The sequence below is a fragment of the Amycolatopsis sp. NPDC104775 genome (assembly GCF_055583325.1).
This window is the reverse complement of the sequence record NZ_JBVJOE010000005.1, coordinates 386550-441173: the sequence shown is the minus strand read 5'-3', so window position 1 is coordinate 441173 and position 54624 is coordinate 386550. Positions and strand designations below refer to the sequence as shown.

Below are 54624 nucleotides of genomic sequence, written 5' to 3'. Positions count from 1 at the left end.
TTCTCCGGCCAGCTCAAGCAGACGCAGCGCGTCTTGGCGATGGTTGCCGTCCGGCTCGGCGGCCAGGTACTCCCGCAGGCTGGCCGCTCCCTCCGGCCCTCGCCGGAGCCCCGTGATGAGGATGGCGCCGCGGAAGTACTTCGCCTCGGCGTACCCCGGCGCCGAGCGCAGCGCCTCGTCCACCGCCCACAGTCCGTCCTCGGGTCGCCCAGCGAGATACAGCAGGTAGCCCATCGACGCCAGCGCTTCGACGTTCCCGCCGTCGACCCGCAGCACCGCGACGTATTCGTCGATCGCCTTGTCCGCCCGGCCTTGCTGGGCGTAGCCGCGGGCACGAGCCAAGCTCGCCGCCACCTCGGCGCGCGGGGACACCGCCGCCGCGGGCGCGGTGGGGCCGGGCGGATTCACCGCGGTGACAAGCAAGGGAACCGTGCAGAGAACGCCGCCGATCGCGAAGGCCAGCCGTCGACGGCGGCCCGCTCCGAGACCTGTCCGCCGCGTCGCCGGTCTCGCGGCGAGCAGCGGCCGGACGACGCCGAACAACACTCCCCAGGCCAGTACCGTGACCCCGGCCGCGATCCACCAGTTCACTCCGGCCTCCCTCCCGTGCCATCGTCGTGCCGGATCCACCGGCGGGCCGTCAGCGCCCACCGGAACCCTCCCGCGACGAGCACCACCGCCGGGATCGCCCACGGCAGCAGGCCGAGCCCGCGCGGAGGCGGCTCCAGGAGAATCCAGTCCCCGTACCCGGCGACGAACTCGCGCCGGATCTCGTCCGGCGTCCGGCCCGCCCGCAGCTCCGCCACGATCCGGTCGCGCATGTCCCTGGCCACCGGCGAAGGCGAGTCCGCGACCGAAATGCCCTGGCAGGTGGGACATCTCAACGCGGTGCCGAGCTGCCGCGCGGTCTCGTCGACCGACGGGGAACGCTCGGTCAACAGCACGACCGCGCCCAGCGCGAGGATCGCCGCGGCCACGACCACGAAGTACCAGCGCCTCTTCATCCGGGCTCCAGCGCGGACAGCCGGGCCGACAGGCTCACCGGAGTGAGCGGACCGCGCTCGACATGGTCGATCCGGCCGTCGCGGTCGAGGAAATAAGTCTGGGGAATGCCGCGCACGCCGAAGCTCAGCGCGGCCCGGGACTTCTCGTCGACCACCGCGGGCCAATCCGCGCCCGCGGTCCGCAGGAATTCCGCGGCCGAGTCCGGAGTGTCGTCGAAGACGATCGCGACGAACACGAACCCCCGTTGCCGGTAGCGTGCCCACGCCTCGCGCAGCACCGCGAACTCGTCCTTGCACGGACCGCACCAGGACGCCCAGAAGTTGAGAACCGCCGGATGTCCGCGCAGGTCGGCGAGCCGGAGAGACCCGCTGCCATCGAGCTTCGGCAGGACGAAATCCGGGGCCGACCGCTTCTGCGGCTCAGCGTCACCCGTCGGCCGCAGGGCCGCGATCGTCAGCACCGTGAGCACGACGGCCAGCAGCGCGAAAACCGGAGCCGCGACCCACCAGTACCGCCGGTTCACGACGCTGTCCTGACGGCCGTGGCACGCCTGGGCCGGGACGGCGAACGGCGCCGGACCGGCCACCCGCTCAGGAACCCGCCTACGACGACCAGCGCTCCCCCGGCCCAGAACCAGGACACGCCCGGGTTGACGTAAAGCCGGACGGTCGCCTGGTTTCCGGGCTGCTGCACCGCGAGCAGGGTCGCGTAAAGGTCGGTCCAGACGCCGCGCTGGAGCGCCGGTTCCCCAATCGGGTCCGTGGTGCCCCGGTAGGACGTGATCGACGGCGACAATTCGACCGTCGAGCCGCCATCGCGGGCGAGCGTGAGCCGGGCGGACAAAGTCGTGCGTTCGGGATCGGAATGCTGCTCGGCTCCCACGTAGGTGAGTCCATGATCGGCGAGCACGGCGGACTGCCCGGGCACTACCGTCGCTTCGGCTTCCCGGGAAAGCCCCGCGCTCGCGGCGATGCCAGCCGCGGCCAGCGCCAAGCCGAGGTGCGCTAACAACGCACCATGCGAGCGGCGCACCGCATGGCCGAAAACCGCCGTCCACAGAGACCGGAGAACGGCGTTTCCACCGGAGTACCGGCGGCGCGCGGAACGCACGAGTTCGGCAATGGCGGCTGACGCGGCGAACGCCGCGAGGCCAAATCCGAGGGGCACGGCCACACCCGGCGCTCCAGCTAGCCGCATGCCCGCTGCGGCGACGGCAGCCGCGGCGGCAGGAATCGCGAGGCGGCGGAGAAGCTGACCCGGCTGTCCTTTCCGCCACGGCAGGAGCGGGGCGAGCCCGGCCAGCGCCAGGACGAGCAGCAACAGCGGCGTGGTCGTCCGCTCGTAGAACGGCTTGCCGACGGTGACCTCCGTGCCCGAACTGGCCTCGACGAGCAGCGGGTACAGCAGGCCCGCGCCGATGGTGGCGGCCAGCGCGGAGAGCACCAGATTGTTGCCCAGGAAGGACGTCTCCCGGGAAAGCGTCGCGTCCAGCTTTCCGTGAGACCGCCACCGGCCTGCGCGCCGCAGGACGAGAGCGAACGAGGCGGCGACCACGATCCCCAGGAAGATCAGGAAAAACGGCCCGATCGCGGAGTCGGCGAAGGCGTGCACGGAAACCAGCAGGCTGCCCCTGGTGAGAAACGTGCCGAGAATCGTGAGGACGAAGGTGACGAGGATCAGCCCGGCATTCCAGATCTTGAGAACCCCGCGCCGTTGCTGAAGCCGGGCGGAGTGCAGGTAAGCCGTCGCGGTGAGCCAGGGCAGCAGGGCGGCGTTCTCCACCGGATCCCACGCCCAGAATCCGCCCCAGCCGAGCACGGTGTACGCCCACAGCGCGCCCAGGCACAGGCCGGCAGCGAGGAAGCACCAGGCCGCCAGCACCCAGCGGCGCGCGGCCTGGACCCACCAGCCGTCCGCGTCGCGTTCGGCCAGCGCGGCGACGGCGAACCCGAACGGCACCGTGAACCCGATCAGCCCGAGATAGAGCACCGGCGGGTGCACTGCCATCAGCACGTTGCTCCGGAGCAGTGGCTGCAAACCTCCGCCGTCGGCCGGGACCGGGTTCGAGCGAGCGAACGGGTCGGTCGCGACAACGACCAGCGACAGAAAGAAAAGCTGCACTCCGGCGGTCGTGGCGAGCACCCACCGCAGCGCGGGATGCGGATGGCGGCGGGCATAGAGAGCCAGCGCCGCGGCGTACCCGGCGAGGACGAGATTCCACAGCAGGAGCGAACCTCCGGCCCCGCCCCACAGGGCCAGCACTTTGTACAGCACCGAGGCGGCGCGGCTGGAGCTCGCCGCGACGTACCGGACGGAGAAATCGTCGGTCAGCAAGGCGGTCAGCATCGCCGCGCTCGCGGCCACGATCGCCAGCAGGACAGCGAAACAACTGGTGCGGGCGCTTTCGGCCAGGGCCGGACGCCGTCTGCCGAAGAGCGCGGCGAACAGACTCCAGGCCGCCGCGGCCACCGCGAGCAGCAGCGAAGTGCGGCCGAAGACGTCCATCGGCTAACCCCGCGTATCCGGCGGCGGGGTGTAGCGGTTGCCGTGCTTGACCAGCAGGGTGTCCGCGTGGACCACGCCGTCGGGCCCGTAGCTGCCTTCGACGATCGCGCCCTGCCCGTCCTTGAACGTCGCCGGCGTCGTACCCGTAAATTCGACCGCGACCTGCACCCCGGAATCGCGCAGCCAGAACCGGATCGCCCGGCCGTCCTGGACGATCGAACGCGGGATCACCTGCCCGCCGACCCGGACCCGCGCCGTGCTCGGACCGGCGCGCAACTCGCCCGGCGTCTGGTAGTACACGAGGTTGTCGGACGCTCCCGCGGCCACTACCCAAGCCAGCGCGCCGGCGATCAGGCCCGCGGGCACCAGTGCGACGGCTTTTTTCATTTTCCCGGCCCCGGCCGCGAAGCCCGGCGCAGCCGATGCCGCAGCGACATCGCGTAACCGGCCACGACGACGAAGGTGAGCAGATACCCGGCCACTGCGTAGCTCAATTCGACACCTCGTTCCCCACCCGAGCGACCGGCTCGCGCAGCCGCTCCGACAGGGCCCGCTCCTCGACCCGGCGGAGGTGCATGCGCGTCAGCAGCAGCCAGAGGTACGCGAGGGTGAACGCGGCGACCGCGAACCCGAGAGTGAGCAGCATGGACGGCGCGACGACCGGCCCCTGCACCCTCAGCACCGACGGCGGCTGGTGCAATCCCCGCCACCACAACACGGACAGGTGCACGACGGGCACGTCCAGAAAACCCAGCACCCCGATCACCGCCGCCCAGCGGTAAGCGCGCGCGGGGTTCTCGGGCAGCCGCCGCACCGCGAGGTAGCCGAGGTAGATCAGGAACAGGATCGCGGTCGTGGTGAGCCTCGGGTCCCAGGTCCACCACACGCCCCAGGTCGGGCGGCCCCAGATCGCGCCGAGGACGATGGTCAGCGCCGTGAACACGACGCCGATCTCGGCCGACGCCCCGGCGAGCCGGTCCCAGCGCGTCCGCCCGGTCCGCAGATACGCCACGCTCGCGGCGAACACGACCGCGAATGCCAGATAAGCGATCCACGCGGTCGGCACGTGCACGTACATCAGGCGCTGGACCACGCCCTGCTCGGCATCGGCTGGCACGACGACCAGCGAGAGCACCGCGCTGAGCGCCAGGCCGACGGCGGCCGTCAAGCCGAGCACCCGGCGCCCGCGTTCGCTGGTGAACCACCCGACGGTCCGGCGCGCCCTTCGCATCTCAGTCCTCCACCATGTAGTCGAACAGCAAGGTGCCTGCCGCCCAGAACACCACCGCCGCGGCGAGCAGCAGTTCGAGCCAGCGGCCGAGTTCGCCGGGCGGGCCGTACAACGCGAGCCCGGTCGCCTTCGCACCGGCGATCAGCAGCGGAACCGACAGCGGGAACAACAGCAGCGGCAGCACGGACTCGCGGGTCCGAGCCGCGCCCGAGACCGCTCCGAGCAGCGCGCCCAGCCCGCCCATGCCGAACGCGCCGAGCAGCAACGCCACGGCCAATCCGCCCGGCGACGCCGCCGCGGGCAGCCCGTAGAGCACCGCGACCAATCCGAAGACCCCGGCCTCCAGCACCGCGAGCTGGATCGCGATGGCGAGGGCCTTTCCGAGGTACAGCACCGAATTCGGCTTGGGGGAAAGCAGCAGCCCCAGTATCGCGTCGTCGTCGAATTCGGTCTCGTAGGCGCGGCGGCACAGCAGCACCGCGCCGAACAGCGCGGTCAGCCACAGCAGACCGGGAGCCAGCCGCTCCACCGCCGCACCGCCGGGACCGAGCGACAGTCCGAAGGAGACCACCAGCGTCGCCACAAACGGTCCAATGAGGACAGTCGCGTGCCGCGCTCGCATCTCGATGCGCAAGTCCTTGGCGGCGATCACCGCGACAGCTGACGGCGTGCCCATCCTCACCGTCCCTCTCCCGACACGGGAACCGGCGTGCGCACGGATTCCCGCACACTGCCCGCGGCCAGCCAAAAGACTCGGTCTGGACCCAACGGGCGCTCGCTGTCGTGCGTGGCCAGCACGACAGTCCGTCCGGCCAGCCGAGCCTCGCCCACGATGTCCTCGACCAGCTGTTTCGCCTCCTGGTCGCAGGCAGCGAAGGGCTCGTCGAGCAGCAGCAGCTCCGGATCCCGCACCAGCAGCCGGGCCAGCGCGAGCCGCTGCCGCATGCCGGGAGAGAAACCGTGCACCCGTTCGTCCGCCGTCCTCGCCATCCCGACCCGGTCGAGCGCGGCGGGAACACCCGCGGTGCTGATGCCGTGCAGACGGCAGACGAACCGCAGGTTCTCCGCCGCGGTCAGCTCGTCGTACAGCCGTGCGCGATGCCCGAGCAACTCGGTGCGCGCGCGGATCGCGGCCCGCTGCTTCACTAGGTCGAACCCGAGCACCGCACCGGTGCCGAAGGTGGGCGAGATCGCCGTGCCCAGCAGCCGCAGCAAGGTGGTCTTCCCGGCCCCGTTCGGGCCGCGCAGCACGACGAACTCGCCGCGCTCGACGCGCAGCCCGACCCGGAGCAGGGCCGCGACCGGGCCGAACAACCGCGTCACCCCGGCGAGCGAAACGGCAGGATCGCTAGGCATCGGAAGAACCGGAGCGCGCGATACCCCTCTCGACGAACTGGAACGCTTCGGTGCCGGAAACCTGCATGGGCACGTCGATCGGGTGAGACAACGCGATCAGCCGCGCGAACGGCTCGATGGACTCGTGCGCGGTGCGTGGCACGCCTGCCCGGCGGACGTCCTCGACGTTCTCCAGCGGAATGCAGTCCCGGATGCTGACCGGCGTGCCGACCGGCGGGAAGTCGGTGACCCGGCCGTAGGCCAGCGTCCCGTGGATCGCCCGGAACGCGCCGAACTGCGTTTCGATGAGCGCGTATGGGTTGAAGAACAACGAGGCGGGAAAGCCGCCGCGGCGGCCGAGCGCCTGGGCGACCCCGAGCGAGGGCTGGAAGACGTCGGGATACTCGCGTTTGAGCGTCTCGCCGAGGATGATCCGGACCGGGCCCAGCAGGTCGTGGTCCACCCGCGCGTCCAGGTTGAGGATCTGCATCCAGACGACCTGGCGGCCGGCGTCGAAGTAGCCCTCTGGCCGGGTGAGGAAGTCTTCCTCCCGGATCACCGAAGGCAGCGTGCAACCGTCCGGCAACGGGATCTCGGCGCGGTTGTCCCCGCCGTGGCGGTAGACGAACGGTTCGGAGCGCGCGACCGTCTGGGTCGCCGGCGGCATCGTGAAGTTGACCGCCTGCCCGGCCAGGTCGCCCTGCCGGATCTCCAGCGAAATGATGAAGTGGCTGAGGAAACCGTCTATTCCCGCTCCGGGGAAAGGCTTGATCTGGTCTCCCATCTGCCGCACGAGTTCGTCGTGTTCCTCGCTCAGCGCCTGGTACCGCGAAGCGAGCTCCGCGTACGATCCGCCCGCGGCTGCTTCGGAATCCGCCATTGTTCCCCCTTCTCCGTTCTGTTCGCTGGGCTTTTTTCGCGCGTTTTACCGTCCGGCGCGTTTCCGCGCCGGTTTTTCGCTGAGTTTCGATCGCCTAGTTGGGCAGGTGCTTGCCGAAGATCTCCGCGTCGTGCGGCGACGGATCGGTGCCGTACACCTGTTTGAACGCCGCGCGCCAGTCCTCGCCGAAACGGATCGGGCCTTGCGGGACGTCGTGCGGGACGTAATGCAATCGCTTGACCAGCGATGCGATGGAGTAGGCGTCGGAGGCGGTCATCTGGGAGTAGAACTGCCAGAGCATGATGTGCTCCAGCGGGCGCGGCCTGCCGTACTGGTCCGGCTCGACGGCGATCCCGCGGCGCATCGCGCGCATCAATTCGAACACCGAGGTGTCGCGGCTCGGACCGTCCACTCCGAACTTCGTGAGGTTCCCGCCGTACAGCACGGCGTTGCCCGGGTACGGGAAGGCGGCGAACCCCTTCTCGTCGGTCCGCAGCGGCAGGTCTGGTCCGAGGCGGAACACGCCGACGAAGGCGTCCTTCGGATCGCCGCCGGTGAACTCCTGCAGAACGCCGTTTTCGTGGTGCGAATGGCATTCCTTGCAGCCGACGACCGCGGCGAGCAGATACTCGGCACGGGCGGGCGACGGTCCCGTCGGCGGGTCCGCCGGATGCGGCACCGGGGCCGCGGGCTGGGGCGGGAACGGCAGCTGCCGGTCCGGGATCCGGTTGCGCACCGGCGGCAGGCTCTTGAGGTACACCGCCAGCGCTTTGGCGTCGGAATCGGCGAGGTGGGCGAAGAAAGTGTGCGGCGCGAACAGGAACAGCACTCGGCCGTCCGGGGTCTCGCCGGTGCGCAACGCCTTCACGATGTCCTCGACCGACCACCGGCCGATCCCGGTCTCGACGTCCGGGGTGATGTTGCGGCTGTACACGACTCCGCTGCTGGTCGGGGAAAACCGGAGGATGAACGGAACGCCGCCCGCGTCGACCCGGGACTCGTCGAGGTACTGCTTCCAGTCGGGGTTCGTCCGGAAATCGCGTTCCCGGGCGATCTCCTTCTCGTCGCCGGGCGGCGGAGGCTGCGCCGGCACCTTCGGCGGCGTGTGGCAGGCTTCGCACACGCCGATTGTCGCCAGGTAGCGGCCGCGGGCCAGCAGATCAGCCGCCTCGGCGGCGGGCCGCCCCGCGCCAGTCCCCGACGCGGGGGCCTGCGCCCGCAGCGAACCCGCGCTGCCGGCCAGCAGCCCCGCTCCGAGGGCCGCCAGACCGGTGAGCGCGACCATGAACGCGGCGCGGCGAGATGCCATTTCCCCTCCCCCGGGAGATCGGACGTGACGGCCTGGCTCAGCTCCGGGGCCCGTGCAGCGCGAACGGCGCGCCGGTGGGGTCCGCGAGCACCGCGTACCAGCTGTGGTCGGGCAGTTCGGTAGGCCCTTGCAGCACCGCGGCGCCCAGGTTCTTGGCCTGGGCGGCGAACGTCTCGACCCCGGACACCTGGACGTAGGGAACCCACATCGGCGGCGCCTGCGGCGCGGACGGCATGATGCCGCCGATCGGAGGGCCCTCTCCGCTCTGGATCTCGACGTAGGGATGATCGGCGTCGCCGGTCGGCGTGAGCTGCCAGTCGAACAGCTCGCCGTAGAATTGGCGGGATTTCTCGATGTCCGTCGTCGCGAGCTGCATGTACCCGAACGGGTGTGGCATCGCCGCTCAGCCCTCCTGTGTGACGCCTTCGACCACGATGAGTGTGCCAGTTCGGCCCCGGCGAAACCTGTCAGGGATTGCGGTGTTCCCGGTCTTCAGCCTCCCACGTACTCGAGGGCGTCCAATGCCAATTCCGGCCATTTTTTCGCGTGTCTCACCGGAACCTGCACCCATTCCTTCATCGGACGCCCTTTTCCGGAAGGATCGAACAGCTCCGCACCGGCGAGCCGCAGCGCGGCGGCGTGCGGGCCGGGCGGAAGCTTGAACGCGACGCCGTCCCGGAATTGGCACGCGTAGGCCTTGGAGCCGGTCTTGAGGCACGGCTTGCCGAACATGGAGCTGCGCACGCTCCCGTGCTGCGCCATCTTCTCCTCGAGATGCTCGAATTCGGCCTGTGCCGCGGTGACCTGATCTTCGTCGGTAGCCATGGGGAAACTGTCGCACTTCGCACCGGCGAATGCCACTGGCCGCGCCGGTCGAGTTATCCTTGCCGGACACCCGAAATTAGGTGAACCGCTAACCCGAAACGAAATCTCCGGTTTTGCCACGATTTTGTTCAACCGCGCGGGATCGATGAGCAGCGCGGAGGATAAGCGAGGTCCGCCGAGCACGTTCAGGCCTGCGGCCAAGTCACTCGACAGCTCGCTCCGGACGTGGCTCATGTGAAGACACGGCAACGGCGCCGCTTCGGTCGGGGCGAGCACGCAGCCGAACGCGACCGCCCCCGGGCGCGAACCGGACGACGTACCGGGTGTCACCGCGCGCTGCGCCCGTTCCTCCGCCGCGGCCTGCCAACTGGTTCCACCCGAGCAGTTTGCGAGTGATCTCCGCCGGGAATTCGCGCCGCGAGGTGATGGAACGTGGTGCGAACCGATGTGCCGGCGAGGATGGACCGGCTGCCCTGGTCGTCGTGGCATTGGCTGATGCTCGTCGGGCTGGGCACCGTGTGGATTCTCGACGGGCTCGAGGTGACGATCGTCAGCGCGCTGTCGGACCGGCTGACCGAGCCGGGCAGCGGGCTGGTGCTGTCCGCGACCCAGGTCGGGCTCGCGACCTCGTGTTACGTCACCGGCGCGGTCTGCGGTTCGCTGGTGTTCGGCTATCTGACCGACCGCTGGGGCCGCAAAAGACTGTTCCTGCTGACACTCGGCCTCTACCTGCTGGCCACCGTCCTGACCGCGTTTTCCTTTGCCCCATGGTGGTTCTTCGTCATGCGGTTCCTCACCGGAGCGGGCATCGGCGGCGAGTACGCGGCGATCAACTCCGCGATCGACGAACTGGTGCCCGCCCGCTGGCGCGCGACGGTCAGCCTCGCGGTCAACGGCTCGTACTGGTTCGGCGCGGCCGGCGGCGCGGCGCTCAGCCTCGTTCTGCTCGACGTCGGGCTGATCCCGGCCTGGCTGGGCTGGCGGCTGGCGTTCGGGCTGGGCGCGGTGCTCGGCCTGTTCATCCTGATCGTCCGCCGGACAGTCCCGGAAAGCCCGCGCTGGTTGTTCACCCACGGACGCGCCGACGAGGCCGACCAGGTCGTCACCGGGATCGAAGACCGCGTCCAGAAGGCGACCGGCGAGCGGCTCGAACCGGTCGACGACACCATCGAGGTCGAGGAGCGCACGCGCACCAGCCTGGCCGAAGTCGCGGTCACCCTCGTGCGCAGCTATCCGAGACGGACGCTGCTCGGGCTCGCCCTCTTCGTCGGGCAGGCGTTCCTCTACAACGCCGTCTACTTCACCCAGGGTCTGGTGCTGAGCCGGTTCTTCGGGATTTCCAGCGGCTCCGTCGGGCTTTACCTCGTCCCGCTCGCGGCGGGCAGCTTCGTCGGCCCGCTGGTCCTCGCGCGGTTCTTCGACTCGATCGGCCGCCGTCCGATGATCGTCACCAGCTACCTGGGTTCGGGCGTGCTGCTCGTCGGGACCGGGCTGCTGTTCCAGGCCGGGGTGCTCTCCGCGCTCACTCTGACGATCGCCTGGTGCGCGGTGTTTTTCCTCGCTTCCGCCGGAGCCAGTTCCGCGTATCTCACGGTGTCGGAGATCTTCCCGCTGGAGGTGCGCGCGCTCGCCATCGCCATCTTCTACTCCGTCGGCACCGGCCTCGGCGGGATCATCGGGCCGGTGCTGTTCGGCAGCCTGGTCGAAACCGGTGTCGTCGGCAACGTCGCGTTCGGCTACTACCTGGGTGCGGGCATGATGATCGCTGGCGGCGTGGCGGAGGCGGTGCTGGGAGTAGCGGCCGAACGGCGCTCGCTCGAGTCGGTCGCGAAGCCGCTGTCGGCGAAAGCAGCGGCGTGATGGACGCCCCGCCGCGCCGGATCGCCGGCGCCAGCCGCTATCGCCGTCGGGAAGCCGCTGACGCGGTGCCGTGGTCTCTGCGGGTCGCGGCGGCGGCGAGCTGGCGGTTCCTGGTCGTCTTGGTCATGCTCGGGGTCATCGCGTGGACCCTCGGCTATCTGTCCGCGGTGACCGTCCCGGTCGGGATCGCGCTGCTTCTGTCGGCGTTGTTCGCGCCGCTGGTGGAGCGTCTGGTTCGCTGGCATGTGCCCCGCGCGCTGGCGACGCTGGTCGCGGTCGTCGTCGGGCTGGCCGTCCTCGGCGGGGTTCTCGCGCTGGTGATCACCACGGTCACCGCGAGCCTCCCGCAGCTGGGCAACCAGGTCGGGGCCAGTATCGCGAGCATCAACAACTGGCTGCAGCACGGCCCCCTGCACCTGCCTCAGCTGCAGCAACTGCTCGACAAGGCGGTCAGCGCGATCCAGGGCAACACCGCCGAACTCACCACGCGCGTGCTCTCCACGGCCGCGACCGTCGGCGGCGTGCTGACCGAGATGCTGCTGACGCTGTTCGTGCTGATTTTCTTCCTCTACAGCGGCAATCAGGTCTGGCACTTCCTGCTGCGGATCGTGCCCGCCGCCACCCGCGACGAGATCGACGTCGCCGGACGCCGCGGGTTCGCCTCCCTGGTCAGCTACGTGCGCGCGACCGTGGCCGTGGCCTGTGTGGACGCCGTCTGCATCGGCCTGGGCATCTGGCTGGTCGGCGTGCCGCTCGCGGTGCCGCTGGCCGCGCTGATCTTCATCGGCGCGTTCGTGCCGATCCTCGGCGCGGTGGTGACCGGCGCGGTCGCCGTGCTGATCGCACTGGTCGCCAACGGATTCGTCGCCGGGGGCATCGTGCTCGCGATCGTGATCGGGGTGATGCAGCTGGAAAGCCATGTGCTGCAGCCGCTCCTGCTCGGGCGCGCGGTCCGGCTGCACCCGCTGGCCGTCGTGCTGGGCATCGCGCTCGGCCTGGAGGTCGCCGGGATCGTCGGGGCCCTGCTCGTGGTGCCGGTCCTGGCCGTCGCGAAGGCCGCGCTCGGGTCCCTGCAGCGCGACCCGCACCTGGATCCGGTCGACATCGACCCGCTGCGCCCCGCCAACGCCCGGGCCGCCGGACGATCAAGGGTTTCGGCCGTCCGGAGCCGGGTAACCGGGCGGCGGAGGAACTCTGATGACGAGCTTGATGACTGACGACGCAGACAGCCGTGGCCTGCCCGCTTCGGCGGAGGTCACCCTTGACGACACTGTGGACGGAGCGGCACCCCGCATAGGGCCGCTCCAACGCGGTTTTCCGCTGCCGCGCTCCGCGCCGCAGACCGTGTCCTCGACGCTGCACCGGCTTTCCTCGATGGCGTCCTTGCGAGCCTGGGAACAACGCTCTACTCCAGCGCTGATCCACCAAGCGATTCTGGACGGGGTCAACGCGCGCCATGCGGCCGAAGCAGCCCACCTAAGCGTCGCCGAGGCACACGTGCGGTGGGGCGCTTGGGCGGCGAGGAGGCTGGCCCCGCAGTACCCCGGCATCGCGGCGGAACTACCGGTTCAGCAATTCCTCAGGGTGCACGCGGCCTTCGCGGCGGCTCTGGCGGACGAAGCGGCCTTGACCGCGTAGATCCGTCTTCGACGCAGTCGCAGTCACCAGCTGGTCTTCATCGACACCGATATTTGGCCACGACCACGTCTGGTGGTGCGCTGCCATCGCGGGCGGCGCACCACCAGATCAGCTTGACGGCGGGCGAACACCGGCGAAACTGTTTCGAGCCTTTCCTCCAGGGGTCCGGTCGATCTCCACAGTGCACAGCCCGGCTTCGTCGGCTGCTGCCAGTTCGTCTCGGTCGTCGCTGAGGAACAGAACCTCCGACGGCTGTCCGGCACCGGCGGCTTCCAGAATGTGCGCGTAGGAGCCGCGGTGTTTCTTGGGCCCGGCGTTCGCGGTGTCGAAGTAGCCGCTGAGCAGCGAGGTCAAATCCCCGTGCTGGGTGTGGCCGAACCAGGCTCGCTGGGCGGTGACCGACCCGGAAGAGTAAACCCAGATCTCGCTGCCGCTTCGAATCCAGCGCCGGAACGCTGGCGGGACGTCGTCGTACACGTGCGCGGTCAGCTCGCCGCGCCGGAATCCTTCCTGCCAGATCCTCCCTTGCAGCGATTTGAGCGCAGTCACCTTCTGGTCGGCGTCGTGCCAGGCCAGCAGCGCCTCCGCGACGTTTTCGATCGACGCGTCCGGTGCGCGCAGCGACGTGCGGACGGTCGCGGCGAGTTCAGCGGATTCGGGCCTGCCGATCCACTCGGGAATGCGTTGGCGTGCATAGGGAAAGAGATGCTCGCGGACGTAGGCGGCGCTGCTGGTGGTGCCCTCGATGTCGACGAGAATCACGGGAGCTCCGCCAGTTCGTCGAGAGTGGGCATCCGGGCCGAGATCCGGTCGCCGGTGAAATCGCCGACCCAGCCCTCCGCGGTGCGGAAGAACCGGATCGCGGTGAAATCCGGGATGCTGCCCATGTCGAACCAGTGCTTCGTCCCCGAGGGGACGGCGAGCAGATCGCCTGGCTCGCAGACGACCGCGTGGACGTGCTCGCCGACGTGCAGGTAGAAACAGCCGCGGCCGTGCGCGAAGAACCTCACCTCGTCTTCGTCGTGGCTGTGCTCGTTCAGGAATTTCTCGCGCGCGGCTGCGGCCTTCTCGCGCGCGGCCGCTGTCCGGCCCGGTCGCAGCGAAACGGCGTCAACCACCTGGTAGCCGGCCTCTTCGGCCAATGAACGCGACGGCTCGCGGTAAGCGCTCAGCACCTCGTCCGGGGAAGGTTCGGCCGAGAGCGGCACGGTATCCCAGCCGGTCAGCGAGAACCCGTGCGCGGCGAGATGGCCGACGATCGCGTCGCGGTCGCGGGTGCTGAGCGACACCTGATTCCGGTCTTTGTCCGACATGACGTGCAGCAAGGTCATCGTGGTTCAACTCCGTGCCCTGGTCAGGAGGTGAAGCTGGCAGAGGGCTTCCAGCGCTTCAAGGCGGTTGCGGGCGACCTCCAGCGTCGGTCCCCAGACGGTCGCACCGTGGTGGGCGATCAGCAAAGCCGGCGGGAACGACGTGACGCGGCGAGCGACGTCCTCGGCGATCTCCGAGACACGCGCGAAATTCGGGAAAAGCGGAACGTCCACCGACACCGCGTCGGGACGCCCGCCCAGGCCCTTGATGATTTCGAACTCGGAGAAACGGACGTGGCTGTCTCCGTTTTCCGCCGCCTGTGCCGACACAATGGTGGCGAAGGGCGGATGCGCGTGCACTACCGCGCCGACCTCGGGGAACGACGCGTAGACCGCCGCGTGGATGGCAGTCTCCGCGGACGGTTTCGGTCCGCGGCGGCGTTCTCCGGTGGTTGCGTCGACGAGGACCAGATCGTGCGGCCGCAGCGTTCCCTTGCTGCGGCCGCTGGCGGTGATCAGAGCCTCGTCGCCGACCCGCACGGAGAGGTTGCCCGCGGTGCCGTCGAGCCAGCCGCGGCGGTACAGGCCAGTGGCGACCGAGCACAGCTCGCTCGCCACCCAAGGCCGCCACACCCGGGACTCGGTGATCACCGCGCCCACCAGCTCCGCGGGCGTGACGTCGAACGCGGGGTTGTGCACGGGCGTTCCCTCCGGGGCGACTGGCTGCCCGTGCACGAAGACGACCTCGTCGGCACACCGCTGTTCCACGACGACCGCTTCGGGGCCCGGTGCGGCCGGATCGATCGTCTCGTCCGGCGCTGCGACCAGGAACGGGACTCCGTGCCGTTCGGCGGCGACCGCGAGGGCGTAGCTGCCGATCTTGTTGACGACATCGCCCGCGGCGGTGATCCGGTCCGCACCCACCAGCACGAGATCGATCTCGCCGTCCGCGATCGTCGCCGGACCAGCGCTGTCGACGCACAGCCGATGCGGGATGCCCGCTTGACGCAGTTCCCACGTGGTCAGCCTCGCCCCCTGCAAAAGCGGGCGCGTCTCCCCCACGAGCACCGTGTCCACCGCGCCGAGATCGGCGAGACGGTTGATCACCGCCAAAGCGGTGCCCGTTCCGGCGGTGGCGAGTGCGCCGGTGTTGCAGTGGGTGAGAATTCTCAGCGGACGTCGTCCGACGGTGGCCAGGACGTGCCGGGCACCCCGCTCAGCGATGTCTTCGCACACCTTCACGTCCGCCGACTGGATCGCCCGCGCCGCGGCGACCACCGCCTCGTCGCCGTCGGCCACGTGCGCGAGGACGCTGTGCACGGCGCGGCGGGGCGCGATCGCGGTCGGCCGCGCGCGGACGAGCACTTCGGCGTCGGCTCGGACCCGCTCGTAGTCGGTGCCGTGCCGGCGCGCGGACAGCGCCACGCCGAAGGCGGCGGCGACTCCGATGGCGGGAGCACCCCGGATGGCGAGTGTGGAGATCGCTTCGGCGACGTCCTCGACGCTGGTGAGCCGCAACGTGCGACGAACGTGCGGAAGCAGGCGCTGATCGAGAGCGAGCAGAGCGGTGCCGTCCCAGCGCAGTGACGGTTCCGCGCTCCGGCCGCCGGTCACTGCCGCCGCCCTAGGTACGCCCAGATTTCCGGGTAGTCCGGGTCGGAACTGGAGATCTTGCGGAGTTCGGTCAGCTCGACGCCCGCGCTGGCGAAGGCGTCCCGATAAAGCCGCTCGTGAAGGCGCAGGCGTCCAGGATGCACGGCGGACATCCAGTTCGCCCCCGCGAGCGAGCCTCCGGGGCTGGCCAGCTTCGCCATCCAGCCGACGCGCTCGGTGAAATGCTCCTCGTCGCGGCACAAACCGAGAAGGCCGAATTGCGTGACCAGGTCTGCCGAGGGCAGGTCGTCGCTGTCGCCGTCGAGGCAGTCCTCGCAGCGAACCTCGGTGACGAGACCGCGCACCTCGTCCCAGCCGGCGGAGGTCCGGCCGCCGAGCCGCAACGCGGTTTCGTAAGCGCCGCGCGGCTCGGTCCTGCTCGCGTTCTGCCGCAAGAGCCGCAGCCTCGCCGGATCGAGGTCGACGGCGACGAGCCGGGTGGCGCGCAGCGCGCACGCCCACAGCAGCGATTCGGAGCCGCTGCCGAGATCGAGCCACCGCTCGGCCGGCGGGAGCGTCCGCAGCATCCCGAGGATCTCTTCGGTGCCCATGCCGTAGACGAACCGGCTCGCGTAGTACGTGTCCCAGTATTCGTGCGCGTCCATCGTCGTCATGCGGATTCCTTTCGAAGCGCGATTTCCGTCATCCCGCCGGGCCGCCGTTCGGCCGAGAGCAATCGGCAGCGCTTGCTTTTCACCTCGCCGAGAGTGAGCAGGGCCAGCCGGACGGCGGAGATCCCGAGATCGACGCCGTCGTGCACCCGGCGGAACTCGGCCCGCACCTCGCGGCCGTCGCGACGTTGCCTGCGGAAGCGGGTGAGCGTTCCTCCTCGGCCGTCGGGCCTCGTCCACTCGCGCAGCCAGACGCCGGGCATTGCGGCCGGGTCGTAGCAGGGTGAGGTGTCGACAGTCCCGTCCTCGTGGGAAAGCAAGGCCGACACGAGCAGCACCCCGCCTGGTTCGAGCAGTCCGGCCAGCCCGCTCAATGCGGTTTCGACGCCCAGTGCCGCGGCGAGCTGGTTGAGCGCCGCGTTCGGGCAGACGACCGCGGGGAACCGTCCTGGCGGCGGGTCGGTGCCGATCCGGTGACACAGGGCTTCTCCGTGAATGCCGGCGGCGGCGAGGTTGCGCTGGGCCGCGACCACCATCGCCGGTTCGGCGTCGAGCAGCACCGGCGTCGTGGAGAGCCGGGCGTAGTCGGCAAGGTAATGCCCAGTGCCCGACGGTGCTTCGGCGACCGTCTGTCCCGCACGCACGTACCGGTGCAGCAGGACCGGAGCCGTCAGGCCACGGGTCTCGACCGCGTAGAACTCGGCGCGTTCGGCGTACTCGAGCGCCATCAGCGCACCGCCGTGTCGTAGTAGGCGGCGTGCTCGGCCAGCACCGGATGCCGGATCTCTCCGCCTTCCACGATGAGTGCTGTGTCGACCACGTCGTCCCGCGCGCCGCGCAGCACCCGTTCGGCCAGCCGGACCAGATACGGTGTCGCGGCGGTCGCATAGGCGCGCGACGCCGTCACCGGCACTACGGAGGGGAGGACGTCGATCTTGATGTGCAGCACGCCGTGCACCTCTCGCGGCGGTTCTCCCGGCTGCTGGACCTCGCCCGCGCTCGGGAGGTAGCCCGGCCCGTACCCCGCGGTCGCGTCGACGACGACCGAGCCCGGCCGCATGGTGCGCACCAGCTCCGGTGTCACCATGGCCGGGGTCGAGTAGGTGGAGACGAGGATCGCCCCGATGAGGACGTCGGCGTCCGGCAGCTCCGCGGCGAGGGCGTGCGGCGAGTTCACCTCCGCCCGGCACCGGTTTCCCGGACGCCGCAGCACCCGGTCGCGGGCGTCCGCGGTGCGGCAGAGGACGACCGTCTCCGCGCCAAGCCCGGCCGCGGTGTCCGCGGCGGCGAGACCGACGTTGCCGGACCCGATGACGACGACCTTCGGCGGCGGGCATCCCGGGACGGCCGCCAGGAGCACCCCGCGTCCGCCGCGATAGGTCTGCAACGCGTGGGCCGCGTGGAAAACGGCTTGGATCCCGGCGATCGCGCCGCCCGCGCGCATCAGCGGAAACCGGCCGTCTTCGGCGAGGAATTCGTAGCTGTAGGCCCGGACTCCGCTGTGCAGCAGCGGTCCGATCAGGTCGGGCCTGCCCTCCGCGTGGAAGACAGCGGCGAGAGTCTGCTCCGGCGTACAGGCGGAGATCTCTTCGGAGGTGAAGGGCTTGTACTTCAGCAGCAGCGGCGCTGCCCGCACTTCGTCGCGTGATCCGAACCGGACGCCCGCCGCGGCCAGTTCGCCGTCGGAGATGCCGACCCGCGTGCCGATCCCTCGTTCGGCGCGCGGCGCGAATCCCGCGGCCCGCAGCGCCTCGGCCAGTCCCGGAGTCAGGAGCACCGGCCGGTCCGAATGGGCGGGCTCGGCGGGAAAACCCACTTCTTCTGTTGCGTTTTTCGAAAACAAGACTAGACCCACCTACGATTATCGGCAATTACTGACAGCAGATGCCACGTTTCTGTTCAACGATCTGGACCCTCCCCGGAGTGAACGCTTCCTGCAACGCGGGAATGGCGTCGTAGGGATCGCACGACCCGCAGGTGAACACGTCGAGCGCGGCATACCGGATCTCGGGCCACGCGTGGATGGAAATGTGCGACTCGCCGAGCACCGCGACCGCGGTGATGCCCTGCGGGCGGAACTTGTGCAGGAAGAAGTCCAGCAGGGTGGCACCGCAGTCCCGGGCCGCCCGGCGCAGGGCCGCCTCGACGACTTCCTCCTCGTCGAGCCCGTCGGCCTCCCAGATGTCCACGGTGATGTGCTTTCCGGCATAACTGATGCCGTTGTTCTCGAGCGTGAATGCGACAGGCGCACTGCGAATATCAGTCACGGAAACCTCGCCTTAATGAGGTGAAGCGCGAGTTATCGAAGATTTTCACTGCCGAAGCCGATCGCGAGAATCGATCATCGCGAACGTAGCACCGTATTTATTTCAGTCGCAACGGAACACGGAGAGATACCGCCGGGACCGGCACCGGCATGAAGGCGCCCGCCGAACGGGTTGCGGCCGGATACGGAAAGACGATCGTTTATCCGCGCGAATCCCGGGTAGCGCGGTCGCCGGTCCGTCCGGCGCAACGGCCAGTCGAGTGTCCGCCGCTAGTGCACCGGCTAATCGACTTTGACTGGTGCAATGAGCTCGTCCGCGCTCAGCAGTCCAGGTCAGCGACGTCCACTCTTCGACTGCATAAGCGCCTCTCCGCTTCCACCTCGAGCCGCTAGTCCGTTCCGGTGAAATCTCGATAGCCGGTGGTTGTCGAGCACGAGCCCGGGTAGATCCAAACCATGCACACGAGAACGACGGCTGCCTCGATCGCGGAGCAGGGCAGCGGCCTGGCCGGGCCGTGGCGGCTCGGCCTGCCGGGGCTGGCGACGCTCGCGGTGGCCTACGGCTTCGCCCGGTACGGGTACGGGCTGTTCCTCCCCCGCTTCCAAGCCGAGTTCGGCGGTTCCGCCGGCGCGCTCGGCGCGGTGACCAGCATCGGGTACGCCGGGGAACTGCTCGCGCTCGGGCTGGTCGGCTGGTGGGCCGGACGGAAGTCGCCGCGGCTTCCGATCGCGATCGGGCTCTGCTGTGCGGGCCTGGGAATGGCGGTGATCTCGTTCGCTCCCAACGCCGCGGTCCTGGCCGCGGGGGTGGCGGTCTCCGGGATGTCGCCGGGCTGGGTGTGGACGCCGTACTCCGACGTCGTGCAGGACACCGTGCGCGCGAACCGGCGCGCGCAGGCGCTTTCGATGATCAGCACGGGCACGACTTTCGGGGTGATCCTGGCCGGGCCCGCCGCTTTGCTGGCCGCCGACTCCCGATGGCGGCTGGTGTGGGCAGTCGCGGCGGTGTGCGCGTTCGCCGTGCTGGGCTGGAATCTCCGGGCGGTGCCGTCCGCGCCCGTGCGCCCGGCGGGGCCTCGGTCGGCCACGCGCTGGCGCGAACTGGTCCGGCGGCGGACGGCCTGGCCACTGTTCGCCGCCGCCGCGTCGTCCGGGCTGGTGGGTGCGGTGTACTGGTCGTTCGCGGGCGTCGCGGTCGCGACGGCGAATCACGGCGACCAGCGCGTCGCACCTGTCTTGTGGACGGTCATCGGGGTCGTGGGCGTGGTCGGTGTCCTCACCGGCCGCTTCGTCGCCCGGCACGGCCTCCGTGCGGTGTTCCTGGCCGCTCAGCTCGTGCTGTCCGCGGCGACGGCGGTGCTGTGGTGGTGGCCCTCGGGCTGGGGCTTCGCGCTGGCTTCCGCCGTGCTCTACGGCAGCGGCTTCATGGTCGGCGGAACCCTGTTGTCGGTCTGGAGTTCCACGGTCTTTCCCGACCACCCCACCCGCGGCTTCAGCGTCGTCGTCGTGTGCATCACCTTCGGCGCGATCACCGGACCCGCCGTGCTCGGCCTCGTGGTCGACCAGTTCGGTATCCCCGCGGCCTTCGCGGTGACCACGCTGCTCGCGCTCGGCACCCTGGCGGCCTTCCCCCGCCGCGTTTCGCCCGCCGCACGAGAGGACTGCCATGCCTGAACCGCTCGACCACGTCGGCGGCCTGGTCTGCCTCGACTTCGCCAACACCGTCGGGCCCCGCCGCGCCCGCAGCGACAAGGAACCGCACGACTACCTCGCCGATTTCGCCAGCCTCGTCGACTGGTCGGCCGACGCGGGCACGATCGGCACGAACCGCGCCCGGCTGCTGCACCGGCGCGCCCGTCGCGACCCCGGCGCGGCACAGGAGACGCTGGACCGCGCGAAGCTGCTGCGAGAGTCAGTCTACGCGGTCTTCTTCGCGATCGCCCGCGGCGACGAGCCGCCAGCGGCCGCGCTGACCCACGTGCAGCAGGCCTACGCCGAAGCGATGCGGCACGCCGATCTGGTCTCGACCCCGGCCGGGCTGGATTGGAGCTGGGCGCCGCGCGGGGAATTCGACTGCGTGCTCTGGCCGATCGCCCGCTCGGCCGCGGAAACGGCCGTCACCGCCGATTTCGGCCGGATCAAGGAATGCCTCGGGCACGACGGCAGCTGCGGCTGGCTGTTCTACGACACCAGCAAGAACGGGCTCCGCCGCTGGTGCAGCATGAGCGCCTGCGGGACGTGGGAGAAAACCAGCAGGCGCGCCGCCGCCGCGGAACGGAACTGACGTGTGCGGCATCGTGGCCGTCTTCGGCGAACCAGCTCCCGGACTGGGCCGGCGCATGCTCGACCGCCTCGCCCACCGCGGCCCGGACGACGCGGGCAGCGCCGCCTTGCCCGGCGCGTGGCTCGGCCACCGCCGTCTCTCCATTGTGGACGTTCGCGGCGGCGGCCAGCCGCTGGCCGACGACCGCGGAAACCGTCTCGTGGGCAACGGCGAGATCTACAACCACGCCGAACTCCGCGCCCAGCACCCGGAATTCCGCTGGTCGACGGAATCGGACAACGAAGCGGCCCTGCATCTGGCCGCCGACGGCGGCGGACCCGCGCTTTCCCGGCTGCGGGGAATGTTCGCTTTCGCCGCAGCCGGTCCGGGCTTCCGGTTCCTCGCCGCCCGCGACCCGGTCGGGGTGAAACCGCTGTACTGGGCGCACGTTCGCGGCGCGGTGCTATTCGCCTCGGAGATGAAGGCGTTCGACCGCGAACACCGCCAGGCGGTGCGGCCCTTTCCCCCAGGCTGTTACTGGACGCCGCACGAAGGTCTCCAGCGATTCGCGCACGCCCTTCCTCGACCTGGCCGCGAGGTTTCCGGCGCGGAGCACGAAAGAGCGGTCCGCGAGAGCCTGATCTCCAGTGTCCGCCAGCAGATGATGGGCGACGAGCCGCCTGGCGTGCTGCTCTCCGGCGGACTGGATTCCAGCGTCGTCGCGGCCATCGCGGCCAGGTGGTGCCGAGAGCGCGGGACCCGGCTCCGCACGTTCTCCGTCGGCACCGCGGACTCGCCTGACCTCGCCGCAGCGCGGAGCGTCGCCGACTACCTGGACACCGAGCACTACGAACGCACTTACACCGCCGAGGACGCGCTGTCCCGGGTCCCGGACGTCGTCCGCGCCGTCGAGCATTACGACCCCGCGCTGCTGCACAGTTCGGTCGCCAACCATTTTCTCGCCGAACTCGCCGCTCAGCACACCAAAGCGGTGCTGACCGGCGAAGGCGCGGACGAACTTTTCGCCGGATACCGGTATCTGCGCGACTTCGCCGACGACGACGCCCTCGACACCGAACTGCGCCGCACTGTCACCACGCTGCACACGCTGAATCTGCAGCGGTGCGACCGCACGACCATGGCCTTCGGACTCGAAGCCCGGGTGCCGTTCCTTGACTCCGACGCCATCGCGACCGCGATGTCCGTCCCGATCGCCCTCCGCCGCCCCAGTCACGGCCGGATGGAGAAGCACCTCCTGCGCTCCGCGTTCGCCGGCTGGCTCCCCGACCGGCTGCTATGGCGGGCGAAGGAGCAGTTCGGCGACGGCTCCGGCATGTCCGGAGTCCTGCGCGAAGCCATGAGCCGCCGCGTCAGCGAGGACGAGTTCCGTCGCGCGGCGGATGCCGTCGTCCCCGGTCTGCGCACCCGAGAGGAGCTTGCCTACCACCTGATCTGGAGCCGCGAACTCGCCGGGATCAGTCCCGGCACCCTCGACCGCTCCTCGACCGTCTGACCCGCCCACCCACGGGAGCCGCCGCCGTGCACCGACCGAATCTGACCGACGCCACCGCCGCCGCCCGGGACGACCTCCGCCGCGCGATCGGCCGCACCTGGTCGCAGCCCTCCGACATCGGAGCCTCGCTCGCGAACCTCTCGGCCGCGATGTCGGCGATGAACCACATGCTCGCCGACCTCGGGCTCAAGCTCCTTTCCCCGGAACAGTCCGCCGCGTTCACCGCGGTCGACGGCCCGTTCAGCGGCGACACCGCCGAAGCCGTGCGGACCGCCGGGCTCTGGCTCGTCCGGGCGGTCGACACGTGCTCCCGGCTGGAGGACTGCCTCGACAACGCCAATATCGCGGTCGCCGGACTCGCCGAGCCCGTTCCGGGAAGCCGCGGACCAGACCAGAGCGAGAGAAAGGGCGGCGGCGCCTGACCGCGGGCACCGGCCGGATCGTCCGGAAAGCGTCAGACGCGAACCCGCTCTTATCCCTCGGAAATCCCGCTGACCGCCGGGACCCCGCTCCGGATTTCGCAGCCGCCCCGCCCTTGCCGCGATAGGGAACAATTTCTAAGGCATGTTCCGCGGCGGAGGGGCGACCCCGATGACGGTGCGAGTCTTGCTGGTCGAGGACGACGCCCTGATCAGCGAAGCGCTTTCCCTCGCTCTCGCTGACCAGGGCTGCATGGTGACGCAGGCGGCCTCCGGCGAGGACGCGCTGGCAATGCTGGAATCGGTGAGCGTGGACGTCGTCCTGCTCGACCTGATGCTGCCCGGCATGGACGGGCTCGCGGTGTGCAAGGAACTGCGCGTGCGCGGCGATCTTCCGGTCATCGTGATCACCGCCAGGGCCGACAGCCAGGACGTCATCGCGGGCCTGGAAGCCGGAGCCGACGACTACGTGACCAAGCCGCTGGTCGCGGCTGAACTGGCGGCGCGCATCCGAGCGCTGCTGCGCCGTGCCGCGCCGGTCCGGCGGTGCTGTCTCGAGGTCGGCGACCTGCTGGTGAGCACACACGACGAGACGGTTTCCCGCGACGGCGTCCCGATTCGCCTCACCCGCACCGAATTCCGGCTGCTGGCCGAACTGGCCGCCGCGGACGGCGAGGTCGTCACGCGCGAGCAGTTGCTGCACCGGATCTGGGGGCGCGACTGCTTCGGCGGCACGCGGCTGCTCGACGTGCACATCCGGCGATTGCGGCGCAAAGTCGAGCCGGATCCCGACTGCCCGCGTCTCGTGCTGACCGTCCGGGGCATCGGCTACCGTGCCGAGCCCCGTCCGTGAGGCCCGCCTCGATGTCCCGGCTTTCCTTGCGCTGCCGGGTTTCCGCGGCGTTCGGGCTCGGCCTGCTGGTGGTGGTCAGCGCCCTGTCCGCGGCGACCTGGCACCTCGCCACCGGTTATCTGCTCAACCAGCGCCAGCAGAGCGCCGACCGCCATTCGCGGGTCAACGCGCGGCTGGTCGACAACGAAGTCCGCCAAGGGAACGGCGGGCTCGCCGAGCTGCTCTCCGGCCTCACCGCCGGGACCCATTCGACGATCCTCGTGTCCCTGCCCAGCGGCTGGCGCACGGCCGGCCGCCCGATCCCGCCGGAAGCCCTCCCGCGCGGGCTGCTCTCCCGGGCCCACCCCCACGCACCCGCGCACGAGCGCTTCACCGCCGACGGGATCCCGGTCCTCGCGGTCGTCCAGCCGCTCGCGCACGGCTACTACGTCGAACTCCATCCGCTGCTCGGGCTCGAACGGACCTTCCGCGAACTGCGCATGATCCTCGTCGCGGGCACCGTGGCGTGCGGGCTGTTCGGCGTCGCCCTCGGTGCGTGGGCGGCCCAGCGCGCGCTCCGCCCGCTCGCCGCGTTCACCGAGACCGCCGCCCGGATCGCCCGCGGCGACCTGAGCGCCCGGCTGCCCGAACAGGCCGGACCGGACCTCGCTCCCCTAGCAGCGACGTTCAACTCCACCGCCGACGCCTTGGAACAGCGAGTCCGCCGCGACGCCCGGTTCGCCGCGGATGTCAGCCACGAACTCCGTTCGCCGCTCACCACCATGACGACCGTCGCGGAAGTCCTCGACCGCCGCCGCGACGCCATGCCCGCGCCCGCACAGAAAGCGCTCCAGCTCCTGCTGGCCGAACTGCACCGGTTCCGCGGCATGGTGCTCGACCTGCTGGAAATCTCCGCCGTCGACCAAGCCGACCCCGGCGAGGAACGCGAACTGGTCGACCTCGGCCCGCTCGTCCGCAGCGGGGTCGCGAACAGCCCCGCCCCGCGCCCGGCGCTGGACCTCTCCCCGGAACCCCTGCTGGTCACCGCCGACCGGCGCCGCCTCGACCGGGTACTGGCGAACCTGCTCGACAACGCGGCCCGCTACGGCGGCGGCGCGATCCGCGTGGCCGCGCGCTCGCGCGAGGGCGTGGTCCGGCTGGAAGTGGACGACGCCGGAGCGGGAGTGCCCGCCGAACTCCGGGAACGCATTTTCGAGCGGTTCTCCCGCGGCCTGCACGCCGGACGGCGGGACCCCGATTCGGGAACCGGCCTGGGACTGGCGATCGTCGCCGACCACGTGCACCGCCATGGCGGCCAGGTATGGGCGGAGGAACGACCGGGCGGCGGGGCGCGGTTCGTGGTCGAGCTTCCGGAGGCGCATGGGTGAGGTGGTTGGTGCTGCGGACGGGGTCCGCTTGGGGAAGGGGCGGGCTCGCCGACCTGGTGCCCGGCTCCGGATGACAGCTCGCTCTGTCTGCCAGCCGTCGACCCCGGCTGCCGGGTGTGGGCGCGTCCCGGAGTGCTTGGGTGCCGTCCCTCCGCGTCGCGAACGCGGAACCCGCCTCGGCGGGATAGGGGCCGCGCTCACCGTCGCATTCGCCATGCCGCGCCGCCCGCCGACTGCGACGGCGAAGCGTGGTCACGTCTTGGGACGCTTTGGTGAAACCCTCCGCGCCGCGAAGGCGGAACCTGCCCCACGGTGGGACAGCAACTCGCTCCGCCCGCCGACCGCGACGGCGAACGTTGGTCGGCAGGTGGAGCGCTTTGGTGAAACCCCTCCGCGACGGCGAACGCGGACCGGCCCGCGCTCGCCGTCGCATCCGCCAAGCCGCCACCCGCGACGGCGAAGCGCGAGCGCGTCCCGAATCGCCCTGGCGACACCTTCTCCGCTGCGAACGCGGAACCCGCCCCACCAAGGCAGGAACCGCACCCGCCCGCGAATTCACTCCAGCAGTTCGCCGCCGAACTGCATCAGCGACACCGTCCGGCGCGGCGAATTCTGCTTACCAGGGCATCCAAGCCCCGTTGTACCACTGCTCATTCGCGCTGTCGTTGTGGTGGTTGCCGTCGAAATCGACGTCGTAGTGGTTGATGTGGTCGGCCGGGTAGCCCAGCGGGTTGGCGGAGGTGTCGCAGACGTAGTCGAAGGTGCAGATCGACTTCACCGGCACGTTGCCGAAGAACCGGTCGACCCCGGCGAGCGGCGCACCGACGGCCGGGCCGAACACGTTGGTTCCGCCGTCGGCTCCCGGGGGTCCCTGGCGTTTGGGGTCGGCGACGAGGATGGCGTTGACGTTGTCGAACGTCATCCAGTTGTTGGTCACCCACACGTGCACCACCGCGGCGCCCATGGAGTACCCCATCATTTTCACGTGCTGGTCCGGGCACGCGGCGCGCTGCTCGCGGACCAAGCGGTTCAGCTCGTTGACGCCCGCCTGCGTGCTGGCGCCGTTGGGGATGTCCGTCGGGTACCCGACGTGCTGCGTGACGTTGTAGAAGCGGTCGGTGTCCCAATGGCTCCGCCATCCGCCGACCGCGATCGAGTACGTGCCGTCGCACGGTGCCGTGTCGGCTCGCGCGGCCGGGCCGGCGGCGAGCGAAAGCCCGGTTGTCGCGAGCAGGCCGGTCAACAGCGTCGCGATGCTTTTCTTCCTCATGCGAACCTTTCCGGTGGCTGATCGAATCCCCTAGTCAAGCGCTCCGACGATGACGGCGCACCCGGGGAAAGACCAGGCCGGAGGCCGGTCATTGCTGACCGGTCCGGTTTACCGGCCGGTCGCGGCGGGTTCCAGCGCGCTCAGCACCGACTGGTGGGTGAGCCAGCCGGTCAGCTCGTCGGTTCCGGTCAGCACGGGGAGGCCGGTGCCGGGCGCCTGGGTGAGCGCGTCGAGCGCATCGGCCAGGGTCGAGTCGGCGGTGACCAGCGGAGGAAGCTCGGCCAGGTCGCCCACCGTGCCCTCGTGATCCTCGCCCACCGCCTCGGCGACCGCGCGGGCGGTGACGCAGCCCTGGTACCGGCCAGCGTCGTCCACGACCGGCAGGATTCCGTGCCCGGACAGTGCGAGCGCGTGCGCGGCCAGCTCCAGCGGAAGGTTCTCGCGCAGCGGCTCCGGCAAGGGTTCGGTGACCGCGGAGACCTTCGTGTCGGCCAGCCGTCGCGCGGAGGGGTGCTTGTCCAGGTCGATGCCGCGGCGGCGGAGTTTGAGCGTGTAGATCGTGTCCCGCGACAGCACCCGGCTGGTCGCGGTGGCGATCACGATGGCGGTCAGCATCGGCAGGATCACCGTGTACTGCCCGGTCAGTTCGAACAGCACGATCACCGCGGTGATCGGAGCCCGCGCCGCACCCGCGAACGCCGCGCCCATCCCGATCAGCCCGTACACGCCCGGCGACGCGGTCACCGACGGAAACCACGCGTGCACCACGATCCCGAACGCCGTGCCCGCCATCGCCCCGATGAACAACGACGGCGCGAACACCCCGCCCGACCCGCCGATCCCGATCGTCAGGCTGGTCGCCACGATCTTCCCCAGCATCAGCACCAGCAGAAACCCGAGCACGTACTTGCCCTCGACCGCGTTCTGCAGCACGGGATACCCGACGCCGTACATCTGCGGCAGCGCCAGCAACAGCCCGCCGAGGAAGACCCCGCCGACGGCCGGGCGCAGCCACTCCGGACCGCGCCACAGCCGGTCGCACAGATCCTCGATCCAGTACAGCACCCGGGTGAACAGCACGCCGCACGCGCCGACCACCAGCCCCAGCGCCACGAACAGCAGATACTCCACCGGATTCCGCAGCGTGAACGGCGGCAGGTCCAAAAACGGCGCGTTCCCCAGCACCGCACGCCCGACGACGCTCGCCGTCACGCTCGCCAGCACCACCGCGCCGAACGACTCCGCCGCGAAATCCCGCAGGATCAGCTCCATCGCGAAGAACGGACCGGCCAGCGGCGCGTTGAACGTCGCCGCGATCCCGCCCGCCGCGCCGCACGCCACCAGCACCCGCAACCGCGATTCCGGCAACCGCGCCGCCCGGCCCAGCGCCGAGCCCAAAGCTGATCCGATCTGCACGATCGGACCCTCGCGGCCCACCGAACCGCCGGAGCCGATCGTCAACGCCGACGCCAGCGCCTTCACCACGCTGACCTGCACCGGAATCCGCCCGCCGCGCTCCGCGACGGCATACATCACTTCCGGCACCCCGTGCCCGCGCGCCTCCGGAGCGAACCGGTACACCAGCGGCCCGTACAGCAACCCCGCCAGCACCGGAGCCAGCAGCAGAAACCACGGCCCCAGCGCCGGAAACCACGAATGCGCCGCCCGCCCCGCGTCCGAATAGTCCGCGTGCCCGGAGAACACGTGCGTGAACGTGGTGATCAGCCAGCGGAACACCACCGCGCCCAGTCCCGCGCCCGCCCCGATCAGCACCGCCAGCCCGACCATCCCGGTCCGGCTCTCCCGCACCCACCGGCCCACCGGCTGACGCACCGGCACGACCAGCCCGCGCTTCCCCGCACTCTCTCCCGACGACATTGATGCAGTATGCAACAGTTGGGCGCGGACATGGTTGCGGGATCGCTCACATCCGGCGATCTCCTCGGCACACCAAGGGTTTCTGTCCGCTTTGCCGGGAAGCTGCCGGTCAGAACACGAAGTAGCGCAGCCACAGGTACGGCGCGGCGACGAGCACGGTGATGAGCGTGACGACCGCACCCTTCTTCGTGAATTCCCAGAACGAGATCGGCGCGCCCGCACGGGCGGCGAGACCCAGCACCACGACGTTCGCGCTGGCCCCGACCGCCGTCATGTTGCCGCCGAAGTCCGCGCCGAGCGCCAGTGACCACCACAGCGCCTCGGAATGCGAGGGGTCCGGGATGTCGTGGGTGAGCGCGAGCACGAGCGGGCTCATCGTGGCCACGTAAGGGATGTTGTCGATGACGCCGGACAGCAGCGCGGACACCCCGAGGATCAGGAACACCGCCAGCAGCGCGTTCCCGCCGGTGGCGTCGGCGGCGAGCTTCGCGAGCCAGTCGATCACGCCGGTCTTGACCAGCGCCCCGATCATGATGAACAGCCCGGCGAAGAACAGCAGCGTTTCCCATTCGACCCCGGCCAGATACTGCTTGGGCGGCGTGCCCGAGAGCAGCACGAGCAGACCAGCGCCGAGCAGCGCGACCACCGACGGGTCCAGGTGCACCACCGAATGCAGCACGAACCCGGCGAACACCACCAGCAGCACCGCGCCGGCCTTGATCAGCAGCTTCGGGTCCCGGATCGCCTCGCGTTCGTTGAGTCCCATGACGTCTTCGACGCGCTGCGGGTCGACGGCGAACGAGCCGCGGAACAGCCACGGCAGCACCAGGGCGAGCACGACGAGTTCGAGCGCGACGATCGGCGCGAGGTTGAGCAGGAAGTCGTTGAACGCCAAGCCCGCGCGGCTGCCGATGATGATGTTCGGCGGGTCGCCGATCAGGGTCGCGGTGCCGCCGATGTTGGACGCGAAGACTTCGGCGATCAGGAACGGGACCGGGCTGATGTCGAGCCGGTCGCACACCAGCAACGTCACCGGCGCGATGAGGAGCACCGTGGTCACGTTGTCCAGGAACGCCGAGGCGACCGCGGTGATCAGCACCAGCAGCAGCATGATCCGCAGCGGCGACCCTTTGGCGCGCTTGGCCGCCCAGATCGCGACGAACTCGAACACCCCGGTGCGGCGCAGGATCCCGACGATGATCATCATGCCGAGCAGCAGGAACAGCACGTTCCAGTCGACGCCGGTGTCCTCGGAGAAGAACGCGTCGGCCGAGCCGCTCACCCCGGTCGCGAGCACCACGCCCGCCCCGGCCAGCGCGGCGGTCATCTTCGGGACCTTCTCGGTCGCGATGAACACGTAGGCCACCACGAACACGACGACCGCGATGACCGTGCTCACCGGCGGGCCGCCCGGGTCTGGATCAGCGAGGCGTCAGCGCTTGCTCCAGCAGCCGCGACGCGGACACCACCCCGAGCAGCGTCCGGTCCCGCAGCACCGCGACGAGCGGGCAGCGCAGCCGGGCCATGATCGCGGCGACCTCCACGATCGTGTCGTCGGCGTCCACCTTCGGCAGTTCGCGCGGTTCGTCGGGCAGCAGTTCGCGCACCGTCCGCCCGCCCAGTTTGTCCGCGACCCGGTCCGCCATCGACTCGCTGAGCACCCCGGCCAGCGACGGATCGTCGCGCACATAGGGCGGAACCAAGAACTGCACGACGTCCGAGGCGGGCAGCACCGAGTGCGGGCACCCGGACGCCTCCGTCACCACCAGGCCGGGCAACCGGTGCTCGGCCAGCAGGCGCGCGGCCGCCAGCGCGTCCGAATCGAGGTCGACGACCGGGAACTCCTCGGCCAGGTCCGCTGCGCGCATGCCCCCAGGCTACGGCGGGCCGGGCGGCGGTGCCGGATTTCATGCGTTCTTTCCTTCCTCTTTGCGGCCGGTGGGCAGGTTGTCCGGCAGCTCGACCCGCGGCAGCGACAACGCCAGCACTGCGAGCACCCACGCCCCGATGCTCATCTGCGACAGCCGGTCCGATGTGATCTGCGCGGCGAACTTCGTGATCTCCGAAAGCAGATTCCCCAGCAGCTCGAAATGCTCCGCCGCCGCCCTGTCCACAGTGGCCAGTGTGGAACCCGTCGCGAACGCCAGCCATCAGACTCTCCAGGGTCGGTTCGACCGCCCGTCGCCCGGCTGGGCACGGGCAGGCCGACCAGACTTCCCGGCACTCCACGCGTAAAGATGCCGCAAAGAATCGCCCCGGGCAAACCGGGGCGGCGAAGGAAACGCGGGCGTGCTGGCCGCGCAGGCAGTCCTCGTAGACCGAAACCCGGAAGTCCTCATCGGGCAAAACGGCCGCGCCCTCCACCGGACTAATCGTCCGCCGTGGCGCGGGAGGCTAGGCGCCGACCGGCTCCACAGGTCGGTCCTTGACGGATTTCTGACGCGCGTTAACGGAATCTCTACGCGCGGGCCTGGATCCTGACGAGATCCATACGCTGCGCGGCAGGCCGCCGGGGGACGCTGCGGTACGTGCCAGCACCTATGTCATGGCTCAAACGGCTGGTGCTCGGGCGGCCGTTCCGGAGCGACACCCTCGGCGAGACGCTGCTGCCCAAGTGGCTCGCGCTGCCCATCTTCGCCAGCGACCCGCTGTCCTCAGTCGCCTACGCCACGCAGGAGATCCTGCTGATCCTCTCGATCGGCGGGCTGACCTACCTGGCGCTGGCCCCGTGGGTGGGGCTGGCGGTCGCGGTGCTGCTCAGCGTCGTCGTCATTTCCTACCGGCAGGTGGTGAAGGCCTATCCCAGCGGCGGCGGTTCCTACGAGGTCGCCTCCCGCAACCTCGGAAGCCACGCCGGGCTCGTCGTCGCCGGCGCGCTGATGGTCGACTACATCATGACGGTGGCGGTGTCGGTCGCCTCCGGAGTCGACAACATCATCTCCGCCGTGCCCGACCTCAACGAGCACCGGATCGCTCTCGACATCGGCTTCATCCTCGTCCTGACCGCGATGAACCTGCGCGGTCTCCGCGAATCCGGGCGAGCCTTCGCCGCGCCGACCTATCTGTTCGTGGCCGCGGTGCTGCTGATGATCGTCGTCGGTTTCTCCCGCACGATCGCCGGGCACGCGCCGGTCGCCGAGAGCGCCGGCTACACGATCCGGCCCGAACAGGTCGGCCTGACCGGATTCGCCCTGATTTTCCTGCTGCTGCGGTCGTTCTCCTCCGGCTGCACCGCGCTCACCGGCGTCGAGGCCATCTCCAACGGCGTGCCCGCGTTCCGCAAGCCGAAGGCCGTCAACGCGGCCCGCACGATGACCGCGATGGGCGTGATCGCGGTCGTCATGTTCGGCGGCATCACCGCGCTCGCCCTGATCGCGAAGGTGCACATCGCGGAGAACGCCTGCGATCTCGCCGGGTTCGCCGGCCAGTGCGCGACCGACCCGCAGCGCACGGTGATCAGCCAGATCGGCGCCGCCGTCTTCGGCGGCGACCACGCTGTCTTGTTCTATTTCCTCCAGGCCACGACGGCGCTGATCCTGATCCTCGCCGCGAACACCGCGTTCAACGGTTTCCCGCTGCTGGCCTCGATTCTCGCCAAGGACCGCTACCTCCCCCGCCAGCTGCACACGCGCGGCGACCGGCTGGCGTTCTCCAACGGCATCATCGCCCTCGCCCTCATCGCCGCCGTCCTGATCTACGCCTTCGACGGCTCGACCACCCGGCTCATCCAGCTCTACATCCTCGGCGTGTTCACTTCGTTCACCCTGTGCCAGGCGGGCATGGTGCGGCATTGGAACCGCGAACTGGCCGCGGGTTCGGGGCCCCGGCACGCGATCCTGCGTTCCCGGGCCAGCAACGCCCTCGGCGCGACTCTCACCGCGATCGTCCTCGTGGTCGTGCTGATCACCAAGTTCACCCACGGCGCGTATCTCGTCGTCATCGCCATTCCCGCGCTGTACCTGATGATGCGGGCGATCCACCGGCACTACACCCACGTCCGCGACGAGCTGCTGCCCGACGAGGAAAGCGAACTCCTGCCCAGCCGCGTCCACGCCATCGTGCTCGTGTCCACTTTGCACAAACCGAGCCAGCGCGCGATCGCCTTCGCCCGCGCCACCCGGCCCGACACGCTCACCGCGATCACGGTCAACGTCGACGACACCGAAACCCGCGAGCTGCAACGGCAATGGGAACGCCGCGGCATCAAACTCCCGCTGAAGGTCGTGGAATCGCCCTACCGCGAAATCACCCGCCCGGTCGTCGCCTACGTCAAGAATTTCGCCCGCTCCAGCCCCCGCGACGTGGTGTGCGTCTACATTCCCGAGTACGTCGTCGGCCACTGGTGGGAAAACATCCTGCACAACCAGAGCTCGCTGCGGCTCAAGGGACGGCTGCTGTTCGAACCCGGCGTCATGGTCACCAGCGTCCCCTGGCAGCTGCGGTCGAGCAAACGCCGCGACCTCCAGCGCGTCCGTCCCCTTCCCGGCGACCTCCGCCGGGGCGTGACCGCGCGGCGCAGCTGAATGACTCAGCCCGGCACAGGTAAAGCCTTCATTACACCGGCGCGGCAGCGAGCTTAATGTTGCCGCCTGACCCGCCATCGGCCGGTTCCGTCGGGCGCAACCGGCAATTGGCAGCCGGATAATCCCCCGGTTTCGTCAATTCCAGGTATTCCGGGGCCGCCGTAACGCGATTCCTCTTCGCGTCGACTGTGTGGGGGTAATCCATCTGGACACCGGATGAAAGCACCGCACAGAAGCAGGGGTAACTGCCCATGATTCAGCGATACCTCAAATTCGCGCCGGTCCTCCTGGTCGCCGCCGTCGTGGGAATCGTCGTCGGGCTGGTGATGCACGCGAAGAACGCCAGCCAGGTACAGGCGTGCGGCACCGCCTTCCACACCATCGAAAAAGCGTTCAGTTCGAACTACCGGGCCACCTGCGCCACCGCGAGTTCGCTGTCGGGCATCGGGATGGCGATCGTGTGGATTTCCGCCGCGGTGGCGGGCGTGGTCGTGCTCGCCGGAATCGTCTACTACATGCAGCGTGACACTCAACCGTCCACCTGAACGGGACAGAAACCACGTCGGCAAGCCCGGTCCCGCCCACGGGCCCGGGCTATTCCCGTACCGCCCGGCGCAATTCATGCCGCCGCCCGAAAAAGACGATCAGCGGCACCGTGAACAGCAGCGGGCCCGCAATCGCCAGCGGGCGTTCGGCCCACCAGATCCAATCCGGTGCGCGGTCGTCGGCCAGTTGCCGGTCGAAACCGAAATACACGACCGCACGGGCCAGAGCCATTCCGGTGGTGTGGAAAAGGAACAACGGCAGCGCGTATCTGGTGAGCACCGCGGTCGCCCGCTGCCAGCGCGGTTTGGCCAGTACGCGCTCAACGGCCGGACGCAGCACCTCGCACAGCCCGACCTGGAAGGCCAGCAGCGCGACGATGACGAACGTCGGCGGAGACATGTTCGACATCCGCTCCCCCGGCACTCCGACCATCGAACCGGGATACAAGCCCGACAGCACGAGCCCGGCGAGAGCGAACGAGCCCGCCCACAACAGCGCCCCGGCCACGTGCCGCGACGCGGCGACGATGCGGTGGTGGAAGAAACCCGCCTGGTAGGCCAGGCCCCACACCGCGGCCACATTGGCCCAGCTCACCGCTTCCCAGCCGAAGCGCAGCCGCAGGACGTCGATCAGCAGGGCGGCCCCGCCGAGCCAGACCAGCACGAGGACGTCGAACCGTTCGTGCAGCCACGCCATGACCGGCAGCAGCACAAGCAGGACGACATAGACCGCGAGGAACCACAGCGGGCTGAGGACCAGCATCACCGCGCCGCCGATCCACCGCACGCCGAAGGCCTCGGCCAGCACTATCCCGAGCGCGGCCCAGAGCGCGATCAGCACCCCGGCCGGTGCCACCAGTTCCTTGACGTGGTGCCAGACATAGGACCGCCGGGACTGCCCGCTGGCCTGGGCGCGCCGCCAGGACGCCAGGTGCACCGACCCGCCGACGTAGAAGAACACTGGCAGCACCTGCAGGAACCAGGTGAGCACCCACAGGCCCCGGAAGTACGCGAGCGGGTTCGTGGGCTGCGGCCCGGTCGGCGTCCAGTGCAGGATCGTGAAGGCCCAGTGCCACAGCACGACGACGACCAGGCTGACCGCCCGCAGAAAGTCCAGGTACGGTTCGCGTTCCTTGGTCGTCATCGCCATTGTCCCTTTCGACAGGCACACTGGAAGCACGATGTCTGTTACCGCTGTTGTCCCGAAACTGCCGGAAGTCACCGCTTTCCGGCGTCGTGCCCTTGCCGTGCTTCCCGCGGTCCTGCTGCTGGCGACGGCTACCGTGCTGGCCAACCGGGTGCTGCCCGGCTGGGCCTATCCCGTCTGCGGCGCGGTCGCCGCTGCCCTGCTCCTGCTTCTCGCCCGGTTCGCCGGCGTCGGATGGGCCGAAATCGGATTCAGCCGGCAGCACGCACGCCGGATGCTGTGGTTCGGCCTCGGCGGCTTCGCGGTCGTGGCGTTCGCGTTCGGTCTCGCCGCCGCGATCCCGGCTCTGCGCGTGGTGTTCCACGACGGCCGGATCGGTTCGCCGGGATTCGGGCAGCTGATGTGGCTCGCGCTGGTGCGGATCCCGCTCGGCACCGTGCTGATCGAGGAAATCGCGTTCCGCGGCGTGCTCCCGGCCCTGCTGGGAGCGGGCGAGCGCTGGCGCTGGTGGCCCGTGCTCGGCGCGTCCGCGCTGTTCGGGCTCTGGCATCTGCTGCCCTCGCTCGCCCTCACCCAGAACGCGGCGGTGCACCAGACCTTCGGCGGTCTTCCGCTCGCGATGATCTCCGTGCTGGCGATGGTCGCCGCGGCAGGGGCCGGGGTGTTCCTCTGCTGGTGGCGCTACACCGGCCGCGGGCTGCTCGCCCCGATGCTGGTGCACCTGGCCACCAACTCCGGCGGGCTGGTGCTCGCGGTGGCGCTCGTCAGCTGAATCGCCGCTCTCCCGCGCGGACGATCGTCCCGGCCGTTCCCGCCACCAGCTCGCGCGCCGCGGTCAGCCTGCCGATCGCGGCGAACTTCCCGCCGTTCTCGACGAACCGGCAGGCGGCGTCGACCTTGGGCCCCATCGAACCGGCCGGAAATCGCCGGGACCGCAGCTCACGGCTGCCGACATCCCGGATCGGCCGGGCCCGCGGCGTGCCGTAATCGTCCTGCACCGCCTCGACGTCGGTCAGCAGCACCAGCGCGTCGGCCCCGATCTCGCGCGCGACCAGCGCCGCGGTCAGGTCCTTGTCCACGACCGCTTCGACACCCCGCAAGCCCGGCCCGGCGGCGGCCACCGGAATCCCGCCGCCGCCCGCGCACACCACGATCGCACCGATCTCCAACAGGGTCTTCACGAAGGGCAGTTCGATCAGCTCGACAGGTTCCGGGGACGGCACCACCCGCCGCCACGCGGCCCCGTCCTTGCGGACTTCCCAGCCTCGCTCGGCGGCGAGCCGCTCCGCGGTCGCGCGGTCGTACACCGGGCCGACGAACTTGGCCGGGTCCGCGAATGCCGGGTCGTCGGCGCGCACCAGGGTGCGGCTCACCAGCCCGGCCACCGGCCGTCCGGAAGCGTTCTGCAGGGCCTGCGCGAGCCAGTAGCCGATCATTCCCTGGGTCTGCGCGCCGAGGACGTCGAACGGATACGGCCTGCGCAGCGCCGGATTGCTTTCGCTCTCGACCGCGAGCAGCCCGACCTGCGGGCCGTTGCCATGGGTCAGCACGAGTTCGTGTTCCCGCGCCACCGGGGCGAGCGCTTCGGCGGCGGCGAGAACGTGTTCTTCCTGGATGTCGGACTCGGCCGGTTCCCCGCGTTCGAGCAGGGCGTTCCCGCCGAGGGCGACGACGATCCTCATGCTCCCACCGTAGCGGCCATGACCGCTTTGATCGTGTGCATCCGGTTCTCCGCCTGGTCGAACACGACCGAGGCCGCCGATTCGAAGACCTCGTCGGTGACTTCGAGAGCGTCGAGCCCGTACCGTTCGCCGAGCCGCTGCCCGACCGCGGTGTCCCTGCCGTGCAGCGCGGGCAGGCAGTGCAGGAATTTCACCGCCTGGTTCCCGGTCGCGGCGACAACCTTGGCGTTGACCTGATACGGCAGCAGCTGTTCGATCCGCGGACCCCAGGCTTCCTCCGGTTCGCCCATCGACAGCCAGACGTCGGTGTAAAGGAAATCGACGCCGTGCACGGCCTTCGCGACGTCGTCGGAGACGAGGATCTTCGCGCCTGATTCGCGCGCCAGGCCAGCGGCGATCCGCTGGATCTCTTCCTTCGGCCACAACGGTTCCGGAGCGCAGACGCGGACGTCGAGGCCCAGCAGCGCGCCGGTGACGAGCAGCGAGTTGGCGACGTTGTTTCGTCCGTCGCCGAGGTAGCAGTACGCCACGTCGCCGAGGGAGCCCGGCGCGTGGTCGCGCATGGTGAGCACGTCGGCCAGCATCTGCGTCGGATGCCAGGTGTCGGTCAGCCCGTTCCACACCGGGACCCCGGCGTAGGCGCCGAGCGCTTCGACCGCTTCCTGGGACGAGCCGCGGAATTCGATGCCGTCGAACATCCGGCCGAGCACGCGGGCGGTGTCCTTGACCGATTCCTTGTGGCCGAGGTGGGATTCCTCGGGGCCGAGGTAGGTGATGTGCGCGCCCTCGTCGTGGGCGGCGACCTCGAATCCGGACCGGGTGCGCGTCGAGCTTCTCTCGAAGACCAGCGCGATGTTGCGCCCGGCGAGCCGCCGCCTGCGCGTGCCCGCTCGCTTCTCCTGGCGCAACTGGGCGGCGAACTCCACCAGGGAAAGGAATTCGGCGGCGCTGAGGTCGGTTTCCTTCAGCAGGTTGCGGCCCTGCAGATTCATCGGGTGCTCCTGTTCGGTCGGGCGGTTCGGGTAAGGACGGTCAGCGGACCGGGTCGCGTTCGATCGGGCAGCTCATGCAGCGCGGCCCGCCCCGGCCGCGGCCGAGTTCGCCGCCCGGCACGGTGATCACCTCGATGCCGTGCTTGCGCAGCATGGTGTTGGTGGCGACGTTGCGGTCGTAGCCGACGACGACGCCCGGCGCGACGGCGAGGTAGTTGTTGCCGTCGTCCCACTGTTCCCGTTCCGCGGCGCGGGCGTCCTCGTCGGTGGAGAGCACGGTGACCCGCTCGACGCCGAGCGCCCGGCCGATGCTGTCCCACAGGCTGTCGTTCTGCCGGATCTCGAGCGCGCCCGGCTCGGGGCCGGAAGTCACCGTCCACGAACGCAGTTTCGGGTCGAAGTACGGGCAGAGCACGAACGTGGCGGCGTCGACCATGGTCATCAGCGTGTCCAGGTGCATCATCGCGTGCGACCGGGGCAGTTCGACTGCGAGCACGGTGTGCGCCTGGCCGCTCTCGAACAACGCCCGGGACAGAAGTTCGACAGCCATCGGCGTGGTCCGCTCCCCCATGCCGACGAGCACCGCACCGTCGCCGAGGACGTGCACGTCGCCGCCTTCGACGGTCGCCGGGAAGTACTCGGCGTCGTCGCCGCCGAAATACGTGCGGAAGCCGGCTCCGGCGAACAGCGGGTGATAGCGGTAGATCGCCCGGGCGTGCAGGGTTTCCCGCTGCCGCGCGGGTTTCGCCATCGGGTTGATCGAGACGCCGCCGTAGATCCAGCAGGAGTTGTCGCGCGGGAACAGGTGATTCGGCAACGGCGGCAGCACGAAGTCGTCGGCCCGCAGGGTGTGCCATTTGAGACTGCTGGTGCGCAGCGGATGCAGGTCGGCTTTCAGGACTCCGCCGATCAACGATCCGGCGAGGCTCACGCTGTCGAGGTCGTCGAACACTTTCCGCAGCGGCAGCTCCAGCGCCGGGCCGACCGACCGCGGCGTGCAGACCCGGTCGAGCACGAACGCCCGGCCTTCGGGATCGTCCAGGGTTTCGGCGAGCAGCCGGTCGAAGTAGTGCACGCGCACGCCTTGCTCGCGCAGCGCCTCGGCGAAGACGTCGTGTTCCTCCTTGGCCTTCTTCGCCCACATGACGTCGTCGAAGAGCAGTTCGTGGATGTTGCGCGGGGTCAGCCGGGAGAGTTCGGCGCCCGGGCGGTGCAGGATCACCTGCCGGAGGCGGCCGGTTTCGGACGCGACTGCGAAGCTCATGGATGCGGTGCCTTTCGTGCTATCGGTCGGAATCAAGCCGCGCGCGGCCATTGCTCGCCGGTTTCCTCGGCGAGCGTCTCGCGCTTGCCGTGCGCCGCGGCCCGGCCCTTGAGCACTGCGTGCAAGACGAGACCCACCAGCAGCACAAGCATCGCCTCGTACACCGCGGCGTATCCGGCGGCGAAGGTCACCCACAGCGAGAAAAGCACCGCGGCGGCGGTGATGCCGAGGTCTCGGACCAGCAGCCAGCCGTGCACCCGCCGCCGCCGGGACACCAGGTAGGCCAGCTGCGCGCAGGCGGAGAAGAAGTACGGGATGGCGACCGTGACGACGGCCAGGTTCACCAAGAACGAAAACACCGTCAGCCCGGTGCCCGAGGTGTAGCGCCACACCATCAGCAGCGACGGCAGCAGCGCGGCCAGGATGATTCCGAACCACGCAGTGTCCTTGCGGTCGGCCCAGGCGAACGCCCTCGGGAACAGCCCGTCCGACGCCGCGGCGCGCGACACCTCGGTCGTCACCAGGGTCCAGCCGTTCAGTGCGCCGATCCCCGAGATCACGGCGAGCGCGGCGACGAGTTTCCCGGCCCAGCCGCCGCCCGGCAGGACCGCTTCGAACGCGGGCACGAACGGGGTCCCGCTCGAAACCAGCACGTCGTGCGGCACGAGACCCATCACCGCCGCGGACACCGCGAGGTAGACCACCGCGCTCGCGGCGGTGCCCAGCAGCGAGGCCCGGCCGACGTTCCGTCCCGGCTCGCGCACCCGTTTCGCCGTCACCGCCGCGACTTCGACCCCGATGAAGGCGAACAGCGCGACGCCCGCGGCGATGCCGATCGCGGTGTAGAGGCTTCCGCCGGAAGCGTTGAACGCGCCGAAATTGCCCTTCGACACGAAGAACCAGCCCACCACGCCGACGAACAGCAACGGCAGGAATTTCAGCACCACAGTGGTGTTCTGGAACCACGCCATCTGGCGCACCCCGGCGAGATTGATCGCGGCCGGGATCCACAACCCGGCCAGCGCGATGCCGAGGTCCACCCACGTCGTGGGATGGTCGATGCCGAAGAGGGCTTCGACGTAGAGCACCCACGACGCGACGATCGCGGCGTTGCCCGCCCACGCGGAAACCCAGTAGCACCAGCCGACGAGATAGCCCGCGAAGTCGCCGAACTCGCGGCGGGCGTAGGCGTACAGGCCCCCGTCGGAATTCGGGGTGCGCTTCGTCAGCTGTCCGAAAAGGACAGCCAGGATCGCCGCGCCTGCCGCGACCACGCCGAGGACCAGCAGCGAACTGGTTCCCGCGCCGGCCAGCACGGCGGGCATGGTGAACACCCCGGTGCCGATCACGCTGCCCGCCACCAATCCGGTCGCCGAGGTCAGGCCGAGCGCCCGGCTCCGGGACTCGGCCGGGTCTGTTTCCTGTGCTCTGGACATTTCACTCCTGTCGCCGCGACACCCCCATCGGGTTGTCATGCAACATCGCCGACGACCGGCGGCGGCAGAGGTCTTTCGGCCCGTGGGCGCCCGCGAAGGTCACCGCGCCGCCGCGGCGAGCGACGACCGGCGAAAGTCCCTGCTCCCGGGGAATTCCGGCCCTGCCCCGGCTCCCGTCGCGACTGCCACTGTCGACGCATCACCGGACGAGACGACAAGGCAGGTCGCCATGGAACGCGGACTCCCCGACGACTACACCGTCACCACAGCGGTCGGGATGGCCGTCCGTGCGCCGTCGGTGCACAACTCCCAGCCGTGGCGGTTCGCGGTCGGGCACCGGTCCCTGCACCTCTACGCCGATCCGTCGCGGCAGCTCACCCAGACCGATCCGGACGGGCGCGACCTGATGATCAGCTGCGGCGCCGCGCTGCACCACGCGCGCATCGCCTTCGCCGCGCTCGGCTGGCGAGCCGAGGTGCGCCGGCTGCCCAACCCCGCGGAGCCGGACCACCTGGCGTCCATCGAACTTCAGCGCCACGAGCCGACTCTCGACGAGGTCGCGCTCGCGGCCGCGATTCCCCGCCGCCGCACCGACCGCCGCCGGCACAGTTCCTGGCGCGTGCCGCGCGGACATCTCGAAGCCATCGCCGAAACCGTCGCGGACGAAGGCGTCGTGCTGCGCGTCGCCGAAGACGCCGAGCGCTACTACCTGGCCACGGCGGTCGAGGAAGCGTCGCTGCGGCACCGCCACGATCCCGCCTACCGGATCGAACTCGCCGCTTGGAGCGGACGGCACGTTTCCCCGGACGGCGTCCCCTCCCGCAACACTCCCCTGCCCGATCTGACGCCCGGCGCGCTGCCCGGCCGTCAGTTCGCGGATCCGGACCTGACCGAAGCCGCTGGAGCGGCCGGGGAGGACGACGAAACGGTGCTGCTCGTGCTGAGCACCGCCTCCGACGACCGGATGTCCCGGCTGCGCGCCGGGGAAGCGACAAGCGCCGCGCTGCTGACCGCGACCCGCTTCGGGCTCGCCAGCTGCCCGCTGACCGAGCCGCTCGAACTGCCCGACGTGCGCCGCACCGTCGAGCAGAAAGTCACTTCGGGCGCTTTCCCGCAGATGGTCCTGCGCGTCGGGTGGGCTCCGGCGAACGCGGACCCGCTGCCCGCGACCCCGCGCCGCGAGATCGACGACGTCCTGCAGCCGCTCGAAGCCGCCGACATCCGGCAGCGTCGCTGAGCCGAGGAGAACAGACGATGATGTACTGGCACTACGGAACCGCCGCCGAATGGGTTGGCCCAGTCGTGCTGAGCATCGTGGCTGTCGCGCTGCTCGCCGCGATCGGCGTGGTCACCGCGCTTCTTCTGCGCCGCTCGGGCGGAATCACTCCGGAGGGCGACCCGGCCACCGCCATCCTGCGGCAGCGCTTCGCCCGCGGCGAGATCGACCAGGACGAGTACGACCGCCGCCGCGAAGCGCTCCGGCATTGACCGGGAGGACCGCGATGCGCCGAACTGCCAGCGCGATCGTCGCCGCGGCCGGGTTTCTGGTCCTGTCCGCGTGCAGCCAGCCCGGCGACAGCGGCGCGCCCGCGCCGAGTGCTTCTCCCGTGCCCTCGACGACCACCAGCGCGCTTCCGACGTCCACGACGCCGGTGAGCCCGCCCGCCACCACCGTGGCACCGCCCAGCTCGACCGCTCCGCCGCGCACCGGCGCTCCCCCGGTCTCGCCGAGCTGTCCGTCGGCTGCCTGGGGCACCGGGGCCAAGGAAGCCGCCGGTTCGAGCACCGACGCGCTCTACCTCGTCCGCGTCGGCAAGCACGACTGCTTCGACCGAGTCGTGTTCACCATCAACGGAACGACCAAGGCCGGGTACTCCGTGCGGTACGTCCCGCTCGTCACCGCCGATCCCTCCGGCCGACCGCTGCCCGTGCCGGGCGGCGCGGTGCTGCAGGTCGTCATCCGGGCCCCGGAACAAGGCGCGGACGCCAGCGGGCACCAGCCGGGCCGCGTCCTCGCCGCCACCGGCGACTACCTCTTCCCGTCCGCGCAGCTCGCGAGCTGGCCGTCGTTGCGGGCAGTACGGTTCGCCGGGTTCTTCGAGGGCCAGTGCACCTTCGCCGTCGGCACCCGGGCGAAGCTGCCGTTCCGCGTCCTCTCGCTGCCCGACCCGGTGAACCACGTCGAGCGCATCGCCCTCGATCTCGCCCACTGACCCGAAGGAGGCCGCCGTGGAGCGGCTGAGCCCACTCGACGCGGCGTTCCTCGCGATCGAGGACGAAGATCCGCACGCCTCGCTGGCGATCGCTTCGGTCGCGATCGCCAGCGGACCGGCGCCGAGCCAGGAGGAATTCGCCGCCGCGGTGACCGCCGGGCTGGCGCGGGTTCCCCGATACCGGCAGAAAGTCCGGCGGGTTCCGTTCGATCTCGGCGCACCGGTCTGGGTCGACGACGATTCCTTCGACCTGACAGCACACCTCCGGCGGCTTTCCGTTCCGGCGCCGCACGACGAAGCCGCCCTGAGCGAGCTCGTCGCGCTCCTCATGGCGGAACGGCTGGAACGCGACCGTCCGCTGTGGCAGTTCTGGATTCTCGAAGGGCTGCCGGAAGGACGCTGGGCCCTGCTGTCCAAAGTGCACCATTGCCTCGCCGACGGGATTTCCGCGGCCGGGATGCAGTACCTGCTGTTCGCCGGGACCGCGCCGCCCGCACCCGCCGCCGCGCAACCCGATCCGGGCACCCTGCGGCTGCTGAAGTCGTCGCTCGGCGATCTCGTGACTGGGCCGTTCACCCAGCTCGGTGCGATCGCCAGCAGTCTGTGGCATCCGCGTGCTCTCGCGCAGCGCGTCACCGACGTCGCACACGGTCTCGCCACCCTGGCCGAGGCGTTGATGCCGGTCGCGCCGTCGTCGCTCGGCGGTCCGATCAGCGGCCCGCGCGGGTACGCGGTCGCCTCAGTGCCGCTCGCGGACGTGGCCACAGTGGCCGCCGCATACGAGGTCACCGTCAACGACGTCCTGCTCGCCGCAGTCACCGGCGGTTTCCGGGAAATCCTCGTGCGCCGCGGCGAAGAACCCGCGCCCGACAGCGTGCGGACCTTGGTCCCGGTCACGGTTCGGCTGGACGGCGCCGGGACCGGCAACGAGGTTTCCCTGTTGCTGCCGCTGCTGCCGGTGGATCTTCCCGATCCCGCGCAGCGGCTGGTCCGGGTGCACCGCCGCCTCCGCGCCTGCAAAAACGGCAAGGAGGCCAGTGCGGGCAAATTCGTCATCGCCGCGGCCGCGCGCGGACCGTTCGCCCCTGCCGCGTGGGCGCTTCGGGCCGCGCTGCGGCTTCCCCAGCACAACATCGTCACTGTGACCACCAACGTTCCCGGCCCGCCGAACCGCTCACCGTGGCGGGCCGGGAAGTGCTGGCGCTCTATCCGTATGTCCCGATCGCCCTCCGCCTGCGGACGGGCGTCGCGATGCTGACCTACCGCGACCGGGTCTTCGTCGGGGTGACTGCCGACGCCGGGCTCGTGGCGGACGCTCAACCGCTGGCCGACTCCGTGGTCTCGGGCGTCGCCGCGCTCAAAGCCTCGGCGACTTCTTCCTCCAGCGCCGAAACAAGAGCATTCGGCTCCGGCAGCAACCGCCGATCGGTGCCGAACCCGAACCGCACCTGACCGGCGTAGCTGAACACGCAGACCGTGATCGCCTGCCTGCCCGAGCAGGGCGCCCAGCCCACGATTCCCTCCACTCGCGCCCCCGCCAGCGTCCGCGGTTCGCGGGGGCCGGGCACGTTCGTCAGCACGCCGACCGCTTTCGCCGACACGAGATCGCCCAGCCGTCCGGCGAGCGGGCCGGGTGCGCGGGCGACGAGGTGCTGCAGCCCGTAATTCACCACCGGCTCGTAGGAATCCCGGATCCGCGCGACGCGGCGGTGGGTCTCGGCGAGCCGCTCGGCGAACGTGCGCAGTCCTCGCGGCAGCCGCGCGAACACGAGCGAGAAGTGGTTGCCCAGCCGGTCGGGCAGTTCCGCGTCGAACGCGGTGAGGCTGACCGGGACGAGCCACGGCAGGTCGGTGCGCACGCTGGCCTCCCCGTGCCGGTCCAGGTACCGGTCGAACGCTCCGGCGACCAGGGCGGTGCACACGTCGTTCACGGTCGTTCCGGTGGCGTGGCCGAGGCTCACCAGCGCGGCCAGCGGAACCGGGTCTCCCCAGGCCGCGGTCTTCTCCGTGCCCGGCTGCCCGGTCCACTCCGGCCGCGCGTCCCGGGCGAGCATCAGCCCGGCCAGTCCGGTCGCGCTGTGCCGGATCGAGGTCACCGCCGTCGCGGCCCGGTCGAGTGCCTCCCGGGGACCGCCGCTCGTCGCCGCGGCGGCGAAACCCGTTGTCGCGGCTGCGATTCCGGCTGCCGCCGTCGCTGCGTACACCGGCACTGCGAAGAGGCTCTCCGCCACCGGACCCGCCTTCGCCACCCCGCGCTGAACCGCCGCGCCCAAGTCGTCGAGCGAGCGCACGACCGACGCTCCGGCACGCGCGACCGGGCGCGTGCCCGGCGGACGGTGCGGAGCCGCGCCTCCGACCCGGGCGGGCGGCAAGCCGTCTCCGGACTCCGGGTCGAGCAGACTGAACAGCACCTGGGTCAAGCGGATCCCGTCGGCCATCGCATGGTGCGTGCAGACCACCACCGCGCTGCCCGGGCCGTATCCGTGCAGCAGGTCGATCGTCCACAAGGGATGACGCGGATCGAGCGCGCCGCTCCGCCGGGCCGCCACGAACTCCTGCAGCCGCGCCCGCGTTCCCGGGCTCGGCAGCGCGGAGACCCGCAGGTGCCGGTCCAGGTCGAAGTCCGGGTCGGTTTCCCAGCGCCCGCCCGCCGGACGCCGCAGGTAGACCGGATAGCGGGCGAGCAGCCGGTCGGCGACGACCGACCGGAGCCGGTCCGGGTCGACCGGCGTGACCGTCCACAGCACCGAGATGACGGTCATCCGGTTCTCCGGCCGGTCCAGCCGCAGCCACAGCGCGTCCTGCGCCGCGATCCGCGGCGCGGGCAGGCCGGTCACGACTCCCGCCCGCCCTGGTCGAGGCGGAACGGCGGGTACTCGTCGGTGAGCAGCGAGACGTAGGCCGCGACCCGCAGCGCCCAGCGGTCCAGGCCGAGCACGAAATCGAACACCGGACGCGGGTACGCACCGGTGCACAGCAGCACGACCGCGGCGATGAGCACCAGCACGGCGATCAGCCCGCCGCCCCAGCCGCCCGACGACTGCGACGGCGACCAGCCGCCGCCCGCGAACACCGCGACGACGATCAGGTGCGGCAGCGCCAGCAGCCACCACTTGACGAGCACGAGCCCGCGGGAAAGCTTTTCCGGATAAGCGATTTCGAGCCGAGCCGGATAGTCCGGGACGTCGGCGAGGGTGAACGGCGGATAGCGGTCGGTGCCCAGCGCGGCGTACCCGTAGTAGTGCACCCGCCAGCTCCAGCGCAGCACTCCGACGGTGAACGCGAACAGCGGGCGCGGATAGCGGCCAGTCATCAGGATCGCGAAAAACGCGCCGAGCCACACCAGCGGGAACACGAGCCACAGCAGCGCCAGCACGAGCAAATGCGGGATCAGCAGCAGCCATTTGACCAGCCACAGCCAACGCGAGAGCGATTCGTCCAGATCTGCCTCGACCCGGACCGGTGCGGTCGCCGCTTCGATGCTCATCAGCCAAGATTCGCCGGGCTCCCGGTCCCCGGCCAGAGCAGGAAGTCCCCCGGCCCGGTGACGAAATCGGTTCCGGGACGCCCCTTGCCGCTCTGGCGGCGCACCGGCTCGCGGGCCGACGCTGAACTTCCCACCGTTGCCAGGGAGGTCCCATGAGTGCCCAGGAAACCCGCGAGCTGCTCGGCGACCGGTACCTTCCGAAGCCGCATTTCTCGCTCGTCCGGCACACGATCGTCGACGCGCCGGTCGAACACGCCTACGCCGCGGCTCGCGCGCTCGACCTCACCGAAGTCCACAGTGGACTCGCCACGCTCGCGGCCCGGCTTCGCCAGCTTCCCGCCTGGTGGCGTGGGCGACGGCACGGCCCGCCCCGCCGCCCGACCCGGCTGACGGTCGACGACCTCTCCGCGAGCACTGAATGGACGCTGCTCGGCGAGCATCCCGGCAGCGAGTTCGCGCTCGGCGTGGCCGGGAAGTTCTGGCGGCCGGTGATCGCCTGGCGACGGGTCGAGCCGGACGAGTTCGCCGAATTTTCCGAGCCAGGCTGGGGAAAACTCGTCCTCACCGTCAGCGTGCGGCCCTACGGCGCGCACCGGAGCCTGCTGACGCTCGACACCCGCGTGCTGCTGACCGACCCGCCGAGCTGGCTCAAGTTCCGCCGGTACTGGCGGGTGGCGTCGCCGTTCGCGCAGGTGGTCCACGCCGGCCTGCTGCGCACGATCGCCCAGGACGCCCGCCAGCGCGCCCTCGACGCCTACCGGCGCGAGGACGGCTGACTTCGGTCACCGCCGGGCGGCGTAGAGCGCGGCCACGTCGTCCGCGTACTTCTCCAGCACCCGCGAGCGGCGGACTTTCAGCGTCGGAGTCAGTTCGTCGCCGACCGAGAACTCGGCGGGGAGCACGCGGAAACGCTTGATCGCCTCCGCGTGCGACACCGCCGAGTTCACCTCGTCGACCGCTTCCTGGAGCACAGCGCGCAGATCCGCGTCGTCCCGCAGTTCGGCGACAGTCGCTCCGGCCGGTTTCGCCCGGTCGGACTTCCACGCGGCGAACGCCGCGGTGTCGAGGGCCAGCAGCGCGCCGACGAACGGCTTCCGGTCCCCGGTCACCACGCACTGGTCGATCAGCCAGTGCGCGCGCAGCGTGTCCTCGAACCAGGCTACCGCGACATTCTTGCCGTTCGCGGTGACGAGCAGGTCCTTCTTGCGGCCGGACACGGTGAGAAAGCCGTCGCGGACCGAACCGAGGTCTCCGGTGCGGAACCACCCGTCGGCGTCGAAGGCCTCGGAGGTCGCCGCCGCGTCCTGCCAGTACCCGGCGAACACCACCGGCCCGCGCACCAGGATCTCGCCGTCGGCTCCGATCCGCACCTCGGCCGTCGGGAGCGGCCGTCCGACCGTCCCGATCCGTTGCGCGCCGGGAAGGTTGAGGCTCACCCCGGCGGTGGTTTCGGTGAGCCCGTACCCCTCGAGGATCCGGATCCTCGCACCGCGAAGAAAATGCGCCAGCCGCGGCGCGAGCGGTGCGCCGCCGCTCACCGCGTACTCCACCCGCCCGCCGAGGGCTGCCCGCAGCCGCCGGTAGACGAGCAGGTCGAACAGGAGCCGGCGCGCCGACAGCAGCGGCCCCGGCCGTTCCGCCTCGCTCCAGGCCACCGCGGTCCGCTCAGCCGCCCGGAAAACGCGGCCGGCGATTCCGTGACCGGCTTCCCGTTCGGCGGTGTCGTGGAGCTTTTCGAAGATCCGGGGCACGGCGGCGACGGCAGTCGGGCGGAACGAGCGCAGCGCCGCGGGCAGACGCGTCAAGTCGCCGAGGTGCCCGATGCGGGCGCCCGCGCGCACGGCGGCGAGCTGGACGACCCTGGTCAGCACATGCGCCAGCGGCAGGAACAGCAGCACCGAACTGTCCGGGGTCAGCACCGCTTCGCTGATCCCGGGCGCGGCGAGCGTGCCGCGCGTCTCGGCGAGCAGATTCCGATGGGTGAGCACACAGCCTTTGGGCCTGCCGGTGGTACCCGAGGTGTACACGATCGTCGCCGGGTCGGCCGCCGTCCTGGTCTCCCGCCGGACGGACAGCACGGCGGGATCGACGCACGCGCCGCCGGCGCGAAGAGCCGCCAAACCCTGGCGGTCCATCCGCCAGACGTGCCGCACTCCGGCACCGGTCACCGCTTGCGCGCATTTCTCGTCGCCGACGAAGACGGCCATCGCGCCGGAATCCCGCAGAATCCAGGCGGCCTGGACGGCCGACGCGGTGTCGTAGATCGGCACGGAGACCGCGCCCGCCGTCCAGATCGCGTAATCGCACAGGGTCCACTCGTAGCTCGTCGCGGACATCAGCGCGACGCGAGCGCCCGGCCGCACCCCCGCCGCGACGAGCCCGCGAGCCAGCGCCCGAACGTCCTCGGAGAACTCGCCCGCCGGCACGTCTTTCCAGCCGGAGCCGCTCTCGCGGGAGAAGAGGGTGCGGGCCGGTTCCCGCGCCGTCAGCTCGGCCAGGTCGTCGATGATCAGCGCCCCGTCCGGGATCGCCAGGCTGTCCCCGGGTTTCGCGTTCACTTCCGGCTCTGCCGGTCGCGCGACCGCAGCCCGGCGCCCCACGCGCGGGCCCGCTCGGCCTCTCCGGCGGCCAGCGCTGTCTCGTCGCCGTGCACTTCGACGAAAAAGCTCTCCTCCGGAGCCAGCGGCGGATGCCCGAGGTCGCGCAGCAGTTTCCCGGCGGTGCGGGCAGCCGAACCGGTCAGCCAGCGAGGTTTGCCGAGCCGGGTGTCGAACACCGCGGTGTCCATCGCCGGAGGCAGGACGCCGAACTCGCCGAGCCATTCGCGAATCCCGGGTTCGCGGGTGCGGACCCCTTCCGGCCGCTGCCCGGCCGCCGCCTTGCGCGTCGCCCGGCGGCTGAGCCCGTGCGCGTGCGTCGGAGCCCCGATCACCAGCAGGTCGTAGCCGTCGAGATTCCGCGGGGCCCCGTCCACCGGGTACAGGGCCTCGGTGTCCAGCCCGGCGGCGACCGCCCTGGCGACTTCCTCGGTGTTGCCGAACATCGATTCGTACACGACGATCGCGTGCATCGCGTTCTCCTTCCTCATCGCAGCAGTGCGGGCTGGCGGCTGGCGGCTGTGCGGGCAGCGACCTCGTCCGCCAGACGGGACAGCGCGGCCGAACGCCGGACCCCGACCGGGCGCGGGCCGCGAAGCCGGCGCGCCGACGGCGGGAGCCAGGCGAGATCGCGCGCGAGCCGGTCCCGGGCGGCGGCGAGATCCCAGCGGTCGGCCCGAAGGCCGCGCAGCATGACCGGAACCAGCAGCGCTTCGCCGCCGCGAACCGGCTCCGCGGCCAGCGCGAGCACGTCCGGCCCGCCGTCCGGAGACCGGTACACCTGCTTCGCGCCGGGCAGAGTGCGTTTCCCCGCCGAAAGTTTCACCACCGGACGGCCGTCGTACTCGACCAGCTTGTACGCGGTGTCCAGCGCCGGCGCATCGGCCGAGACGCCCACCGCGGTTCCGATGCCGTACGCGTCGATCGGCGCTCGGGCAGCGGTCAGCCGCGCCATCTCGTACTCGTCCAGCCCGCCGCTCGCCATGATCCGCGCCCGCGAAAGCCCCGCGTCGTCGAGCATCCGGCGGGCAGTCCGCGACAGCTCCAGAAGATCGCCCGAGTCCAGCCGGACGCCGACGCTCTCGGGCGGCAGGCCCAATTCGCCCGCGACCTCGATCGCGTGCGCGATCCCGCGCACCGGGTCGACGGTGTCGACGAGAAAGACCGGCGAGGCCGGGAAATCCTCCGCGAACGCGCGAAACGCGTCGACTTCGCGGGGGAACGCCTGCACGTAGGAATGCGCCATCGTCCCGGCCGCGCGCAAGCCGTGCCGGAAAGCGCCTTCGACATTGCTGGTGGTGCTGAATCCCGCGAGAGCGGTCAGTCTCGCCGCCGCGAGCGCCGCCGCGGCCCCGTGCGTGCGCCGGGCGGAGAAATCGATCAGTTCCGCGTCCGGTGCGGCCAGCCGGCACCGAGCCGCCTTCGTCGCGATGGCGGTGGCGAACGTCGTCGTGTTCAGCAGCACGGTCTCCACGAGCTGCGCCTCCGGCAGCGGCGCGGTGACCTCCAGCAGCGGCTCGCCCGCGAACACCACGCGCCCCTCCGGCACCGCGCGCACGTCCCCAGTGAACCTCAGCAGGGACAGCGCTTCGACGTCGGCGGCGGGCAAGCCTGCACTCTCGCGCAAGTACCCGAGTTCCTCGGGCTCGAACCGGAAGCCGCGCAGCGCGTCGAGCGCCTCGTCGAGCCCGGCCGCGACCAGGAAACCGCGCCCGGGCGGCAGATTCCGCACGAAGAGGCTGAAAGTCGCGCGGCCGGTCATCCCCCGCCGCAGGCAGCTGACCGCCATCCTGATCTCGTAAAGGTCCGTGCGCAGCGCGTTCATCGCGATCCCACCCTTTCCGGCCGGCCCCCGTCCAGCTTGCGGCCGGGAGAGCCGGACGCGAGAGAGCCGCAAGTCCCTCGCCGAGCCGTCGACAGTCCCCGGTTCCGCCCGGCCCGCCCTCCGGCCCGTGCCCTGGGGTCTTTGGCCCCTTCCCCGCCCGGCCCCGATCGCGTTGGCTGAGCGGGATCCGACGAGAGGCGCCTGACATGCAGACCGTGGACGTCGGCGAGCTGGCGGTATCGGCCTACCGCACGGTCGCCCCGGACTGGATCCTCGACGCGCTCGGCACGGTCGCCGGACGGCTGCGCGGGGCCAGGGTGCTCCATCTCAGCGCGACCCCGTACGGCGGCGGGGTTTCGGAGCTGCTCCGGTCGGTGATCCCGCTGTACCGGGACCTGGGCGTGCACGCCGGCTGGAAGATCATCAGCGGCGAGCCCGCGTTCTTCGCGGCCACCAAGAAGCTGCACAACGCGCTGCAGGGCGCGCCCGCTCCGCTCACGCCCGCCGAGCGCGCCGTCTACGAGGAGACCGCCCGGCGCAACGCGGCCGACCTCGCCGAGGACGGATTGCGCGACTGGGACTTCGTGTTCGTGCACGATCCCCAGCCCGCCGCCGTGCTGGCCTTCGCGGGCAAAGGGAAGGCGAAATGGGTGTGGCGCTGCCACATCGACACCTCCCAGCCCCAGCCGGAGGCGTGGGACTACGTGGCGAAGTTCGTCGACGGCTACGACGCGACCGTGTTCACCCTCGCCGCGTTCGTCCCCCGCTCGATGTCCGCCGAGCGGGCCGACATCATCCCGCCCGCCATCGACCCGCTCAGCCCGAAAAACCTGTCGCTGGACGACCGCACCGCGCACGCCGTGCTCAACTGGATCGGCATCGACCCGGCCCGGCCGCTGATCACCCAGGTCTCGCGGTTCGACCCGTGGAAGGACCCGCTCGGCGTGCTCGAGGCCTACCGGCTGGTGCGCGACGAGGTCCCCGGGCTCCAGCTCGCGCTCGTCGGGTCGATGGCGCTGGACGACCCGGAGGCCTGGGACGTCTACCGCGCCATCAGCGACGCGAGCCGGGCCGATCCGGAGGTGCACGTCTTCACCAATCTCACCGGCGTGGGCAACGTCGAGGTCAACGCCTTCCAGCGGACCTCGAAGGCGATGGTGCAGAAGTCGATCCGCGAAGGTTTCGGCCTCGTGGTGTCCGAGGCGCTGTGGAAGAACACGCCGGTGGTCGCGGGCCGCGCGGGCGGCATCCCGCTCCAGGTCGCCGACGGCTGCGGCGGCGTCCTCGTCGATTCCGCGGAGGACTGCGCCCGGGAACTCTCGGCGCTGCTCGCCGACCACGCCCGCGCGGCGGCCCTCGGCGCCTCCGGGCACCAGCGCGTCCGCAGGCATTTCCTGATCCCGAGGCTCGTGCTCGACGAGCTGACCCTGCTCGACGGCCTGGCGCACGGCGATCCGCCCGGCTCGCTCATGACCCGCCACGGCGCCAGGGACCCCGTGTGCGGCCTGTCGCTCGTGCCCGGCGACGCGTCGTTCACCGCGACCCGCGACGGCGCGCGGCACCGCTTCTGCTCGGCCGGATGCCGGGACGATTTCCTCGCGGCGGCAACGAAAGGACGATCATGACCACCCGTCGGTGGCACGGCGGCCAGCTCCGCTGGAACAGCGAATCGCAGGCCTGGACGATCCTGGCGCCCGGCAGGCGGGACCGGCCGCACGTGAGCGGCCGCGAGGGCTGCCCGTTCTGCCCGGGCCCCGGGGAGGACACCCCGCCGGAGACGTGGCGGCTGCCCGACGGCGACGGCTGGCTCGTCCGCAGCGTGCCGAACCGGTACGCGCTGTCCGACCGGCACGAAATCGTCATCGAATCACCTCGGCACGACTGGGATCTTTCGACCGCGACCGTCGCCGAAGCGGCCGCCGTGCTGTCCGCGTGGCAGTCCCGGCACCGCGAACTCCGCTCCGGAGCCGCGCAGATCGCGGTGTTCCGCAACCACGGTTCCGCGGCCGGGATTTCCCTTTCCCATCCGCATTCCCAGGTCGCCGGTCTGCCGGTGCTGTCCGAACCGGCCCGCCGCAACCTCGAGGTCACCCGCGAATACCACGCCAAAACCGGGCGCAGCCTCGCCGAGGACATGCTCACCGTCGAGTTGAGCACCGGGAGCCGGATCGTCTGCGCCGACGACGAGATCGTAGCCCTCAGCCCGTTCGCCGGCACCGCGAGCTACGAGGTGTGGTTCGTGCCGCGGACCCCCGCCGCGGATTTCGCGGCCGCCCCGCGCCCGACCGTCGAGGCGCTCGCCCGGGCCTTGCGCGCGGTGCTGGCCGCGCTGCGCGCCGAACTCTCCGACCCCGCTTACAACCTCGTCGTCCACACCGCCCCCACCGGGTACGAGGACGCCCCGTTCGCCGCGTGGTCGGTGCGGCTGGTTCCGCGGCTCGAGATCGCCGCGGGCCTCGAACTCGCCACCGGCATCCCGGTCGTCACCGTGGCACCGGAGACGGCGGCGGCCAGGCTGCGCGCCCGGGTCGCGCCCAGCCTGGTGTCCTGAACCGGCCCGGCGACGAAGGAGGAACGGCAATGAACGCACCACGGTTCGTCGTGGTCGGGGTGGACGGCTCCGCCGCGAGCGTCGGAGCATTGATCTGGGCCGCCGCGGCCGCCGCGGCGAGCGGGGCGGAACTGCACGTCGTCGCCGCCTGGCTGCACGACCCGCTGCTGGACGACCTTTCGATCGGGCGGAACTTCGACGAGGCCAGCGCCGCGCATCTGGCCGAACTGGAGAGTTTCGTCGCGGAAACCGTCAAGAACCCGCCAGCGACAGTGCGGTGTGCGGCACCGGAGGGCGACGCCGCGAGCATGCTGATCGACCGTGCCCGCAACGCGGCCCTGCTCGTTGTCGGCAGCCACGGCAAAGGCATGGTCCGCCAGGCTCTCACCGGGTCGGTGAGCAGCGCGTGCCTGCGCCGCGCGTCCTGTCCGGTCGCCGTCGTGCCGCCTCGCGCACTGACCCCGGAAAGCTCGCTCGGGCGGAAGGTCTCGGACCTCACCGGAGGCTGAACCGCGGTCCGCGGGGACGGTCAACCCCGCGGACCGCTCAGCAGCTGCCGCACGGTCCGCACCACCTCGGGAACGGCGGCGCGGACCGCGGGCGTCAGCCCCGTGCCCAGCCCGAGGTCCGCCGCCTCCACCGCGTAGACGACCAGTTTCCGCGGCATCCGGCCGAGCGCCGCGCCGAGCCGCACCGCGTCCGGGATGCCGAGCGCGTGCGAGCCGCCCGCGGTCACGGTGTGCGGCCAATGGTCCACAGTGGAATTCCAGATCCGGCCGGGCGTGCTGGGTTCGCAGAGCACCGCGTCGACCACGACCGCGGTGTCCGCCTCGGACCACGCGGTGAGCAAGCCCGCGGGTTCGCCGTCGCAGAGGATCAGGCCGACGCCCGGGATCGGATCCTCCTCGAGCGCGCTGAGCACCGCGAGCGCCACCCCGTCGTCGCGCCGGTACTCGTTGCCGACACCGATCACGACCGCCCGGCTCATCGTCGCTCCCGGACGAAGTCGAGAAAATGCGCCGAGCAGGAGATGCACGGGTCGTAGTTCCGGATCGTGCGTTCGGCCAGCGCGGTCAGCGCGGCGTCGTCGGAGTCGAGGCACTCGTCGAGCACGCGCCGCAGATCGGACTCGATCGCGGCCTGGTTCTGCGAGGTCGGCGGGATGATCGTCGCGCTCTGGATCAACCCCGCGGCGTCGAGAACATAGCGGTGGTAGAGCGTCCCTCGCGGCGCTTCGCTGACTCCGTGGCCGATCCCTTCGCGCGGCGGAACGTCGACGTAGGCCCGCGACGGCCGTTCGTAGTTGTCGAGAATCCGCAACGCTTCCTCGATCGCGTACACGACCTCGACGCCGCGGACGAGGATGCTGCGGAAGGGGTTCCGGCACGCCGGGCCGAGCCCGGCTTCGGCGGCGACCTGCCGGGCGGTTTCGGAGAGCTGGTTCGAGTTCAGGGTGTAGCGGGCGAGCGGACCGGTCAGATAGCGGCGTCCGTCGAGTTCAGCGTGCAGGGCGGTGGAATGCGGGACCTGCTTTTCCACGACGTGCACGGGGAATTCGCCGGGCGGGAACGCCAGCCCGGCGGCGGTCCGCAGGTCTCCGGAGGCGATCGCGTACCTTCCCGGCTCCGCCGCGGCGAGCAGATCGTGGTCGAGTTCGAGATCGGGGAACTCGAAGCCGGCCGTCCACCGCACGGTGGCGATCGCGTCGTCGAGAGCCCGCCGCAGCGTTTCGGCCAGCGGCCGGAACTCGGCTCGCGCCGGCAGCGAATAGAACCCGCCGACCCGGACGTTGACCGGATGGATCGCGCGCCCGCCGAGGGTCTCCATCAGCGTGTTCCCGGCCTTCTTCAGCGCCAGTCCCCGCTCGAGAAGGTCCCGGTGGCCGGTCGCGAGGGCGATCGCGTCCGGCAGGCCGAGGAAATCCGGGGCGTGCAGCAGGTAGATGTGCAGCGCGTGGCTGGAAATCCATTCGCCGCAGTAGAGCAGCCTGCGCATCTCGGCGAGCGGCTCGTCCAGGACGACCCCGCAGGCGTCTTCGATCGCGTTGCACGCGCTGGTCTGGTACGCCACCGGGCAGATCCCGCAGATCCGCGCGGTGATGTCCGGTGGTTCGGTGTGCGCGCGCCCGCGCAGGAACGCCTCGAAAAAGCGCGGCGGTTCGTAAATGTTCAGCTCCGCGCGCTCCACCCGCCCCTCGGCGATCCGCACCCGCAGGGCGCCTTCCCCTTCGACGCGGGCGAGCGAACTGACCTGAAGCTGCCTGCTGCGATGACTCATTTCTCCCCCGGCTCGCGTCGCGTCTCCGCGACGGTGAAGGTGCTGAACACCCGGTCCACGTCGTCCTCGCTCATCCCCCGCGACCGCAGCAGCG

Annotated in this window: 55 protein-coding genes and 2 pseudogenes (2 of these 57 running past the window's edge); 20 read left to right on the top strand and 37 right to left on the bottom strand. The window is 70.6% G+C overall.

Features of this window, described 5'->3' with window-relative positions:
• The 12 genes from ACZ63D_RS24725 to ACZ63D_RS24670 form a co-directional block, all read right to left on the bottom strand.
• Positions 1–591 carry the 5' portion of a hypothetical protein gene (locus ACZ63D_RS24725; RefSeq protein WP_465356710.1) on the bottom strand. The gene continues 9 nt to the left of window position 1, outside the view, so only the first 591 of its 600 coding nucleotides appear in the window; it begins with the start codon at positions 589–591; the stop codon falls past the left edge of the window.
• Complete coding sequence (locus ACZ63D_RS24720) at positions 588–1004, bottom strand: cytochrome c-type biogenesis protein (protein WP_465356709.1); 417 nt, start codon at positions 1002–1004, stop codon at positions 588–590. Before ACZ63D_RS24720 ends, ACZ63D_RS24725 begins: the two co-directional genes overlap by 4 nt.
• Positions 1001–1528: a TlpA family protein disulfide reductase gene (locus tag ACZ63D_RS24715; protein WP_465356708.1), complete on the bottom strand. Its 528-nt coding sequence runs from the start codon at positions 1526–1528 to the stop codon at positions 1001–1003. Before ACZ63D_RS24715 ends, ACZ63D_RS24720 begins: the two co-directional genes overlap by 4 nt.
• Positions 1525–3510, bottom strand: coding sequence for a heme lyase CcmF/NrfE family subunit (locus ACZ63D_RS24710; protein ID WP_465356707.1), 1986 nt, complete (start codon positions 3508–3510; stop codon positions 1525–1527). The genes ACZ63D_RS24715 and ACZ63D_RS24710 overlap by 4 nt, the downstream gene beginning before the upstream one ends.
• Before the next feature lie 3 nt (positions 3511–3513).
• Positions 3514–3897, bottom strand: coding sequence for a cytochrome c maturation protein CcmE (locus ACZ63D_RS24705; RefSeq protein WP_465356706.1), 384 nt, complete (start codon positions 3895–3897; stop codon positions 3514–3516).
• Between the two features lie 103 nt (positions 3898–4000).
• Positions 4001–4741 (bottom strand): cytochrome c biogenesis protein CcsA, encoded by a 741-nt coding sequence (gene ccsA / locus ACZ63D_RS24700; RefSeq protein WP_465356705.1) that lies wholly within the window; start codon positions 4739–4741, stop codon positions 4001–4003.
• Position 4742: 1 nt separating this feature from the next.
• The gene (locus tag ACZ63D_RS24695) at positions 4743–5417 is read right to left on the bottom strand and encodes a heme exporter protein CcmB (protein ID WP_465356704.1); all 675 of its coding nucleotides are present in this window, start codon (positions 5415–5417) and stop codon (positions 4743–4745) included.
• Between the two features lie 2 nt (positions 5418–5419).
• Complete coding sequence (locus ACZ63D_RS24690; RefSeq protein WP_465356703.1) at positions 5420–6097, bottom strand: ABC transporter ATP-binding protein; 678 nt, start codon at positions 6095–6097, stop codon at positions 5420–5422.
• Positions 6090–6956: a hypothetical protein gene (locus ACZ63D_RS24685; protein ID WP_465356702.1), complete on the bottom strand. Its 867-nt coding sequence runs from the start codon at positions 6954–6956 to the stop codon at positions 6090–6092. Before ACZ63D_RS24685 ends, ACZ63D_RS24690 begins: the two co-directional genes overlap by 8 nt.
• Positions 6957–7050: 94 nt before the next feature.
• Entirely contained in the window at positions 7051–8265 is a 1215-nt protein-coding gene (locus tag ACZ63D_RS24680; RefSeq protein WP_465356701.1) for a hypothetical protein, read from the bottom strand.
• A gap of 37 nt (positions 8266–8302) precedes the next feature.
• Entirely contained in the window at positions 8303–8662 is a 360-nt protein-coding gene (locus ACZ63D_RS24675; RefSeq protein WP_465356700.1) for a VOC family protein, read from the bottom strand.
• Positions 8663–8757: 95 nt separating this feature from the next.
• Positions 8758–9090 carry a hypothetical protein gene (locus tag ACZ63D_RS24670; protein ID WP_465356699.1) on the bottom strand — a complete coding sequence of 111 codons (333 nt, stop codon included), beginning with the start codon at positions 9088–9090 and terminating at the stop codon, positions 8758–8760.
• Positions 9091–9522: 432 nt separating this feature from the next.
• Here ACZ63D_RS24670 and ACZ63D_RS24665 point away from each other — a divergent pair, with 432 nt between their 5' ends.
• The 3 genes from ACZ63D_RS24665 to ACZ63D_RS24655 are packed head-to-tail and all read left to right on the top strand — an operon-like array spanning position 9523 to position 12588.
• The gene (locus ACZ63D_RS24665; RefSeq protein ID WP_465356698.1) at positions 9523–10950 is read left to right on the top strand and encodes an MFS transporter; all 1428 of its coding nucleotides are present in this window, start codon (positions 9523–9525) and stop codon (positions 10948–10950) included.
• The gene (locus tag ACZ63D_RS24660) at positions 10950–12167 is read left to right on the top strand and encodes an AI-2E family transporter (protein WP_465356697.1); all 1218 of its coding nucleotides are present in this window, start codon (positions 10950–10952) and stop codon (positions 12165–12167) included. Before ACZ63D_RS24665 ends, ACZ63D_RS24660 begins: the two co-directional genes overlap by 1 nt.
• On the top strand, positions 12148–12588 hold the full coding sequence (locus ACZ63D_RS24655) for a hypothetical protein (protein WP_465356696.1): 441 nt from the start codon (positions 12148–12150) through the stop codon (positions 12586–12588). Before ACZ63D_RS24660 ends, ACZ63D_RS24655 begins: the two co-directional genes overlap by 20 nt.
• A gap of 108 nt (positions 12589–12696) precedes the next feature.
• On the opposite strand, the gene mtnC is transcribed toward ACZ63D_RS24655, so the two are convergent.
• Genes mtnC through speD form a run of 7 tightly spaced genes read right to left on the bottom strand, consistent with a single transcriptional unit; the run spans position 12697 to position 18429 of the window.
• Complete coding sequence (gene mtnC / locus ACZ63D_RS24650) at positions 12697–13350, bottom strand: acireductone synthase (protein WP_465356695.1); 654 nt, start codon at positions 13348–13350, stop codon at positions 12697–12699.
• A complete protein-coding gene (locus ACZ63D_RS24645) occupies positions 13347–13919 on the bottom strand; it encodes a 1,2-dihydroxy-3-keto-5-methylthiopentene dioxygenase (protein ID WP_465356694.1) in 573 nt (190 codons plus the stop codon). Before ACZ63D_RS24645 ends, mtnC begins: the two co-directional genes overlap by 4 nt.
• Positions 13920–13925: 6 nt before the next feature.
• Positions 13926–15512: an S-methyl-5-thioribose-1-phosphate isomerase gene (mtnA, locus tag ACZ63D_RS24640; RefSeq protein WP_465356693.1), complete on the bottom strand. Its 1587-nt coding sequence runs from the start codon at positions 15510–15512 to the stop codon at positions 13926–13928.
• Positions 15509–16165 carry a methyltransferase domain-containing protein gene (locus ACZ63D_RS24635; RefSeq protein ID WP_465356692.1) on the bottom strand — a complete coding sequence of 219 codons (657 nt, stop codon included), beginning with the start codon at positions 16163–16165 and terminating at the stop codon, positions 15509–15511. The genes mtnA and ACZ63D_RS24635 overlap by 4 nt, the downstream gene beginning before the upstream one ends.
• A complete protein-coding gene (locus ACZ63D_RS24630; RefSeq protein ID WP_465356691.1) occupies positions 16162–16890 on the bottom strand; it encodes a class I SAM-dependent methyltransferase in 729 nt (242 codons plus the stop codon). The genes ACZ63D_RS24635 and ACZ63D_RS24630 overlap by 4 nt, the downstream gene beginning before the upstream one ends.
• Positions 16890–17978 (bottom strand): Rossmann-fold NAD(P)-binding domain-containing protein, encoded by a 1089-nt coding sequence (locus ACZ63D_RS24625; RefSeq protein ID WP_465356690.1) that lies wholly within the window; start codon positions 17976–17978, stop codon positions 16890–16892. Before ACZ63D_RS24625 ends, ACZ63D_RS24630 begins: the two co-directional genes overlap by 1 nt.
• Before the next feature lie 55 nt (positions 17979–18033).
• On the bottom strand, positions 18034–18429 hold the full coding sequence (speD, locus tag ACZ63D_RS24620) for an adenosylmethionine decarboxylase (RefSeq protein ID WP_465356689.1): 396 nt from the start codon (positions 18427–18429) through the stop codon (positions 18034–18036).
• Positions 18430–18884: 455 nt separating this feature from the next.
• On the opposite strand from speD, the gene ACZ63D_RS24615 reads away from it, so the two are divergent.
• The 6 genes from ACZ63D_RS24615 (at position 18885) to ACZ63D_RS24590 (ending at position 24843) form a co-directional block, all read left to right on the top strand.
• The gene (locus ACZ63D_RS24615) at positions 18885–20102 is read left to right on the top strand and encodes an MFS transporter (protein WP_465356688.1); all 1218 of its coding nucleotides are present in this window, start codon (positions 18885–18887) and stop codon (positions 20100–20102) included.
• The gene (locus ACZ63D_RS24610; RefSeq protein WP_465356687.1) at positions 20095–20712 is read left to right on the top strand and encodes a CGNR zinc finger domain-containing protein; all 618 of its coding nucleotides are present in this window, start codon (positions 20095–20097) and stop codon (positions 20710–20712) included. The genes ACZ63D_RS24615 and ACZ63D_RS24610 overlap by 8 nt, the downstream gene beginning before the upstream one ends.
• Position 20713: 1 nt before the next feature.
• On the top strand, positions 20714–22204 hold the full coding sequence (gene asnB / locus ACZ63D_RS24605; protein ID WP_465356686.1) for an asparagine synthase (glutamine-hydrolyzing): 1491 nt from the start codon (positions 20714–20716) through the stop codon (positions 22202–22204).
• 26 nt (positions 22205–22230) lie between these two features.
• The gene (locus tag ACZ63D_RS24600) at positions 22231–22626 is read left to right on the top strand and encodes a hypothetical protein (RefSeq protein ID WP_465356685.1); all 396 of its coding nucleotides are present in this window, start codon (positions 22231–22233) and stop codon (positions 22624–22626) included.
• A 169-nt stretch (positions 22627–22795) separates the two neighbouring features.
• A complete protein-coding gene (locus tag ACZ63D_RS24595; protein WP_465356684.1) occupies positions 22796–23476 on the top strand; it encodes a response regulator transcription factor in 681 nt (226 codons plus the stop codon).
• A gap of 11 nt (positions 23477–23487) precedes the next feature.
• Positions 23488–24843, top strand: a complete 1356-nt coding sequence (locus tag ACZ63D_RS24590; RefSeq protein WP_465356683.1) for a sensor histidine kinase — start codon at positions 23488–23490, stop codon at positions 24841–24843.
• A gap of 616 nt (positions 24844–25459) precedes the next feature.
• Here the strand turns inward: ACZ63D_RS24590 and ACZ63D_RS24585 are convergent.
• From ACZ63D_RS24585 to ACZ63D_RS24565, 5 genes are all read right to left on the bottom strand, one after another.
• On the bottom strand, positions 25460–26113 hold the full coding sequence (locus tag ACZ63D_RS24585) for a cutinase family protein (protein WP_465356682.1): 654 nt from the start codon (positions 26111–26113) through the stop codon (positions 25460–25462).
• 108 nt (positions 26114–26221) lie between these two features.
• Complete coding sequence (locus ACZ63D_RS24580; RefSeq protein WP_465356681.1) at positions 26222–27991, bottom strand: chloride channel protein; 1770 nt, start codon at positions 27989–27991, stop codon at positions 26222–26224.
• Positions 27992–28100: 109 nt separating this feature from the next.
• Positions 28101–29390 (bottom strand): ArsB/NhaD family transporter, encoded by a 1290-nt coding sequence (locus tag ACZ63D_RS24575; protein ID WP_465356680.1) that lies wholly within the window; start codon positions 29388–29390, stop codon positions 28101–28103.
• A gap of 22 nt (positions 29391–29412) precedes the next feature.
• The gene (locus ACZ63D_RS24570) at positions 29413–29859 is read right to left on the bottom strand and encodes a CBS domain-containing protein (protein WP_465356679.1); all 447 of its coding nucleotides are present in this window, start codon (positions 29857–29859) and stop codon (positions 29413–29415) included.
• Positions 29860–29898: 39 nt separating this feature from the next.
• Positions 29899–30105, bottom strand: a complete 207-nt coding sequence (locus tag ACZ63D_RS24565; RefSeq protein ID WP_465356678.1) for a hypothetical protein — start codon at positions 30103–30105, stop codon at positions 29899–29901.
• 426 nt (positions 30106–30531) lie between these two features.
• On the opposite strand from ACZ63D_RS24565, the gene ACZ63D_RS24560 reads away from it, so the two are divergent.
• Positions 30532–32514, top strand: a complete 1983-nt coding sequence (locus ACZ63D_RS24560; protein WP_465356997.1) for an APC family permease — start codon at positions 30532–30534, stop codon at positions 32512–32514.
• 251 nt (positions 32515–32765) lie between these two features.
• Complete coding sequence (locus tag ACZ63D_RS24555) at positions 32766–33059, top strand: hypothetical protein (RefSeq protein WP_465356677.1); 294 nt, start codon at positions 32766–32768, stop codon at positions 33057–33059.
• Between the two features lie 49 nt (positions 33060–33108).
• Here the strand turns inward: ACZ63D_RS24555 and ACZ63D_RS24550 are convergent, their stop codons facing one another.
• The gene (locus ACZ63D_RS24550) at positions 33109–34203 is read right to left on the bottom strand and encodes an acyltransferase family protein (RefSeq protein ID WP_465356676.1); all 1095 of its coding nucleotides are present in this window, start codon (positions 34201–34203) and stop codon (positions 33109–33111) included.
• 37 nt (positions 34204–34240) lie between these two features.
• Between ACZ63D_RS24550 and ACZ63D_RS24545 the strand changes: the two genes are divergently transcribed.
• On the top strand, positions 34241–34978 hold the full coding sequence (locus ACZ63D_RS24545; protein WP_465356675.1) for a CPBP family intramembrane glutamic endopeptidase: 738 nt from the start codon (positions 34241–34243) through the stop codon (positions 34976–34978).
• On the opposite strand, the gene ACZ63D_RS24540 is transcribed toward ACZ63D_RS24545, so the two are convergent.
• Genes ACZ63D_RS24540 through ACZ63D_RS24525 form a run of 4 tightly spaced genes read right to left on the bottom strand, consistent with a single transcriptional unit; the run spans position 34971 to position 39580 of the window.
• Positions 34971–35888 carry a carbamate kinase gene (locus ACZ63D_RS24540; RefSeq protein WP_465356674.1) on the bottom strand — a complete coding sequence of 306 codons (918 nt, stop codon included), beginning with the start codon at positions 35886–35888 and terminating at the stop codon, positions 34971–34973. The genes ACZ63D_RS24545 and ACZ63D_RS24540 overlap by 8 nt on opposite strands.
• Positions 35885–36880, bottom strand: coding sequence for an ornithine carbamoyltransferase (argF, locus tag ACZ63D_RS24535; protein ID WP_465356673.1), 996 nt, complete (start codon positions 36878–36880; stop codon positions 35885–35887). Before argF ends, ACZ63D_RS24540 begins: the two co-directional genes overlap by 4 nt.
• 40 nt (positions 36881–36920) lie before the next feature.
• Positions 36921–38144 carry an arginine deiminase gene (locus ACZ63D_RS24530; RefSeq protein WP_465356672.1) on the bottom strand — a complete coding sequence of 408 codons (1224 nt, stop codon included), beginning with the start codon at positions 38142–38144 and terminating at the stop codon, positions 36921–36923.
• A gap of 32 nt (positions 38145–38176) precedes the next feature.
• Positions 38177–39580, bottom strand: a complete 1404-nt coding sequence (locus tag ACZ63D_RS24525; RefSeq protein ID WP_465356671.1) for an amino acid permease — start codon at positions 39578–39580, stop codon at positions 38177–38179.
• A 229-nt stretch (positions 39581–39809) separates the two neighbouring features.
• Here ACZ63D_RS24525 and ACZ63D_RS24520 point away from each other — a divergent pair, with 229 nt between their 5' ends.
• The 4 genes and pseudogenes from ACZ63D_RS24520 to ACZ63D_RS24505 form a co-directional block, all read left to right on the top strand.
• Positions 39810–40817: an Acg family FMN-binding oxidoreductase gene (locus ACZ63D_RS24520; RefSeq protein WP_465356670.1), complete on the top strand. Its 1008-nt coding sequence runs from the start codon at positions 39810–39812 to the stop codon at positions 40815–40817.
• A gap of 17 nt (positions 40818–40834) precedes the next feature.
• On the top strand, positions 40835–41068 hold the full coding sequence (locus ACZ63D_RS24515; protein ID WP_465356669.1) for an SHOCT domain-containing protein: 234 nt from the start codon (positions 40835–40837) through the stop codon (positions 41066–41068).
• A 14-nt stretch (positions 41069–41082) separates the two neighbouring features.
• Positions 41083–41793 carry an AMIN-like domain-containing (lipo)protein gene (locus ACZ63D_RS24510; RefSeq protein WP_465356668.1) on the top strand — a complete coding sequence of 237 codons (711 nt, stop codon included), beginning with the start codon at positions 41083–41085 and terminating at the stop codon, positions 41791–41793.
• Positions 41794–41809: 16 nt separating this feature from the next.
• A pseudogene (locus ACZ63D_RS24505) lies at positions 41810–43089 on the top strand (wax ester/triacylglycerol synthase family O-acyltransferase); the annotation flags it as partial.
• 20 nt (positions 43090–43109) lie between these two features.
• On the opposite strand, the gene ACZ63D_RS24500 reads toward ACZ63D_RS24505, so the two are convergent.
• Together ACZ63D_RS24500 and ACZ63D_RS24495 are read right to left on the bottom strand one after the other, a co-directional pair.
• Positions 43110–44630: a WS/DGAT domain-containing protein gene (locus ACZ63D_RS24500; protein WP_465356667.1), complete on the bottom strand. Its 1521-nt coding sequence runs from the start codon at positions 44628–44630 to the stop codon at positions 43110–43112.
• A 2-nt stretch (positions 44631–44632) separates the two neighbouring features.
• Positions 44633–45280 (bottom strand): annotated as a pseudogene (locus ACZ63D_RS24495) (DUF4389 domain-containing protein); the annotation flags it as partial.
• A 152-nt stretch (positions 45281–45432) separates the two neighbouring features.
• Here ACZ63D_RS24495 and ACZ63D_RS24490 point away from each other — a divergent pair.
• A complete protein-coding gene (locus tag ACZ63D_RS24490; RefSeq protein WP_465356666.1) occupies positions 45433–46056 on the top strand; it encodes a hypothetical protein in 624 nt (207 codons plus the stop codon).
• 6 nt (positions 46057–46062) lie between these two features.
• Here ACZ63D_RS24490 and ACZ63D_RS24485 read toward each other — a convergent pair whose 3' ends face one another.
• The 3 genes from ACZ63D_RS24485 to ACZ63D_RS24475 are packed head-to-tail and all read right to left on the bottom strand — an operon-like array spanning position 46063 to position 49702.
• Positions 46063–47838, bottom strand: coding sequence for an AMP-dependent synthetase/ligase (locus tag ACZ63D_RS24485; protein WP_465356665.1), 1776 nt, complete (start codon positions 47836–47838; stop codon positions 46063–46065).
• The gene (locus ACZ63D_RS24480; protein WP_465356664.1) at positions 47835–48350 is read right to left on the bottom strand and encodes a flavodoxin family protein; all 516 of its coding nucleotides are present in this window, start codon (positions 48348–48350) and stop codon (positions 47835–47837) included. Before ACZ63D_RS24480 ends, ACZ63D_RS24485 begins: the two co-directional genes overlap by 4 nt.
• Before the next feature lie 14 nt (positions 48351–48364).
• A complete protein-coding gene (locus ACZ63D_RS24475) occupies positions 48365–49702 on the bottom strand; it encodes a nicotinate phosphoribosyltransferase (protein ID WP_465356663.1) in 1338 nt (445 codons plus the stop codon).
• A gap of 206 nt (positions 49703–49908) precedes the next feature.
• Here ACZ63D_RS24475 and ACZ63D_RS24470 point away from each other — a divergent pair, with 206 nt between their 5' ends.
• Genes ACZ63D_RS24470 through ACZ63D_RS24460 form a run of 3 tightly spaced genes read left to right on the top strand, consistent with a single transcriptional unit; the run spans position 49909 to position 52762 of the window.
• Positions 49909–51327 (top strand): glycosyltransferase, encoded by a 1419-nt coding sequence (locus ACZ63D_RS24470; RefSeq protein WP_465356662.1) that lies wholly within the window; start codon positions 49909–49911, stop codon positions 51325–51327.
• Positions 51324–52253: a galactose-1-phosphate uridylyltransferase gene (locus tag ACZ63D_RS24465; protein ID WP_465356661.1), complete on the top strand. Its 930-nt coding sequence runs from the start codon at positions 51324–51326 to the stop codon at positions 52251–52253. Before ACZ63D_RS24470 ends, ACZ63D_RS24465 begins: the two co-directional genes overlap by 4 nt.
• Before the next feature lie 29 nt (positions 52254–52282).
• Positions 52283–52762 (top strand): universal stress protein, encoded by a 480-nt coding sequence (locus tag ACZ63D_RS24460; protein WP_465356660.1) that lies wholly within the window; start codon positions 52283–52285, stop codon positions 52760–52762.
• 20 nt (positions 52763–52782) lie between these two features.
• Here ACZ63D_RS24460 and ACZ63D_RS24455 read toward each other — a convergent pair whose 3' ends face one another.
• The 3 genes in view from ACZ63D_RS24455 to ACZ63D_RS24445 are tightly spaced (each overlapping or abutting the next) and all read right to left on the bottom strand, a layout consistent with a single transcriptional unit that may run on beyond the window.
• On the bottom strand, positions 52783–53241 hold the full coding sequence (locus tag ACZ63D_RS24455) for a hydrogenase maturation protease (protein WP_465356659.1): 459 nt from the start codon (positions 53239–53241) through the stop codon (positions 52783–52785).
• Positions 53238–54530 carry a Ni/Fe hydrogenase subunit alpha gene (locus ACZ63D_RS24450; protein ID WP_465356658.1) on the bottom strand — a complete coding sequence of 431 codons (1293 nt, stop codon included), beginning with the start codon at positions 54528–54530 and terminating at the stop codon, positions 53238–53240. Before ACZ63D_RS24450 ends, ACZ63D_RS24455 begins: the two co-directional genes overlap by 4 nt.
• Positions 54527–54624, bottom strand: the 3' portion of a protein-coding gene (locus ACZ63D_RS24445; protein ID WP_465356657.1) for an NADH-quinone oxidoreductase subunit B family protein. 661 nt of this gene lie beyond the right edge of the window; only the last 98 of its 759 coding nucleotides appear in the window; the start codon falls outside the window, past its right edge; the stop codon is at positions 54527–54529. The genes ACZ63D_RS24450 and ACZ63D_RS24445 overlap by 4 nt, the downstream gene beginning before the upstream one ends.

Excerpts from the sequence above, each read along its gene's own strand:
- ACZ63D_RS24720 (WP_465356709.1), bottom strand. The coding sequence starts at position 1,004 with ATGAAGAGGCGCTGGTACTTCGTGGTCGTGGCCGCGGCGATCCTCGCG.
- ACZ63D_RS24710 (WP_465356707.1), bottom strand. The coding sequence starts at position 3,510 with ATGGACGTCTTCGGCCGCACTTCGCTGCTGCTCGCGGTGGCCGCGGCG.
- ACZ63D_RS24705 (WP_465356706.1), bottom strand. The coding sequence starts at position 3,897 with ATGAAAAAAGCCGTCGCACTGGTGCCCGCGGGCCTGATCGCCGGCGCG.
- ccsA (WP_465356705.1), bottom strand. The coding sequence starts at position 4,741 with ATGCGAAGGGCGCGCCGGACCGTCGGGTGGTTCACCAGCGAACGCGGG.
- ACZ63D_RS24695 (WP_465356704.1), bottom strand. The coding sequence starts at position 5,417 with ATGGGCACGCCGTCAGCTGTCGCGGTGATCGCCGCCAAGGACTTGCGC.
- ACZ63D_RS24690 (WP_465356703.1), bottom strand. The coding sequence starts at position 6,097 with ATGCCTAGCGATCCTGCCGTTTCGCTCGCCGGGGTGACGCGGTTGTTC.
- ACZ63D_RS24685 (WP_465356702.1), bottom strand. The coding sequence starts at position 6,956 with ATGGCGGATTCCGAAGCAGCCGCGGGCGGATCGTACGCGGAGCTCGCT.
- ACZ63D_RS24680 (WP_465356701.1), bottom strand. The coding sequence starts at position 8,265 with ATGGCATCTCGCCGCGCCGCGTTCATGGTCGCGCTCACCGGTCTGGCG.
- ACZ63D_RS24675 (WP_465356700.1), bottom strand. The coding sequence starts at position 8,662 with ATGCCACACCCGTTCGGGTACATGCAGCTCGCGACGACGGACATCGAG.
- ACZ63D_RS24670 (WP_465356699.1), bottom strand. The coding sequence starts at position 9,090 with ATGGCTACCGACGAAGATCAGGTCACCGCGGCACAGGCCGAATTCGAG.
- ACZ63D_RS24660 (WP_465356697.1), top strand. The coding sequence starts at position 10,950 with ATGGACGCCCCGCCGCGCCGGATCGCCGGCGCCAGCCGCTATCGCCGT.
- ACZ63D_RS24655 (WP_465356696.1), top strand. The coding sequence starts at position 12,148 with ATGACGAGCTTGATGACTGACGACGCAGACAGCCGTGGCCTGCCCGCT.
- ACZ63D_RS24645 (WP_465356694.1), bottom strand. The coding sequence starts at position 13,919 with ATGACCTTGCTGCACGTCATGTCGGACAAAGACCGGAATCAGGTGTCG.
- ACZ63D_RS24635 (WP_465356692.1), bottom strand. The coding sequence starts at position 16,165 with ATGACGACGATGGACGCGCACGAATACTGGGACACGTACTACGCGAGC.
- ACZ63D_RS24630 (WP_465356691.1), bottom strand. The coding sequence starts at position 16,890 with ATGGCGCTCGAGTACGCCGAACGCGCCGAGTTCTACGCGGTCGAGACC.
- ACZ63D_RS24615 (WP_465356688.1), top strand. The coding sequence starts at position 18,885 with ATGCACACGAGAACGACGGCTGCCTCGATCGCGGAGCAGGGCAGCGGC.
- ACZ63D_RS24610 (WP_465356687.1), top strand. The coding sequence starts at position 20,095 with ATGCCTGAACCGCTCGACCACGTCGGCGGCCTGGTCTGCCTCGACTTC.
- ACZ63D_RS24595 (WP_465356684.1), top strand. The coding sequence starts at position 22,796 with ATGACGGTGCGAGTCTTGCTGGTCGAGGACGACGCCCTGATCAGCGAA.
- ACZ63D_RS24590 (WP_465356683.1), top strand. The coding sequence starts at position 23,488 with ATGTCCCGGCTTTCCTTGCGCTGCCGGGTTTCCGCGGCGTTCGGGCTC.
- ACZ63D_RS24585 (WP_465356682.1), bottom strand. The coding sequence starts at position 26,113 with ATGAGGAAGAAAAGCATCGCGACGCTGTTGACCGGCCTGCTCGCGACA.
- ACZ63D_RS24580 (WP_465356681.1), bottom strand. The coding sequence starts at position 27,991 with ATGTCGTCGGGAGAGAGTGCGGGGAAGCGCGGGCTGGTCGTGCCGGTG.
- ACZ63D_RS24570 (WP_465356679.1), bottom strand. The coding sequence starts at position 29,859 with ATGCGCGCAGCGGACCTGGCCGAGGAGTTCCCGGTCGTCGACCTCGAT.
- ACZ63D_RS24560 (WP_465356997.1), top strand. The coding sequence starts at position 30,532 with ATGTCATGGCTCAAACGGCTGGTGCTCGGGCGGCCGTTCCGGAGCGAC.
- ACZ63D_RS24555 (WP_465356677.1), top strand. The coding sequence starts at position 32,766 with ATGATTCAGCGATACCTCAAATTCGCGCCGGTCCTCCTGGTCGCCGCC.
- ACZ63D_RS24550 (WP_465356676.1), bottom strand. The coding sequence starts at position 34,203 with ATGACGACCAAGGAACGCGAACCGTACCTGGACTTTCTGCGGGCGGTC.
- ACZ63D_RS24545 (WP_465356675.1), top strand. The coding sequence starts at position 34,241 with ATGTCTGTTACCGCTGTTGTCCCGAAACTGCCGGAAGTCACCGCTTTC.
- ACZ63D_RS24540 (WP_465356674.1), bottom strand. The coding sequence starts at position 35,888 with ATGAGGATCGTCGTCGCCCTCGGCGGGAACGCCCTGCTCGAACGCGGG.
- argF (WP_465356673.1), bottom strand. The coding sequence starts at position 36,880 with ATGAATCTGCAGGGCCGCAACCTGCTGAAGGAAACCGACCTCAGCGCC.
- ACZ63D_RS24530 (WP_465356672.1), bottom strand. The coding sequence starts at position 38,144 with ATGAGCTTCGCAGTCGCGTCCGAAACCGGCCGCCTCCGGCAGGTGATC.
- ACZ63D_RS24525 (WP_465356671.1), bottom strand. The coding sequence starts at position 39,580 with ATGTCCAGAGCACAGGAAACAGACCCGGCCGAGTCCCGGAGCCGGGCG.
- ACZ63D_RS24520 (WP_465356670.1), top strand. The coding sequence starts at position 39,810 with ATGGAACGCGGACTCCCCGACGACTACACCGTCACCACAGCGGTCGGG.
- ACZ63D_RS24515 (WP_465356669.1), top strand. The coding sequence starts at position 40,835 with ATGATGTACTGGCACTACGGAACCGCCGCCGAATGGGTTGGCCCAGTC.
- ACZ63D_RS24510 (WP_465356668.1), top strand. The coding sequence starts at position 41,083 with ATGCGCCGAACTGCCAGCGCGATCGTCGCCGCGGCCGGGTTTCTGGTC.
- ACZ63D_RS24490 (WP_465356666.1), top strand. The coding sequence starts at position 45,433 with ATGAGTGCCCAGGAAACCCGCGAGCTGCTCGGCGACCGGTACCTTCCG.
- ACZ63D_RS24480 (WP_465356664.1), bottom strand. The coding sequence starts at position 48,350 with ATGCACGCGATCGTCGTGTACGAATCGATGTTCGGCAACACCGAGGAA.
- ACZ63D_RS24475 (WP_465356663.1), bottom strand. The coding sequence starts at position 49,702 with ATGAACGCGCTGCGCACGGACCTTTACGAGATCAGGATGGCGGTCAGC.
- ACZ63D_RS24470 (WP_465356662.1), top strand. The coding sequence starts at position 49,909 with ATGCAGACCGTGGACGTCGGCGAGCTGGCGGTATCGGCCTACCGCACG.
- ACZ63D_RS24465 (WP_465356661.1), top strand. The coding sequence starts at position 51,324 with ATGACCACCCGTCGGTGGCACGGCGGCCAGCTCCGCTGGAACAGCGAA.
- ACZ63D_RS24460 (WP_465356660.1), top strand. The coding sequence starts at position 52,283 with ATGAACGCACCACGGTTCGTCGTGGTCGGGGTGGACGGCTCCGCCGCG.
- ACZ63D_RS24455 (WP_465356659.1), bottom strand. The coding sequence starts at position 53,241 with ATGAGCCGGGCGGTCGTGATCGGTGTCGGCAACGAGTACCGGCGCGAC.
- ACZ63D_RS24450 (WP_465356658.1), bottom strand. The coding sequence starts at position 54,530 with ATGAGTCATCGCAGCAGGCAGCTTCAGGTCAGTTCGCTCGCCCGCGTC.